Genomic DNA, 55,541 nt, shown 5'->3' with positions numbered 1-55,541 from the left:
GGCCCGGCGCGGTGCGCCTGGACGGCGTCGCGATCCCGACGCAGATCTTCCACGGCCCCGACGACACGGTGGCCCCCTGGCGGTTCTCCCGGCGCCTCGCCGCTGCCCACCCCAACACGGTCACCCTTCAGACCGTCAGGGGCGCCCCGCACGCCGCGATGTGGAACGCCGACCCGGCCACGTACGAGGAGTCGCTGCGCAGGTTCCTCGTGCCGCTGATGTGAACCGGCGCGCCGTGCGGTGGCCCTCCCGGCGGGCCCGCCCCGGGCCCGCCCCGGGGGTGCCGTCGCGGGCGGCGCGAGGGGCGGCGCAGGGGGCGGTGCGGAGGATTCCGTTTAGTGCCGGACCATTGGCCGGATCGGGCCCCTCCGGCACCGTCCGGGGCGGGACGACACCGGACGCCGGGGCGTCCCCCGGCATTCCGTTTGGGTTTTCGGACCGTCAACCGGAAGACTGCACCCGTGACGTCCCGTATCCCGCGCGACTCCAGGCTTCGACTCGTCCGCCCGCGACCCCTGGCCGCCGCCCCCGCCGCGATGCAGCAGCGGCGTGCGCGCCGCCCCGCGCCGCGCCCCCCGGAGGGCACGCCCGCACCGGCCGAGCTGGCCGGAATGGCACGCTCCGTCCTGGCGGCGGCCGCCCGCGTGGCCCGCTGGGCCGACCGCGCCCTCGGCCCCGGCGGCGACAGCGCCACCGCCGACGGCAAGGCCACCCTGTCCGACGCGACCGCCCGCCGCGCCGCCGAGGCTCTCGGCCTGACCGCCGATCAGGTCCGGGCCGACTGGGACACCGCCCGGCTGGCCGGCCTCATCGAGGTGCACGGCGACAGCGCACGCCCCGGCTGGCGGCTGCGCGCCTGGGACCGCGACGACAGCGCCGTGCTGCGCGGCTGGGTCGCCCTCTGCGACGCCTGGTCCCTCGCCTGCCCCGAACCCGAGGACCACGAGCACGCCGCCGTCGCCGAGGTCGTGACGGCCATGCCGCAGGTGCTGTCCTTCCTCCAGCTGTCCGCAGGGCCGGTGCCCGTGCCGCAGCTGCTCGACCTGCTCCAGCAGCGGGTCACCGAACTGCGCACGGAACGCTGCGAGGTGGACTACGAGCCGCGGCCCGGCACCTCCGGCGCCTCCGGCACGCCCGCCGTCGCCCCGGAGCCGCGCCCCGCGCCCGCCGCCGACGCCCCGCTCCAGCCCCTCCTCGACTGGGCGCTGCGCGCCCTCGCCTCCGTCGGCGCGCTCACCTACGGCGACGGCCAGGCCACCCTCACGCCGCTCGGCAGCTGGGCGGTGTGGGTCAAGCTGGAGCAGATCTGCGTCGCCGCGCAGAGCCCGGCGGGCAACATCGAGCAGGGCGCGGAGGACATGCTGCGCGGGTGCGCGCAGCTCCGCCCGGCCGCGGCCCGCGCCGAGTACCGCGCCTGGCTCGCCGCACGGCCCGTCGGCAGCGCCGTCACCGAGCTGATCGCCGCCGCCCGCGGCGAGGACGCCCTGCTGCGCGGCCTCGCCTTCGAGGCGCTCCGGGTGGTCGGCGCCCCCGCCGAGCCGGAGGTGCGCGCCGCCCTCGACGAGCCCGCGCTGCGGCCGTACGCCCTGCTGTGGCTCGCCGAGCACGACGGGGCGGACCCCGAGGACGCCCACGAGGTGCTCACCCGCGAGGAGGCGACCTGGCTGTGGGTGGACACGGCCGCCGCGGTCGCCGACCACGGAGAGGCCCCGCTGCTGCTCCGCCATCTGGAGACCGCGGTCCAGCCGACGGTGCCGTCCCTCCTGGACGAGGTCCGCGCGGTGGGCCACCCCCGCACGGTCCAGGTCCTGGTGGCCCTGGCAGCGGCCCACCCGGACCCGGCCTTCGCCAAGGCCCTCCGAAGAGCGGCCTTCCAGGTCCACAAGGGCGGCTGACCTCCCCGCTCACGCGGGGCGCCTTTGTGTCAACGCCGTGCCGTCGGCACCCCTCAGCGGGCCCGCGCCGCGCCCCCGTACGGCCACTGGGGTGCCGGGCACTGTTGCACGCCGGGTGCAGGCGGCGCCGTGGCTGATCGCGCAGTTCCCCGCGCCCCTACCGCCTGCGGGCAGTCGTGCCGCTGGGGGCGGCACGGGTGGGCGCAGGCGGCACCCCTCCGGCGGGCCTGCGCCCCACCCCGTACGGCCACCGGGGTGCCGGGGACTCTTGCACGCCGGGTGCAGGCGGCGCCGTGGCTGATCGCGCAGTTCCCCGCGCCCCTTAAGGGGCGCTGCCCCTACCGCCTGCGGGCAGTCGTGCCGCTAGGGGCGATGGGGGTACCTCCCGCTCGAGCGAAGCCGAGAGTGGGGGAGGGTGGGCGCAGGCGGCACCCTCCAGCGGGCCTGCGCCTCACTCCGTACGGCCACCGGGGTGCCGGTAACTGTTGTACGCCGCGTGCAGGCGGCGCCGTGGCTGGTCGCGCAGTTCCCCGCACCCCGGGAGGCGCCTCCTCACGCCCCCACCTCCGGCGCGTACGTCCCGAAGCTCCACACATTCCCCTCCAGATCCCGAGCCATGTAGTCCCGAGACCCGTAGTCCTGGTCGGTCGGCGGCATCAGAACCTCCACCCCCTGCTCCACCGCCCGCCGGTGATGCGCGTCGACGTCGTCCACGACGACATACACCCCCGCCGGCCCCGCCCCCTTCATCGCCGTGTCGAACGCACCCCCGCGCCCCTTCGACCCCAGCATCACCATCCCGCTGCCGTAGGACAGTTCGGCATGCTCCACGGTCCCGTCCTCCCCCTCGTACACCGACACCTCCGTGAAGCCGAGGCCCTCCGTCAGCTGCCGGATCGCCGCCTTCGCGTCCGCGTACACCAGCGTCGGGACGACACCCGGCCGCGAGCTGCCCGTGCCTGCCATGGTGATCACTTCCTCGTGTCCGGAGTGCACCGGGATGTCCCGGCAGTCGTCAGTGTGACACCGGTCACCGACAATCGCCGGAAGGAAAGCGGCAGCAGGCCAAGAGCAAGCCGCAGGCGGAAAAGCGCTTGCCCCGCCCCGTTAGAATGGCTCGCATGGCCATTCTCCTCGCGCATTAGACGGCGGGAACGCCCTCAGCCGCCCACCGCCACCTACACACCTGCCCTGGAGTCTGTCCGTGATCTCCGCCTCCGGCATCGAGCTGCGCGCCGGTGCCCGCGTCCTCATCGAAAGTGCCACCTTCCGCGTCGCCAAGGGCGACCGCATCGGCCTCGTCGGCCGTAACGGCGCGGGCAAGACCACCCTCACCAAGGTCCTCGCCGGCCAGGGCATCCCCGCCGCCGGCACGGTCACCCGCTCCGGCGAGGTCGGCTACCTCCCTCAGGACCCCCGCACCGGCGACCTCGACGTCCTCGCCCGCGACCGCATCCTGTCCGCCCGCGGCCTCGACGTACTGATCCGCAAGATGCGGGACAACGAGCAGCGCATCGCGAACGGCCAGGGCGCCACCCGCGAGAAGGCGCTGCGACAGTACGAGCGCCAGGAGACCGAGTTCCTCACCAAGGGCGGGTACGCCGCCGAGGCCGAGGCCGCCACGATCGCCGCCGCGCTGAACCTGCCCGACCGGGTGCTCGGCCAGCCGCTGCACACCCTCTCCGGCGGTCAGCGCCGCCGCGTGGAGCTTGCCCGGATCCTGTTCTCCGACGCGGACACCCTGCTGCTCGACGAGCCGACCAACCACCTCGACGCCGACTCGATCGTGTGGCTGCGGGACTACCTGAAGACCTACCGCGGCGGCTTCATCGTGATCTCCCACGACGTCGATCTGGTCGAGACGGTCGTCAACAAGGTGTTCTACCTGGACGCCAACCGCGCCACCATCGACGTCTACAACATGGGCTGGAAGCTCTACCAGCAGCAGCGCGAGGCCGACGAGAAGCGCCGCCGCCGCGAGCGCCAGAACGCGGAGAAGAAGGCCGCCGCGCTCAACGCCCAGGCCGACAAGATGCGCGCCAAGGCGACGAAGACGGTCGCCGCGCAGAACATGGCCCGCCGCGCCGAGAAGCTGCTGTCCGGCCTGGAGGAGGTGCGCCAGTCCGACAAGGTCGCCAAGCTGCGCTTCCCCGAGCCCGCGCCCTGCGGCAGGACGCCGCTGATGGCGGAGGGCCTGTCGAAGTCGTACGGCTCGCTGGAGATCTTCACCGACGTCGACCTGGCGATCGACAAGGGCTCCCGGGTGGTCATCCTGGGGCTGAACGGCGCCGGCAAGACCACCCTGCTGCGGCTCCTCGCGGGCGTCGAACAGCCCGACACGGGCGCCGTCGTCCCCGGCCACGGCCTCAAGCTCGGCTACTACGCGCAGGAGCACGAGACCCTCGACGCGGACCGCACGGTCCTGGAGAACATGCGCTCGGCCGCGCCCGACATGGACCTCGTGGAGGTCCGCAAGGTGCTCGGCTCGTTCCTGTTCTCCGGCGACGACGTCGACAAGCCGGCCGGGGTCCTCTCCGGCGGCGAGAAGACCCGTCTCGCGCTGGCGACCCTCGTCGTCTCCTCGGCGAACGTCCTCCTGCTCGACGAGCCCACCAACAACCTCGACCCGGCCAGCCGCGAGGAGATCCTCGGCGCGCTGCGCACCTACAAGGGCGCGGTCGTCCTCGTCACCCACGACGAGGGCGCCGTCGAGGCGCTCCAGCCGGAGCGGATCATTCTGCTGCCGGACGGCGTCGAGGACCTGTGGGGCTCCGACTACGCGGACCTGGTCGCGCTCGCCTGATCCTCTGATCGCCGGCCCGCGCATCGGCCACCGCGCCGTCACCCGTCATTGATCGAATACGTGATCCACTGTGTATGGATCATTCGGCCCATCGGTGATCCATCAATCGTGTGAGATCTCCTCATCCCGAGGTGTGTCCTACACGGATTTCGCGGCCGGATCCTCCCGGAACGAGGGTCCGGCCGTCGCGTTTCTCTGACCTGCGAATATCCGGAGAAAACCCGTTCGGCGGTCGCGTCGAAGCCTCGTGGAATTCTCGATTCCGGATGTGGGGACACGCTCCCGTCGTCACAAGGTTGTCTTATCGACCTTGCCGAATGGGTGGCCATCGGGCCCGGGAGGGGTGATCATGAGGAGACCAGAGCGCACTTCCCATGAGGAGGCACGGGTGGCCGAGACTCTGAAGAAGGGCAGCCGGGTGACCGGCGCCGCGCGCGACAAGCTCGCGGCAGACCTGAAGAAGAAATACGACGCCGGTGCGAGCATCCGGGCGTTGGCCGAGGAGACCGGCCGCTCGTACGGATTCGTGCACCGCATGCTGAGCGAGTCGGGCGTCACGCTCCGAGGGCGTGGCGGGGCGACACGGGGCAAGAAGTCTCCTTCGGCCTGACCCCGGGGCCCCGCGGACCCGATGGTGGCCACCCGGCCGGCCGTCCGACCGGCCGGGTGGTTACTGTGCAGTCACTTAGACGACCGCACCCATCGGAGGCGCCCCATGGCTTCGTCCCCCCAGGACCTCGGTCCGGTTCTCGACAAGGACGGCGTACGGCTCACCGTCGACGACGCGATCGCCACGGTGACGCTGACCAACCCGGCCAAGCGCAACGCGCAGAGCCCCGCTCTGTGGCGGGCGCTGACCGAGGCGGGGCAGCTGCTGCCCGGATCCGTCCGGGTCGTGGTGCTGCGCGGGGAGGGCAAGTCGTTCTCCGCCGGACTCGACCGGCAGATGCTCTCGCCCGAGGGAATCCCCGGCGAGCCGTCGTTCGTCGACCTCGCGCGCAGTGACGACGCCGCGCTGGACGCCGCCATCGCCGGCTACCAGGACGCGTTCACCTGGTGGCGGCGCAACGACATCGTGTCCGTCGCCGCCGTGCAGGGACACGCCATCGGGGCCGGATTCCAGCTGGCCCTCGCCTGCGACCTGCGCATCGTCGCGGACGACGTGCAGTTCGCCATGCGCGAGACCAGCCTCGGTCTGGTGCCCGACCTGACCGGCACGCACCCCCTCGTCGGCCTCGTCGGCTACGCCCGCGCGCTGGAGATCTGCGCGACCGGGCGCTTCGTCACGGCCGAGGAGTCGGTGACCATCGGCCTGGCCAACCTCGCCGTGCCCGCCGCCGACCTGGACGGGGCGGTGCAAGACCTCGCCGCTGCGCTGCTGGCCGCGCCCCGCGACGCCGTGATCGAGACGAAGGCGCTGCTGCGCGGCGCCCTGGGCCGCACCTACGACGAGCAGCGCGGCGCCGAGCGCGCGGCCCAGGCCCGCCGCCTGCGCGACCTGGCCGGCCTGGGCGAGTAGGCGCGTAACGCCCCGACCGGCCGACGGCGCCGGGTCAGTCCAGGTCGGTGACCAGGACGGCCACCGTCGGCCGGTCCGGCCCCGCGGCCGCCACCGCGGCCCGCACGGCCCGCGCCACCTCCAGCGGGCGGAACCCTGCCGCGACGGCGAGATCCACGCGCGCGTGGCGGCGCGGCAGGGCGTCCCCGGCGGCCGGCGTCTGCTCGCCGAGCCGCACCGGCCGCCCCCACACCCCCGTCAGCCGGCTCACCCCGGGCACCCCGAGCACCACACCGGCGACGCGGTCCGCCTCCGAGCCGCCGCTGTCCTCCGAGGTGTCCGTCACCCCCGGCGCCCGCGCGGCGACGCCGGCATCCTGCGCCGCTCCCGGGGTGACCGACGCCCCGGCCGTCGCGGCGACCCCATGCGGCTCCGCCGTACCGCCCGCCACGTCTGTCGTACCGCCCGCCCCGTCCCGGCCGGGCGCCTGTGCCACCCCGGCCCGCCCTTCCGTCGCCGGCTCGGTGTCGAGCAGGTCCGTCACCCGCAGGTCCACCTCCGTCACCTCCAGGCCGATCCGTTCCGTCGCGGCGACCGCCAGGGCCGCCCGCAGCCGGGACACCGTCTCCGTCAGGGGCCACGCCGCCGTCGCCGCGAACTCCGCCGTGAGCCGCAGGGGCCCCGGGGGCAGGGCGCTCGGCGGCGCCGGGACGGCCGGCTCCGCCGCCGCGCCGGGATCGGCGAGGCCGATCCGGATCCCGTCCAGGCGCACCTCCGGCACGTCCCGTTCCGCCGCGCGGCGCAGCACCGCGCCCGCAGCCCGTTCCGCGATCCACGCCCCGTCGTGCCGCCCGCCCAGCGGCAGGAACCTGCCCAGCCCCACCTGTTGCCGCACCATCCGCGTCCATCGGTCCGCCGTCATTCCTCCAGCCTGCCGTATCAGCGGAGCGGATCGGGGCAACCGCACATACGGTGGTCGAAGGAGGACGACCGAAGGGATGTGTGGTGATGACCGACATGACCGAGGGCGGCTCGGTACGGGCTCCTGACACCGACAAGACGCTCGGCGACTCCGGCGCACGCCGGGGTCAGGGCACACGGCGCGGCGGCGGCGACCCGGCGAGCCGGGGCCGTACCACCATCGCCGACGGAGTGGTGGAGAAGATCGCCCATCTGGCCGCCCGGGACGTCCTGGGCGTGCACGCCATGGGCAGCGGGATCTCCCGCACCTTCGGCGCCATGCGCGAGCGGGTGCCCGGCGGATCGAAGTCGACGACCCGCGGGGTGAAGGCCGAGGTCGGCGAGGTGCAGACCGCGCTGGACCTGGAGATCGTCGTCGACTACGGCGTGTCCATCGCCGACGTCGCCAGGGACGTGCGGGAGAACGTCATCGCGGCCGTCGAGCGGATGACCGGCCTCGAGGTCGTCGAGGTCAACATCGCGGTGAGCGACGTGAAACTGCCCGACGAGGAGGAGGACGAGCCCGAGACCCGGCTTCAGTAGGACACGCTGAGCGGAGGAGCGAGGCATGAGGATGGCCGTCGTCGGCATGATCGCCGGCATGGCGTTGGGCTTCGCCGGATACTTCGGCGGATTCGGGGCTTTCCTGCTGGTGGCGGCCCTGGGCGCGGTGGGTTTCGTGGTCGGCCGGCTGCTCGAGGGCGACCTGGACCTCGGCGACTTCTTCCGTCCCCGTGACGAAAGGCGGCGGTGACGGAGGTGGGCGCGGGGGCCGTGGAGCTCGGCGGAGACCCGCGGACCGTCCCTCCGGGGGAGCGCGGGGAGACCACGATCGCCGACCGGGTGGTCGCGAAGATCGCGTCCCAGGCGGCGCGGGAGGCCGTCGGCGCGCTGCCGCGGGACGCCGAGCCGCCGCACGCGCACGTCGTCGTCAGGCACGGCAGCGCACGCGTGCGGGTGCATGTCGAACTCGGCTTCCCGGGTGACATCGGCGGCCGGTGCGCGCGCGTGCGGCGGCGGATCGTCGAGCGGGTGCGTGACCTCGCGGGGATGTCCGTGCCGGAGGTCGTCGTGCAGGTGGAGCGGCTGCACCTGCACGACCGTCACGACGCGGCGGGCGGGAGGACGCCATGAGCGGCACGCCGGACACGACGGCGGGACCGGCGGCGCCGCCGACGGAGAGCGGCGCGACGATGGGCGGCGCGAGCGGCGGACGCCGGCGCTTCTGGTCGGCCCGCCGCGTCCCCGCCGGCCTGCTGGCGCTGGTGCTGCTGGTGATCGCGGGCATGTTCCTGTACGACATCGCGGCGGTACGCGCGCACCGGCCCGGGATGAGCTGGCGGCACGACCTCGCCCGGCAGCTCGCCGAGCGGCACCTGGACGACGTGTGGGTGCTGACCGGGGCGGCCGTCGCCGCCGCGCTCGGCCTGTGGCTGCTGGCGCTGGCCCTCACCCCGGGACTGCGGTCCGTGCTGACGATGCACCGGACCCACCCCGACGTCCGCGCGGGCCTCGACCGGGACGCGGCCGCCACCGTGCTGCGGGACCGGGCGCTCGAGGTGGCCGGTGTGCAGTCGGTGAGGGTGGCCGTGAAGCGGAAGAAGACCGATGTGCGGGCCGTGTCGCACTTCCGGGACCTGGACGACGTACGGGACGACCTGACCGCCGTGCTGGAAGGGGCGATCCGGGGACTGGGCCTGGCCCGGCCGTCCCCGCTGACGCTGCACGTGCGGCGGCCGGGCCGGAAGGGGCGGTGACCGTGAACACGACCGTCAACCGGGTGCTGCTGGCGCTCGTGGGACTGGTGCTGTTCGCGCTGGGCGGCTCGGTGCTGGCGATCGGACTGGGCGCGCCCGCGCCTTCCTGGTGGCTGCACGACGGCCGCGACGACGTGCTGCTCGACGACTCCGAGCGGACCCGGTGGCGGGATCAGGGCTGGTGGTGGCCGGTGGTGATCGCCGTGCTCGCCGTGGTGGTCCTGCTCTGCCTGTGGTGGCTGGTCTCCGTGCTCCGCCGCCGGCGCATGCCGGAGGTCCTCGTCGACACCGGCGACGGCGAAGGGGCGGCGCTGCGGGGCCGCGCCCTGGAGCACGCGCTCGCCGAGGAGATCAACCGTGAGGACGGCGTCGCCGAGGCCCGCGTCCTGCTCACCGGCCGCCGCGGCACACCACGGACCCGCGTCGTCCTGCTCCTGGAACCCCACGTGGACCCCGGCACGGCCCTCGACACGTTCACCGCGGGCCCCCTCACGCACGCCCGGGAGTCCACCGGCCTCCAGGCCCTTCCGGCGGAGGTCCGGCTCCGGGCGGTGAAACACCGCCCGGAACGCGTCACCTGATCCCGGGGCCGGTTTCAGAACCCGTGCCGGGAGCCGCCGTCCACCGGGAGCATCACGCCCGTGACGTACGACGCGGCCGGGGAGAGCAGGAACGCCGCCGTGCGGCCGAACTCCTCCGGGGTGCCGTAGCGGCGCAGCGGGATGCGGGACTCGGCCGCCTGACGGGTGGCCTCCGGGTCGGCGGACAGGGAGTCCAGCTCCCGGACCCGGTCGGTGTCGATCCGGCCGGGCAGCAGGCCCACGACGCGGATGCCGCGCGGACCCAGCTCGTCGGCGAGGGACTTGGCGAGGCCGGCCAGGCCCGGGCGCAGCCCGTTGGAGATGGTCAGGCCGGGGATCGGCTCGTGCACCGAGCCGGACAGCACGAAGCCGATCACACCCCCCTCGCCCAGCTCCGCGGCGGCCGCGCGGGCCAGCCGCACCGCGCCGAGGAACACCGACTCGAACGCCGCCTGCCACTGCTCGTCCGTGGTGTCGGCGACGAACCCGGGCGGGGGTCCGCCCACGCTGACGAGGACGCCGTCCAAGCGGCCGAACCGCTCGCGCGCGGTCGCGATCAGCCGCTCGGGGGCGGCGGGGTCGGCGTTGTCCACGGCCACCCCGGCCGCAGCGTCCGGCCCCAGAGCGGACACGGCCTCCGCGACCGCGTCCTCCTTCCGCCCCGTGACGACCACCTTCGCGCCCTCGGCGACGAGCGCCCGCGCGGAGGCGTGGCCCAGCCCGCGGGTCGCCCCGGTGACGACGTACACCCGGTCCTTCAGTCCAAGATCCATGGCCCTATCCTGCCTCCTCGTCGCCGAACAGGGCGAGGGCGCTGTTCACCAGGCCGATGTGGCTGAACGCCTGCGGGAAGTTGCCCAGCAGCCGGCCGTTCACCGTGTCGTACTCCTCCGCCAGCAGCCCCACGTCGTTCGCCAGGCCCAGCAGCCGTTCGAACAGGTCGCGGGCCTCCTCGGTCCGGCCTGTCATGTGCAGGGCGTCCACGAGCCAGAACGCGCACGCCAGGAACGCGCCCTCCTGCCCGGGCAGCCCGTCCAGGTCGGCGGCGTCCGGTGTGTAGCGGCGTACGAGGCCGTCCTGGCCCAGCTCCGTGCGGATCGCGTCGATGGTGCCGAGCACCCGGGGGTCGTCCGGCGGCAGGAAACCGACCCGGGGGATCAGCAGCAGCGCCGCGTCCAGCTCGCGCGAACCGTAGGACTGCGTGAACGTGTTGCGCTCCGGGTCGTAGCCCTTCTCGCACACCTCCCGGTGCACCTCGTCGCGCAGTTCGCGCCACCCCTCCAGGTCGCCGTCCAGCTCCGGGAACGTCTCCATCCCGCGCACCAGACGGTCGGCGGCCACCCACACCATCACCTTGGAGTGCACGAAGTGACGCCGCCCGCCGCGCACCTCCCACAGCCCCTCGTCCGGCTGACGCCACGCCGTGCGCAGGAAGTTCAGCAGCACCGACTGGAGCGCCCACACGTCCGGCTGCGCCGACAGCCCCGCGCGGCGGGCCAGCGCCAGGGAGTCCACGACCTCCCCGTACACGTCGAGCTGAAGCTGGTTCACGGCGTCGTTGCCGACCCGTACGGGGGCGGCGCCGTTGAAGCCGGACAGCCACGGCAGTTCGAACTCCGGCAGCCGCCGCTCGCCCGCGAGCCCGTACATGATCTGAAGGTCCGCCGGGTCGCCGGCGACCGCGCGGAGCAGCCAGTTGCGCCAGGCTTCGGCCTCCTCCACGTAGCCGGCGGCGAGCAGCGCGCTCAGGGTGAGCGTGGAGTCGCGCAGCCAGCAGAAGCGGTAGTCCCAGTTCCGTACGCCGCCCGGCTCCTCCGGCAGGGAGGTGGTGGCGGCGGCGACGATGCCGCCGGTGGGACGGTAGGTGAGCGCCTTCAGCGTGATCAGGGACCGCACCACCATGTCCCGGTGCGGCCCCCGGTAGCGGCAGCGGGACGCCCACGCCTGCCAGTCCTTCAGGCTGTGCCGCAGCGAGGCGTACGGGTCGACCAGCGCGGGCCGCGGCTCGTGCGAGGGGTGCCAGGTGAGCACGAAGGCGACCCGCTCGCCCTCCTTCACCGTGAACTCCGAGTGGGTGCCCAGGTCCTCGCCCCAGGTACGCACCTCCGGCACGCTGCGCAGCCACGCCGAGTCGGGCCCGGCCACCGCCACCCGGTGCCCGTCCGCCTTGCGCACCCAGGGCACGACCGAGCCGTAGTCGAACCGCAGCCGCAGTGTGCTGCGCACGGTCACCTCACCGCTGATCCCCTGCACGATCCGCACCACGTCGGGCGCCGTGTGCCGTTGCGGCATCAGGTCGGTGACCTGCACGGCGCCCTCGGGCGTCTCCCACACGGTGTCCAGCACCAGCGAGTCCTCGCGGTAGGCGCGGCGCGTGCACCGCTCCTGGCCCGGCGGGGCGATGCGCCAGTGCCCGTTGCTCTCGTCGCCGAGCAGCCGGGCGAAGCAGGCCGCCGAGTCGAAGCGGGGCAGGCAGAGCCAGTCGATCGAGCCGTCGGTGCCCACCAGGGCAGCGGTCTGCTCGTCGCCGATGAGCGCGTAGTCCTCGATTTGCAGCACGGGGTGCCAGTTCCCGGCCTCGGGGTGCCGCAATCAGCCCGCGGGCCGCGGGAGTGACGGACCGTCGGCCGCGGCGGCGCCCAGGCCGGAGTAGATCACGCCGGGTTCGGCGGGCGTCCGGTTGAGCACCCACAGCCCGATCAGCGTGGCCAGCGTGAAGACGACGGCGACCAGCACGGTGAGCACCAGCCGGCGGCGGCGCTCCCGGCGCAGCCACTCGCGGCGCGCGGTGCGGTAGGCGTCCGGGTCGGGCAGCACCCCGCCGGCCAGGGCGTGCAGGGCGTCGGCCAACTCCCGTTCGGTGCGCTCCTCGTCCGCGGGGCGGGGCGCCTCGGACCGCGCGTGGCCGGTGCGGTCCTGACCGGAGCGGTCCCGGCCGGCGCGGTCCTGGCTGGTGCCGTCCTGGCCGGTCCCAGGCGACGGGGTCGCGTCCTGATGCTTCATCGCCGGGCCTCCATGGCCTGGGTCAGCGCGGCGATGCCGCGTGAGGTGTGCGTCTTGACGGAGCCGCGGGAGATGCCCATCGCGGCGGCGATCTCGGCCTCCTTCAGACCGAGCCAGTGGCGCAGCACCAGCGCCTCCCGCTGCCGGGCCGGGAGCTGCTGGAGCGCGTCGATCAGCACCCGCTGGTCGTCCCGCAGCAGCGCGGTGTTCTCGGCGGACGCCACGGTGGGCTCGGGCGGGGAGGCCGGACGCTCCTCGGACCGGCGGGCGGCCTGGAGGGGACGCGTCCGCACCCGGGTCAGGTCGCAGACCGTGGAGCGCAGCGAGGCCTCGGCCGCGGCCACGTCCTTCAGCCGCCGCCACCGGCGGTAGATCTGGTAGTACGCCTCGGCGACGACGTTCTCCGGGTCGTCCGCGCCGAGCAGCACGGCGAGCCGCAGCATCGAGGAGTAGTGCAGCTCGAAGAGGCGGGCCACACCGGCCTCCCGCTCCAGGTCGGCGGGGTCGGCGACCGCGGGCGTGAACGGCGCGGGCGGGACGGGCGGCTCGCGCGGAACAGGCGGTGCGGGCGGCTCGGGCTGCGGGGCGGCGGCCGGGGCCGGGGGCACGGTGACCGGGGGGTGGTGTCTGCGTCTCACGCGTTGTTCGCTCCCGTCGGTGGACGTCGCCCGGAGTGCGGGCGGGACGGCAGGTCGGTGGCGTCGGGGCCGCGCGGGACGCCGAGGCGGGCGAGGACGGGCGTGGCGGCCACCGCGACGGCCAGGTTCAGCACCAGGGCGGCGACCCCGGCGTAGATCTCGGGCGAGCCCGCGACGAGCGGCACGATCGAGGAGAAGCCCTCCCGTACCACCAGGTACGTCCCGGTGGTCATGCCCACCGTCCAGCCGGCGAGCAGCGCCCGCGGGTGCAGCCAGCGCGTGTACAGCCCGACGGCGACCGCCGGGAAGATCTGGAGGATCCACACCCCGCCGAGCAGCTGGAGGTTGATCGCGTCCTGGTCGCGCAGTCCGAACACGAACGCCACCGCGCCCAGCTTCGCGGTCAGCGACACCGCCCTGGCGACCCGCACCTGCCGCTTCGGCGTGGCCGTCGGATGGACGTACTCGACGTACACGTTCCGCACGAAGCCGGTGGCGGCGGCGATGGACATCACCGCCGCCGGGACCAGCGCGCCGACCACGATCGAGCCGAACACCAGCCCGGCGAGCGGGCCCGGCATCAGCCGGCCGACCAGCATCGGCACGGCCGCCTCCGCGCCGCCCGCGGGCGCCCGCACCCCGGCGGCGAGCGCCGCGATGCCGAGGAAGCCGAACAGCGCGAGCAGCGCCGTCCAGGCGGGCAGCCCCGCCGACACCTTGCGCAGGGTGCGCGTCCCGTCGGCGGCGAACCCGGCGGTCAGCACGTGCGGGTACATCAGCAGCGCCAGCGCGGAGCCGAGCGCGAGCGTCGCGTACGCGGGCTGCTGCCCCGGCGTGAGCACCAGGGGCGAGTGGGCCGTGTCGGTGCCGCCGAGGGCGCGGGCGGCCCCGTCGAAGACCGCGCCGGGGCCGCCGAACCGGTCCAGGACCAGCCAGCAGACCGCGGCGAGCGACACGAACACCGCCGCCGCCTTCAGCGCGGCGATCACCGTGGGGGCGCGCAGCCCGTGCCGGTAGGTGGCCACCGCCAGACCCGCGAACACGGCGACCATCGCCAGGTCGCCGGCGGCGCCCGGCGGGTACAGCCCGCCCGCGGTGAGCACCGCGCGGATGCCGAGCAGCTGGAGCGCCAGGTACGGCATCGTCGCGAGGATGCCGGTCAGCGCGACGACCAGGGCCAGCGGGGCCGAGCCGTAGCGGCCGCGCACGAAGTCGGCGGCGGTGATGTAGCCGTGCCGCCGTGCCACGCTCCACAGCCGGCTGAGCAGCACGAACGCCAGCGGACACACGATCACCGTGTACGGCACCGCGAAGAAGGCGGGCGCGCCGTTGCCGTACGCCAGCCCCGGCACGGCGGTGAAGGTGTACGCGGTGTAGATCGTCCCGCCGAGCAGCAGCCAGGTCCAGCCGGGGCCGAGGCTGCGGTCGGCCAGCGCCCAGCCCTCCAGCGAGGGCAGCCGGTCGCTCGGGCGCAGCCGGCGCGCGGTGACGGCGAGCAGCGACGCCCCGCCGATCACGGCGAGGAACGTCGCGGTCATGGCTGCGCCGGCCATGAATCACCGTCCTTGGTGTGCTGTGCCCTCGGGCGCAGTCGCGTGGACGGCCCGCCCGGATGACGGAAACCGGCCGGTTCCGTGTCCGGAACGCATCGGCGACATGCCCGACCGGTGCGCCACTCTCGCACAGAACCCGGCAATCGGGGAGAACGGGGAGTGGGGGAAGTGCAGGGAGGGGGAGGTCAGACGGCCGCGGACTGGGTGGGGGCGGCGTCGGACGCCCCGGCGTCCGTGTCCTCCTGGCCCGCCTTCGCCGCCCGCTCGCGCACCTCGCGGCGGGCCAGCACCACCCAGCCGACCGGGACGGCGGCGGCGAACAGCCACCATTGGATCGCGTACGCGTAGTTCAGCGCCGCGTTCTCCTTGCCGGGGTCGCCGAGCCGCTGGGGGAGGCCGCCGGCGGGCTCGGGAGCGGTCTGCGCCACATAGCCGCCGAGCACCTCGGCGTCCAGCCGCTCCGCCTCCCGCGCGCTGTCGATCAGCATGATCTGCCGGTCCGGCAGGCCCTCGAGGTGCTTGATGCCGCTGGCCTCGGTCGTCTCGTCCGGCATCAGCCGGCCCGTGACCGTGGTCTCGCCGCGCGGCGGCGCGGGCACCTTCGGGAACTCGGTCTGGCTGGGGCCGTCGGCGGGGATCCAGCCGCGGTTGACCAGCAGCACCTTGCCGTCGTCCAGGACGAACGGGGTCAGGACGTGGAACCCGATCTCCTCGTCGGCGTTGGTGCGGCGGCGCACCACGACCTCGGCGTCCGTGTCGAAGCGGCCCGTCGCGGTCACCGTGCGGTACCGCTCGGCGCGGGTCACCGTGTGGCCGGGGGCCGCCAGCTTCTCCACCGGCACCGGGTCGGCGGCCAGCGCGTCGGTCACCAGCTGGTTGCGCGCGGAGCGCTCGTCGTAGCGGCTCATCTGCCAGAAGCCCAGCGCGATCATCGTGGGGACGAGAAGCAGGGCGACCAGCGTGAGGGTCACCCATTGCCGGGACAGCAGGAAGCGGTACACCCCACGAAGGTACAACCCGGGCGCGGGGTGCTCCGAGCCGGGTACGGCCCCGCGCGCCCGCCCGGGCCCGTCCCGCGCCCGTCCGCGCCCGGGACGGAGGTCAGGTCTCCGAGGCGGGCTCGACGTCGGCGAGGAGCTGGCCGAAGGCGGCCTCGTCGACCACCGGGGTGCCGAACTGGCGGGCCTTGACCGTCTTCGACGTGCCCGAGTCCGGGTCGTTGGTGACCAGCAGGCTGGTGAGCCGGGACAGGCTCGTCGCCACGTGCAGCCCCGCCTCGGTCGCCCGGTCCTCCAGCAGGTCCCGCTCGACGGAGGTGTCCCCGGAGAACGCCACCCGCATGCCCTGCTTGAGACGCTTGCCCGGTTCGTACCGCCCCGGGTTGGGATAGGGGCATGCGGGTCTTTTGCGGGAGGGGCGCCAACTGGAGGGCGCACGCCCGCCGTAGGACGCCTGCTGCCCGATGCGGGGCCGGTCCGACCACTCGGTGAGCGGCCGGCATTCGTGCAGCGGCAGCCGCACACCGCCCGCCGCGGCGGCCAGCAGACTGGGCCGGAACGCCTCCGCCAGCACGCGCGCGTCGTCCAGCGCGTGGTGCGCCCGCCGCTGCACCACGCCGAAGTGCGCCGCGAGCGACTCCAGCTTGTGGTTGGGCAGCGGCAGCCTCAGCTCCTTCGACAGGGCGATGGTGCACAGCCGTTGCCGCACGGGGGCCTCGCCGCGCGCGCGGGCGTACTCGCGGGCGATCATCTGCCAGTCGAACACCGCGTTGTGCGCCACCAGGACGCGGCCCTCCAGACGCGCCGCGAACTCCGCCGCGATGTCCGCGAAGAGGGGCGCGCCCTCGAGCATCTCGCTCGTCAGCCCGTGTATCCACACCGGGCCCGGGTCGCGCTCCGGGTTGACCACCGTGTACCAGTGGTCCTCGACCTCGCCGCGCGCGTCCAGCCGGTAGACGGCCGCGGAGATGATGCGGTCGTCCCGGGCCAGCCCCGTCGTCTCCACGTCGACGACCGCGTATCCCTGCGGATACGCGGCCGGCCACGCGGTGGGGGAGGCGGCTGCGGCGGTGAGGTCTTCGAGCATGGTTCATGAGGATACGGGCCGCTGCTGACAGGCCTGTCCGTCAGGTGGCCCGTGCGGCCCGTCCGTTCACCACGCGCGCGTGAGGGCGCGCGGGGCGCTCACCAGCGGATCGGCACCGGCAGCGCGGTCAGCAGCCCCGACACCGCGACCACCAGGGCGAGTACGCACACCTCCGCCCGCGCGGGTGAACTCGCGGTGAGCGGGTCGGCCGCGCGCGCCAGCCGCACCCGCGCCCACAGGGCGAGCGCCGAGACCCCCGCCATCAGAACCACCTTGGCGAGCAGCACCCGCCCGTACGCGGTGTCCGTCAGCTGCTCCAGGATCGTCCCGGACGGCATCCGGCGCAGTGAACTCCACACCCCTGTGGCGGTCATGGCGACGAGCAGCACGAGCGCCACGCGCGCGTAGCGGCCCAGCAGCGCCGCACCCGCCTCGGCGTGCCCCCACAGCCGCAGGGTGCGCAGCACGTGCGGCAGGCCGCCCACCCACAGCGACGCGCACGTCAGGTGCACCAGCGTCAGTCCCGAACCGACGAGCGGGCTGTACTCCGTCGTCGGGTGGGCCCGCAGCGCCTCGCCCACGACCACCGCGGCGAGCGGCAGCGCCTGGGTGGCCGGACGGCGGGACGCGGAGCACAGGGCGGCGGCGAGGAAGCCGTTGACCTCCAGCAGGGCGAGCTTGCCGTCCCGCGTCTCGTAGAGGCCGCCCACGTCGATGTCGGCGGGGTGGGACGGCACGAGGTTGCCGGTGGCCACCACGGAGGCCAGTCCGAGGGCGGCCACGAAACCGACGGAGTTGGCCACGGTCGACCACCTGCGCGGCAGGGCGGGCGGGGCGCCGGGCAGCGTGCGCGCCAGCCGTACGGCGAACAACTCGCCCACGGGCACGGCCAGCGCGGCGAACAGCACCGTCCGCAGCAGGGCGATACCACCGGTCCCGGGCGCGTCCGCCTCCCCGGTGCCGCGCAACGCGGGCGCCGGCCCGAGCAGCGGAATCAACGCACCGAGCACCACCAGAACCAGCACGGCCCCGGCCCGCCACCGCCCACCGGCAGCCCGGGCCGCCCGCTCCCCGGAAGTCGTCAGAGTCACCCCAGGATCTTCACAAGATCACACAGAGTGGGGCAAGTCCGGGGAGATGTGCGGCCTTTGCCCGCCGGTTGTGCGAGGGGAGGGCGGGCGCTGCTGAGCGCCGGTCACAACCACCGTGCCTCATCCGCGCCCCACCGCCCCGGCGGCCGCGCCCAGTCCCGTGGGCCTCCCTCGAACTCCACCGGCGAGAGCGCGTACCGCAACCGGCCCAGGGCGCTGTCGCGTTCAGCGAGCCACGGGGTGGCGGGCACGTCGGCCTCACCTTCCTCACCCCCGTAACCGCCCGCCGCCGTCAGCAGTTCGCGCGCCGTGCGGGCCAGCGCCACGCGGACCAGCCGGCTGCCGCCCGCCTCCGTCCGGTCCGACAAGGCGCGCAGTACCCCCGCAGCCAGCAGGTACCCCGTGCCGTGGTCCAGGGCCTGGGCCGGGAGCGCGCCCGGGTGGCCGTCCTTGCCCTCGATGCGGGCGATGCCCGTCGCCACCTGGACCAGGCTGTCGAAGCCGCGGCGCCCCGCCCACGGCCCGGTGGCGCCCCACGCCGAGAGCTGCGCCACGACCACCCCCGGCCGCCGCTCGGCCAGAGCCTCCGCGCCCAGGCCGAAGCGGTCCAGGGCGCCGGGCCGGTACCCGGTGACGACCACGTCCGCGCGCGCCACCAGCTCCTCCACCGTCTCCCGGCCGGAGGCCAGATCCACCAGCGCCGACCGCTTTCCCAAGCCCGTGTCGGTGTGCTGGTCGGGCAGTTCCGGCAGGCCCGGCGGGTCCAGCCGCAGCACGTCCGCGCCGAGCAGGGCCAGGGTGCGGGTGGCGACCGGGCCCGCGATGACCCGCGTGAGGTCCAGCACCCGCAGTCCCGCGGCGGGCAGCAGGGGATCGACGCCCGACGCCGGCAGTTCCCGCGCGGGAGTGGAGTCCAGCCGCTCCCGCAGCACGAGCGGCAGCCGCGCCACCGCCGCCCCCTGCTCGTGTGCCGCCCACTCCTCCGGCGTGCGCAGGGCGACGGCCAGCCCGCCCGCCGCGGTGACCGTCTCCTCCACCTCCCGCGCGGACCTCCGCGCGAGCACCGCGGCCACCGCGTCCGGGTCCTCCGGCGTGCCGAGGGCGGAGAGCAATCGCGCCCTGTGGTGCGGATAGTTGGCGTGCGTGCGCACCCAGCCGTCCGCCGTACGCCAGAACCGTGACAGCGGGGCGAAGCTCTCGGCGGCCCGCCCGTCGGTCCGCAGATGACGCTCACTCACGAACGCCGTGGCCACCGCCCTCTCGTCCACCCGCACCGGCGGGACCTCGCCACCGCCCGCGCGGCGCGCCGCCAGCTCGGCGGCGGCCAGCGCGCAGGCGCCGACGCACGCCCCCGCGAACTCCCGTACCGGCAGCCGCGACGGCAGCACACCGGGCCGCTCGACGGCGGACACCCGCGACACGAGGGCGGGATCCCCGCCGAGACCTGACCAGAAGGACGCGAGACGAGTCATGCCCCTACTGTGCAGCACCGCCCGCCCAGGACGGCGGGAGGGGCCGGGCGCAACCGCCGCCCGGCCCCTCCACCCGGCGCCGCGGCGCCTATCGCGTCACCGCGTCACCGCGTCACCGCGTCACCGCGTCCAGCGCGTCGGCCATGCCCCAGCCGTAGAAGCCGTTGCGGTTCTTCGGACCCTCGCACACCGCGTCGACCTTGCCGTCGTTGTCGATGTCGTACGGCGTCGTGCAGGCGGTGGCGTCGGCCTCCGCGTACAGCAGCGCCTTCACCAGCGCCGGCGGCGCGTACGGGTGCCGCGACTTGATCAGCGCGGCCACGCCCGCGACGTGCGGGGACGCCATCGACGTACCGGCCATGTAGCCCCACTTGCCGCCGGGCAGCGTGCCCAGGATCAGGCCGCTGGTGGCGGGCGGCGCGGGGGTCTGGAGGGCCGTCGAGTCACCGCCGGGCGCGGCGATGTCGATGATCCCGAGGCCGTGGTTGGAGAACGACGACTTCAGGCCCTTCGCGCCGGTCGACGCGACCGTCACCACGCCCGGGAGCTGCGTGGGGATGTCCAGGCACTCCGACGGGTCGACGGTACGGTCCGACGGGGTGCCGTCGTTCGGCGACGAGGGGTCGGTGATCTCGTCGGCGGAGAGGTCGTAGTTCTCGTTGCCCGCCGCGGCGACGTTGACCGCGCCCTTGCGCTCGGCGTACCGCGTGGCCCGGGTGACGGCCTCGACGAGCGCCTTCTGGTCGGGGTCGTTCGTGCAGTTGAAGTACCAGGGGTCGGTGTAATAGCTGTTGTTGGTGACGTCGACCCCGTGCTCGGCCGCCCACATGAAGCCGCACACCACGGCCTCGGTGTAGAAGTAGCCGTCCGGGTTGGACACCTTGATGCCGGAGACCTTCACCCCGGGGGCGACACCGGTCATGCCGACGCCGTTCTTCGCGGCGGCGATCTCACCGGCGACGTGCGTGCCGTGCGGGCTCTCGGCCGCGCCCGGACGCCAGGCGCCCTCGCTGGTGTCGGGCTTGCCCGCCACGCAGTTCACCGACGCGGCCCGGTCGAAGTTGGGCGCGATGTCGGGGTGGGTGTCGTCGACGCCGGTGTCGATGACGGCGACGGTCACCTTCGCGCTGCCCAGCGACTTCTCGTGCGCCTTGTCCGCCTTGATGGCGGGCAGGTCCCACTGGAGGTTCTGCAGCGGGTCCTGGTCACCGGCGGCCTGCTCCGTGGCCTCGGCGACCTCGGTGGCGCTGAGCACCTTCGGGGAGCCCAGGTCCGTCGTGGCGGCCGACGGCAGCGGCGCGTTGCGGGTCGCGCCGGCCGACTGCACGCCCGGCACCTTGCGGATCGCCTTGGCGAAGTCGGCGTTCGACGAGTGGACGACGATCACGCCGATCTTCTCGTACGACGTCACGATCGTCCCGCCGGCCTTGGCGATCGCCTTCTTCACGTGCGCCGGCGCGCCGTGCCCGCCCCGCACGTTGACCACGTAGCTCAGCGAGGCGGCCTCCGCGGAGGCGGCGCCCTGGCCGGCGGGGGCGGCCGGGGCGGCCGTGGCGGCCGTGTTCGGCAGGAACGCGAGCGTGGTCGCCAGGGCCATGCCGGCCGGGACGACGAGCGCCCGGCGGTGGCGCGGATGTGACGCTGTCATGAAGTCTCCAGTTCGTTCACGTTGAGGTGCCAGGGACGGTACGGCGGGTGTGCGGGTGCGTGGCTCACTTGACGGCGCGCAGCGCGTCGACGATGCCGCGGCCGTAGAAGCCGTTGACCAGCCGGCCGCCCTCGCATGTCGCGTCCTGCGTTCCGTCACCGTCCTGGTCGTACGACGCGGGGCAGCCGGGGTTGTCCGCCTGCGCCGTGAGCAGCGCCTGGAGCGCCGCCGGGGGCAGCCACGGATGCTCGGACTTCAGCAGCGCGGCGACGCCGGCCGCGTGCGGCGAGGCCATCGAGGTGCCCTGGAGCCAGGCGTACTCGCCGTTCGGCATCGTGGAGAGGATGCGACCGTTCTTCGACGGGGTGTCCGGCAGCTGGTACCGGCTGTCGCCGCCCGGGGCGGCCACGTCGACGACGCCCTTGCCGTACGAGGAGTAGTACGACTTGAGGTTCTTGGAGCCCGTCGCGCTGACCGTGACGACGCCGGGGAGCTGCGTGGGGACGTCGAAGCACTCGCCGGGGTCGATGGTGCGCGGCACCGGAGTGGTGTCGTTGGGGCTGGACGCGTCGTCGATGGCGTCGGAGGCCAGGTCGTGGTTGGAGTTGCCGGCCGAGGCGAAGTGCAGGGTGCCCTTGCGCTGGGCGTACAGCTGGGCCCGGTTGACCGCGTCGACGATGGCCCGCTGGTCCGGGTCGTCCATGCAGTTGTACATCCACGGGTCGACGTAGTAGCTGTTGTTCGTGATCTCCACGCCGTGGTCGGCGGCGAACACGAACGCGCAGACGACGGCCTCCGCGTAGAACAGCCCGTTGGCGGGGTCGGTGACGTTGATCGCCGAGACCTTGACGCCGGGCGCGACACCGGCGACGCCGATGCCGTTGCGGGCGGCGGCGATCTCACCGGCCACGTGCGTGCCGTGGTAGTCGTCCGCGGTGTACGGCCGCCAGGCGCCCGGCGCGGTGTCCGGGGCGCCGCCGAAGCAGTTGGCGGACTGGGACGCGGAGAAGTTGGGGGCGATGTCCGGGTGGGTGTCGTCGACGCCGGTGTCGATGACGGCGACCGTGACCTTCCTGCTGCCCGGGTTGATCTTCGCGGCCTGGTCGGCGCCGATGGCGCGCAGGTCCCACTGGTCGGCCTCGAGCGGCTCGCTGCCCGGCGTCTTCGCCGAGGCGGCCCTCAGCTTCGCGGCGTCGGCGGCCGTCAGGTACTCGGCGGAGCCCGCGTCCGTCGTCCCGGCCGGGGCCAGCGGAGCGGTGCGGGTGGCGCCGGCCGACTGCACGCCGGGCACCGCGCGGAGGGTCTTCGCGAAGTCGGCGCTGGCGGAGCGGACGACGATGACGCCGATCTTCTCGTACGCGACGACGACCTCGCCGTCGGCCGCGGCGATCGCCCGCTTCACCGAGGCGATCGTGCGGTGGTCCGCCCTGGTGTTGACCACGTACGCCAGGACGGGCGCGTCCGTCGCCTGCTCCGCCGAGGCCGTGACCGGGGCGGCGGAGGCCGCCGCGGGCAGAAAGCCGAGCGAGGCGGTCAGCGACAGCACGACGGGCACGGCGAGAGCGAGCCGGCGTCTGGAACGCAGATGAGCCATGGGGTCTCCACATCATCCGGAAACGAAACCGGCCCGAGACAGGGGTGGCTGCCCGGGCAGGTACATGACGGGTGGTGCAGGGTGAAGCTATCCCGCGCGTCCGCTGGCCAGCAATGATTTGGGTGCAACGTCTTCGGAAATCGTCCACGGAAAAGAACCGTGCCGAGTTGAACCGGTCCTCGCGTGGCGCCGTGCCCTTGGGCAGGAAGCGCGAGGACACTCGCCTTTCGTCGACGCAAGAACCGACCCGCACCGCGAGGAGACTCCGTGGCCGCCGAAGCACCGCCCCCCTCGACAGAGCAAGCAAAACTCCCCGCACCGGAGGAGTTCACCGAGGTTCAGGAGAGCGCTGAGTTCGGTGAACTACGCCGCTCCTACCGCTCGTTCGCCTTCCCGCTGACCATCGGCTTCATCGTCTGGTACCTGCTGTACGTGCTGCTGTCCAACTACGCGGGCGGCTTCATGGGCGCCAAGGTGGCCGGCCACATCAACGTCGCCTTCGTCTTCGGCGTGCTCCAGTTCCTCAGCACCTTCCTCATCGCCTGGTGGTACTCCCGGCACGCCGCCGCCAAGCTCGACCCCAAGGCCGAGGCCATCAAGACCCGTATGGAGGGCGGCGCATGAGCCCCGCGATCACCCACGTCACGCTCGCGGCGAACGAGGCCAGCGAACACCGCACGCTCATCATCGTGCTGTTCTCGCTGTTCGTCCTCGCCACCCTCGGCATCACCGTCTGGGCCGGCCGGCAGACCAAGGACGCCGCCGACTTCTACGCGGGCGGACGGCAGTTCAGCGCCTTCCAGAACGGACTGGCCGTCTCCGGCGACTACATGTCGGCCGCGTCCTTCCTCGGCATCGCCGGCGCCATCGCCCTCTTCGGCTACGACGGCTTCCTCTACTCCATCGGCTTCCTGGTCGCCTGGCTCGTCGCCCTGCTGCTGGTCGCCGAACCGCTGCGCAACTCCGGCCGCTACACGATGGGCGACGTCCTCGCCTACCGGATGCGCCAGCGCCCGGTCCGCACCGCGGCCGGCACCTCCACGATCGTCGTGTCGATCTTCTACCTGCTGGCCCAGATGGCCGGCGCGGGCGTTCTGGTGTCGCTGCTGCTCGGCATCACCTCCGACGCCGGCAAGATCCTCATCGTCGCCCTGGTCGGCGTGCTGATGATCGTGTACGTCTCCATCGGCGGCATGAAGGGCACCACCTGGGTCCAGATGGTCAAGGCCGTGCTGCTCATCAGCGGCACGATCCTCATCACCTTCCTGGTGCTGCTGAAGTTCAACTTCAACATCTCCGACCTGCTGGGCAAGGCCGCCGAGAACAGCGGCAAGGGCGACGCCTTCCTGGAGCCCGGCCTCCAGTACGGCGCCGACAACCTGACCAAGCTGGACTTCATCTCCCTGGGCATCGCCCTGGTGCTCGGCACCGCCGGCCTGCCGCACATCCTCATCCGCTTCTACACGGTGCCGAACGCCAAGGCCGCCCGTAAGTCCGTGAACTGGGCCATCGGCATCATCGGCGGCTTCTACCTGATGACGCTGGCGCTCGGCTTCGGCGCGGCGGCACTGATCTCACCGGAAGAGATCATCGCGTCCAACCCGTCCGGCAACACGGCCGCCCCGCTGCTCGCCCTGCACATCGGCGGCGTCGACTCGGCCTGGGGCGCGATCCTGCTCGCCACCATCTCGGCGGTGGCCTTCGCGACCATCCTCGCCGTGGTCGCCGGACTCACCCTGGCCTCGTCGTCCTCCTTCGCGCACGACATCTACGCCAACGTCATCCGCAAGGGGCAGGCCACGGAGAAGGAGGAGATGCGGGCGGCCCGCTGGGCGACCGTCGCCATCGGCATCGTCTCCATCGCGCTCGGCGCCCTCGCCCGCGACCTGAACGTGGCCGGCCTGGTCGCGCTGGCCTTCGCGGTCGCCGCCTCGGCCAACCTGCCGACCATCCTCTACAGCCTGTTCTGGAAGCGGTTCACCACCCAGGGCGCGCTGTGGTCGATCTACGGCGGTCTGATCGTCGCCGTCGGCCTGGTGCTGTTCTCGCCGGTCGTCTCCGGCGACCCGAAGGCGATGTTCCCGGACGTCGACTTCGCCTGGTTCCCGCTCAAGAACCCGGGCATCATCTCCATCCCGTTCGGCTTCCTCATGGGCTGGCTGGGCACCGTCCTGTCCAAGGAGGAGCCCGACGTCAAGAAGTACGCGGAGCTGGAGGTCCGGTCCCTCACCGGCACCGGCGCCCACTGACGCAGCCCCCCCGCGCGACGGCCGCGTCGTGGACTCTCGTAGGTCCTGACGACGCGGCCGTCGGCATATCGTCACATCGCGTCGCTGGGTGATGTCGGCGGCGTCACGTACGCTCGCAGGTACCGGACACGAGTGACCGGCGTACCGACCGGCGTACAGGGAGGGGCCCCACGTGCTCATCGACACCTACGGCCGGGTGGCGACGGACCTCCGGGTCTCGCTGACCGACCGGTGCAACCTGCGCTGCACGTACTGCATGCCCGAGGAGGGTCTGCAGTGGCTCGCCAAGCCCGATCTGCTCACCGACGACGAGATCGTCCGGCTCGTCGGCATCGCGGTCACCTCCCTGGGCATCGAGGAAGTCCGCTTCACCGGCGGCGAGCCCCTGCTCCGCCCCGGCCTGGTCGGCATCGTCGAGCGGGTCGCCGCCCTCGAACCCCGTCCCCAGATGTCCCTCACCACCAACGGCATCGGGCTGCGCCGCACGGCGAGCGCCCTGAAGGCGGCCGGCCTCGACCGGGTCAACGTCTCCCTCGACACGCTCCGCCCGGACGTCTTCAAGACCCTCACCCGCCGCGACCGCCACCAGGACGTCCTGGACGGCCTGTACGCGGCCCGCGAGGCCCGACTGACCCCGGTGAAGGTCAACTCGGTCCTGATGCCGGGGCTCAACGACGACGAGGCCCCCGACCTGCTCGCCTGGGCTGTCGAGCACGACTACGAGCTGCGCTTCATCGAGCAGATGCCGCTGGACGCCCAGCACGGCTGGAAGCGCGACGGCATGATCACCGCGGGGGACATCCTCGCCTCCCTGCGCACCCGGTTCGAGCTGACCGCGGAGGGCGAGGAGAAGCGCGGCTCCGCACCGGCCGAGCGCTGGCTGGTCGACGGCGGCCCGCACCGGGTGGGCGTCATCGCCTCCGTCACCCGGCCCTTCTGCTCCGCCTGCGACCGCACCCGCCTCACCGCCGACGGACAGGTCCGCACCTGCCTGTTCGCCACCGAGGAGACCGACCTGCGGGCGGCCCTGCGCTCCGGCGCGGACGACGAGGAGGTCGCCCGCATCTGGAAGCTCGCCATGTGGGGCAAGAAGGCGGGCGCGGGTCTGGACGACCCGGCCTTCGTCCAGCCGGACCGCCCGATGTCCGCCATCGGCGGCTGAGCGGCCGAGCGCCGAGCACCGAGCGGCTCAGCGACCGAGCCGGCCGGGAGACGTCCGGCCGCCGGGCTCAGGCCCCTTCCGGAGCCTCCCACTCCTCCAGGCGCACCACGTCCTTCAGGAAGCCGCGCACCCCGAGGAACTGCGCCAGGTGCTCCCGGTGCTCCTCGCAGGCCAGCCATGTCTTGCGCCGCTCCGGCGTGTGGATCTTCGGGTTGTTCCAGGCCAGCACCCACACGGCGGGGGCGCGGCAGCCCTTCGCGGAGCAGATGGGCGTCTCGGGGTCGGGGTTGATCACCGTCCGACCCTAACCCGTGCGGCGTAAGGAGAAACGCGGCGGGAAAAGGCGACGCCGAGCAGCCACGGGGGGAGCTGCCCGGCGTCGGTCCGTCGCTCCGACGGGGGATGCGGAGCGCGTACGAAGTATGTCATGGGTCACCCCGCCCCCGGCACCGAAAGAACATGATTGATCTGAGGTTTCTTTGAGCTTGACCGGGAAGGTACTTCCGCTCCCGGCGTCCGGTGCTCACACCTCACTGTTCAGGAGCGTCCCGGACCCTCGGATCGTCCGCCCGGCGCCGCCTGCGACGGCACTTCTTCCGCATCGGGTTCCGTGGAACCGTCGTCCGTCCGCGGCGGTGCGATCATCGGCTTCATCGGGGTCGTCACGAAGGTCGACGGCAAGGACGGCGCGTTCTCCCGCCCCGCGTTGGCGATCACCACCGCGATGTACGGCAGGACCGCCCCGAGCACCAGCGCCACGATCGCGACATGCCGCTCCACGTTCCACAGGGTGGCCGCCAGGATGACCGAGATCGTGCGAACGGTCATCGAGATCACGTACCGGCGCTGCCGTCCCCGTACGTCCTCCTGGAGGCCCGCCCGGGCGCCCGTGATCCGGAACACCTGAGCGCCGCCGCCACGCTGCTTCCGCATCACATTCCACCATCCGCCCGCATCGGACCCTTTTCCGTACCCGGCGTCCAGCGTCCCGGTCTGCGACATCTGGTCCGGACAACCAACGGTACGCCGCGCTCCGCCCGGTCACGAGAGCGGGTCACCCCGCACCGCTCCGGCCCGGCTGCGCCGTACCGCGTGCGGCATGTCCGACATGCGGCGTATCGCGACCGGGCCGACACTTGCCGTAATGCTCGCGTCAAGTCGTACGAGGAGGCAGTCATGGGCTGGTTGTGGGCGATCATCGTGGGATTCGTGCTCGGCCTGCTGGCCAAAGCGGTGATCCCTGGCAAGCAGCACATCCCGCTCTGGCTGGCCACCCTCTGCGGCATCGCCGGCGCGGTCATCGGCAACGCCATGGCGCGCGGCTTCGGCATCGAGGAGACCCGGGGCATCGACTGGGGGCGGCACATCTTCCAGCTCGGCGCGGCCATCGTCGTCGTGCTGCTCGTGGAGATGATCTACAACGCCATGCAGCGCAGGAAGCACGAGCGGCAGCGGGCCTGACCCGCCCGCCGGGTACGGCGAAGGGGCGGGTCCCGGAAGGACCCGCCCCTCACGTCCACCGGCTCAGCCGGCCGTGACCTCCACGGCCGCCAGATTCTTCTTGCCGCGGCGCAGCACCAGCCACCGCCCGTGCAGCAGGTCCTCCTCGGCGGGGACGGCGTCCTCGGCGGCGACCTTGACGTTGTTCACGTAGGCGCCGCCCTCCTTCACCGTGCGCCGCGCGGCCGACTTGCTGGGCACCAGGCCGACCTCGGCGAAGAGGTCCACCACCGGACCCAGCTCGGCCACCTTGACGTGCGGCACCTCGGACAGCGCCGCCGCCAGCGTCCGCTCGTCCAGCTCACCCAGCTCGCCCTGGCCGAACAGGGCCTTGGACGCGGCGATCACGGCGGCCGTCTGGTCGGCGCCGTGCACCAGCGTCGTCAGCTCCTCGGCCAGCGCGCGCTGCGCGGCACGGGCCTGCGGGCGCTCCTCCGTCTGCCGCTCCAGCTCCTCCAGCTCCTCGCGGGACTTGAAGGACAGGATCCGCATGTAGCCCGAGATGTCCCGGTCGTCCACGTTCAGCCAGAACTGGTAGAACGCGTACGGCGTGGTCATCTCCGGGTCCAGCCAGACGGCGCCGCCCTCGGTCTTGCCGAACTTGGTGCCGTCCGCCTTGGTCATCAGCGGCGTCGCGTAGGCGTGGACCGTGGCGTCCGGCTCCAGCCGGTGCAGCAGGTCCAGGCCCGCCGTGAGGTTGCCCCACTGGTCGCTGCCGCCCTGCTGCATCGTGCAGCCGTAGCGGCGGTACAGCTGGAGGAAGTCCATCGCCTGGAGCAGCTGGTAGCTGAACTCCGTGTAGCTGATGCCCTCGGAGGACTCCAGGCGCCGGGCGACCGAGTCCTTCGTCAGCATCTTGTTGACGCGGAAGTGCTTGCCGATGTCCCGCAGGAACTCGATCGCGGACAGGTTCGCCGTCCAGTCGAGGTTGTTGACCATGACGGCCGCGTTCTCGCCCTCGAAGGACAGGAACGGCTCGATCTGGCCGCGCAGCCGCTCCACCCAGCCCGCGACCGTCTCCGGCGAGTTCAGCGTGCGCTCGGCCGTCGGCCGCGGGTCGCCGATCTGCCCGGTCGCGCCGCCGACCAGCGCCAGCGGCCGGTGACCGGCCTGCTGGAGCCGGCGCACGGTGAGCACCTGCACCAGGTGCCCCACGTGCAGCGACGGCGCGGTCGGGTCGAAACCGCAATAGAACGTGACGGGACCGTCCGCGAGCGCCTTGCGCAAAGCGTCCTCGTCAGTGGACTGGGCGAACAGCCCGCGCCACTTCAGCTCGTCGACGATGTCCGTCACGGTTCTCGTGTCTCCTCGGTGATCTGCGGCCGTACGGGTGACGGCCTGCTGCGAACGCCTACGAGGTTATACGCCCCGGCTGACCGAGCTCATGTTGAAATCGGGGATGCGCAGCGCGGGCATCGCGGCCCGGGTGAACCAGTCGCCCCACTCCCTGGGCAGCGTCTTCTCCGTACGGCCCGCCTCGACCGCCCGGCCCAGCAGGTCCACCGGCGACTCGTTGAACCGGAAGTTGTTCACCTCGCCGGTGACCTCGCCGTTCTCCACCAGGTAGACGCCGTCCCGGGTCAGCCCGGTGAGCAGCAGCGTCGCCGGGTCCACCTCGCGGATGTACCACAGGCAGGTCAGCAGCAGCCCCCGCTCGGTGGACGCGACCATCTCCTCCAGGGAGCGGTCCTCGCCGCCGTCCAGGATCAAGTTGTCGACGGCGGGCGCGGCCGGCAGGCCGGTCAGGCCCGCGCTGTGCCGGCTGGTGGTCAGCCGGTGCAGCTCGCCCTCGCGCACCCAGTCCGTCGCCGTCAGCGGCAGCCCGTTGTCGAACACCGACTGGTCGCCGCCGGAGGAGTGCGCGATCACGAACGGCGCCGACTCCAGACCCGGCTCGCCCGGGTCGCTGCGCAGCGTCAGCGGCAGCTCGGACAGCCGCTCGCCGACCCGGGTGCCGCCGCCCGGCTTGGAGAACACCGTGCGGCCCTCCGCCGCGTCCCGCCCGGACGCCGACCACAGCTGGTAGATCAGCAGGTCCGCCACGGCGGTCGGCGGCAGCAGCGTCTCGTACCGGCCCGCCGGCAGCTCCAGCCGCCGCTGGGCCCACCCCAGCCGTACGGCCAGATCGGCGTCCAGCGCGGCCGGGTCGACGTCCTTGAAGTCGCGGGTGGAGCGGCCCGCCCACGCCGACCGGGTGCGGTCCGGGGACTTCGCGTTGATCTCCAGCGTGCCGTTCGGCTGGTCGTGCCGCAGCCGCAGCCCCGCCGACGTGCCGAGGTAGGTGGACACCATCTCGTGGTTCGCGAACCCGTACAGCTCCCGGCCGCCGGCCCGCGCCCGGGCGAACGCCTCGCCCAGCGCCGGGGCGAAGTCGGCGAACACCGCGGAGGTCGTCTCGGCGGGCGCCTCGGTGAACTCGGGGGACGGATCCACCCCCGTCACCAGCGGCTGCGCGTCCTCGGCGGGTCCCGCGCCGCGCGCGGCGGCCTCCGCGGCCCGCACCAGCGGCTCCAGTTCGTCCACGGTCACCGCGGACCGGGACACCACCCCGGAGGCCGTGCCCTGGGCGCCGTCCACCGTGGCGATCACGGTGAGGGTGCGCCCGCGGGTGACCCCGTTCGTGGTGAGCGCGTTGCCCGCCCAGCGGAGGTTGGCGGAGGAGTGCTCGTCGGCGATCACGACACAGCCGTCGGACCGGGACAGCTCCAGCGCCCGCTCGACGATCTCGTGCGGCTTGGTGGTACGCGCGCTCATCGCCCGGCCTCCTGCGTCGTGTTCAAGATGTTGACTCCCTTGAAGAGGGCGGACGGGCAGCCGTGGGAGACCGCCGCGACCTGGCCCGGCTGGGCCTTGCCGCAGTTGAAGGCGCCGCCCAGGACGTATGTCTGCGGACCGCCGACGGCGGCCATGGACCCCCAGAAGTCGGTGGTCGTGGCCTGGTAGGCGACGTCCCTCAGCTGCCCGGCGAGCCGCCCGTTCTCGATCCGGTAGAAGCGCTGGCCGGTGAACTGGAAGTTGTAGCGCTGCATGTCGATCGACCACGACCGGTCGCCGACCACGTAGATGCCCCGGTCGACGCCCCCGATCAGGTCCTCCGTGGACATCCCCGCCGGGTCGGGCCGCAGCGACACGTTGGCCATGCGCTGCACCGGCACATGGCCGGGGGAGTCGGCGAACGCGCACCCGTTGGACCGCTCGAACCCGGTGAGCCTCGCGATCCTCCGGTCGAGCTGGTAGCCGACCAGCGTGCCGTCCTTCACCAGGTCCCAGGACTGCGCCTCGACGCCCTCGTCGTCGTAGCCGACGGTCGCGAGCCCGTGCTCGGCGGTGCGGTCACCGGTGACGTTCATCAGCTCGGAGCCGTACCGCAGCGTGCCGAGCTGGTCGAAGGTGGCGAACGACGTGCCCGCGTAGGCGGCCTCGTAGCCGAGGGCGCGGTCCAGCTCGGTGGCGTGCCCGATCGACTCGTGAATGGTGAGCCACAGGTTGGACGGGTCCACCACCAGGTCGTACAGCCCCGGCTCGACGCTCGGGGCGCGCATCTTCTCGGCGAGCAGCTCGGGGATCCGCGCCAGCTCGTCGTCCCAGTCCCAGCCGGTGCCCGTCAGGTACTCCCAGCCGCGCCCGGCCGGCGGCGCGAGCGTGCGCATGGAGTCGAACTCGCCGCTGGAGTCGTCGACCGACACCGCCGTCAGCACCGGGTGCAGCCGGACGCGCTGCTGCGTGGTCACGGTCCCGGCGGTGTCCGCGTAGAACTTGTTCTCGTGCACCGTGAGCAGCGAGGCGTCCACGTGGTCGACGCCGTTCGCCGCGAGGAGCCGCCCGCTCCAGTCGGCCAGCAGCCCCGCCTTCTCCTCGTCGGGCACGGTGAACGGGTCGATCTCGTACGACGACACCCAGGTCTTCTCGGCGTGCACCGGCTCGTCGGCCAGCTCCACCAGCTCGTCCGACCCGGCCGCCCGGATCACCTGCGCGGACAGCTTCGCCATGGCCACCGCCTGGGAGGCGACCTTCGCGGCGGCGTCGAGGGTGAGGTCCACCCCGGACGCGAAGCCCCAGGTGCCGCCGTGCACCACCCGCACCGCGTACCCGAGGTCGGTGGTGTCCGACGAACCGGCGGGCTTGGCGTCCCTCAGCCGCCAGGAGGCGCTGCGCACCCGCTCCAGACGGAAGTCCGCGTGCTCCGCCCCGAGCGCCCGCGCCCGGGCGAGCGCGGCGTCGGCGAGGGCGCGTAGCGGCAGGGCTGTGAAGGCTTCGTCAATGCTATGAGACACCTACGTCTCTTCCTGTCGGGTTTGAATCGTTCGGTTGTCGCTGCGTCGAGTTGGCGCTGCGGCGCATCATGTCGCGCCGGCCCGGACCGGGACCACACCTTTGCGGCGCGCCCCGCCGTGTTCGTGTCACCGGGCCGGTGACCGCCGTCGCCCGGCCGGGTTCATTCTGTAGGGACCCGACAGAGCGGCCCCCCGGCCACTGTCGGTGCCCCGATGTCCCGAGGCGGACCGGGACCGATAGGTTTTCAGTGCAGCCGCCTGTCGTCACGGTGTCCGGGCGGGTGGACCAGACCGCTATCGAAGGGGTGATCCGTTGAGCCGCTCGGTTCTCGTCACCGGAGGCAACCGGGGCATCGGCCTCGCCATCGCCCGCGCGTTCGCCGACGCCGGCGACAAGGTCGCCATCACGTACCGCTCGGGGGAGCCCCCGGCCGGCTTCCTCGCCGTCCGGTGCGACATCACCGACACCGAGCAGGTGGAGCAGGCCTACAAGGAGATCGAGGAGGCGCACGGCCCCGTCGAGGTGCTCGTGGCCAACGCCGGCATCACCCGGGACCAGCTCCTGATGCGCATGTCCGAGGAGGACTTCACGTCCGTCCTCGAGACCAACCTCACCGGCACCTTCCGCGTCGTCAAGCGCGCCAACCGCGGCATGCTGCGCGCCCGCAAGGGCCGCGTCGTGCTGATCTCCTCGGTCGTCGGGCTGCTCGGCTCCGCGGGCCAGGCCAACTACGCCGCCTCCAAGGCCGGCCTGGTGGGCTTCGCGCGCTCCCTCGCCCGTGAGCTGGGCTCGCGCAACATCACCTTCAACGTCGTCGCGCCCGGCTTCGTCGACACCGACATGACCCGGGAGCTCACCGAGGAGCAGCAGGCGAAGATCCTCGCCCAGGTGCCGCTCGCGCGGTACGCGAAGACCGAGGAGATCGCCGCCGCGGTGCGCTTCCTCGCCTCGGACGACGCCTCGTACATCACTGGAGCCGTCATTCCCGTTGACGGCGGACTGGGAATGGGTCACTGAACACCATGAGCGGAATCCTCGAGGGCAAGCGCGTCCTGATCTCCGGAGTGCTGATGGAGTCCTCCATCGCCTTCCACGCCGCCAAGCTGGCCCAGGAGCAGGGCGCCGAGATCATCCTGACCGCGTTCCCGCGCCCCACCCTGACCGAGCGCATCGCGAAGAAGCTGCCCAAGCCGACCAAGGTCATCGAGCTCGACGTCACCAACGACGAGCACCTGGGCCGCCTGGCCGACGTGGTCGGCGAGGAGCTCGGCGGCCTGGACGGCGTGGTGCACTCCATCGGCTTCGCGCCGCAGGACGCGCTCGGCGGCAACTTCCTCAACACGCCGTTCGAGTCGGTCGCCACGGCCATGCACGTCTCGGCGTATTCCCTGAAGTCGCTCACCATGGCCTGCCTGCCGCTGATGCAGAACGGCGGCTCGGTCGTCGGCCTCACCTTCGACGCGCAGTTCGCCTGGCCGCAGTACGACTGGATGGGCCCGGCCAAGGCCGCCCTGGAGGCCACCAGCCGCTACATCGCGCGTGACTTGGGCAAGCAGAACATCCGCTGCAACCTCATCTCCGCGGGCCCGCTCGGCTCCATGGCCGCCAAGTCCATCCCGGGCTTCGGCGAGCTGGCGTCCGTCTGGGACACCCGTTCCCCGCTGGAGTGGGACCTGAAGGACCCCGAGCCGGCCGGCCGCGGCATCGTCGCCCTGCTGAGCGACTGGTTCCCGAAGACCACCGGCGAGATCATCCACGTCGACGGCGGTCTGCACGCCATCGGCGCCTGATCCGTAGCACAGCCGCACGAGGGCCCGTGTCCCCCTGAGGGGGCGCGGGCCCTCGCGTACGTCCGCCGCCCTCGCGTATGTCCGCCGTCCTGGGAGGCGCGCTCAGTCGCCCGCGGGGGCCGTCAGCCGCCCCGGTTTGCACGCCATGGGGTAGGCGGCGGCCTCCACGGCCGCCGTCGCCTCGTCGCCCGCGCGGATCGCGTCCACCAGCCGGCTGTGGTCCATGTGCGTCTCCGGCGACATGTCCCCGCCCACGTCGTCGCGCAGCCAGTCCCGCAGCACCTCGCCCAGGTCCGCGTACAGCGCGGTCATCACGTCGTTGTGCGAGGCCGCCACGACGGCCATGTGGAACGTCGCGTCCGCCGTCACGAACGCCTCCGCGTCGCCCGACTCCCAGGCCTCCTCGCGGCGCAGCAGCAGCGCGTCGAGCTGCTTGAGGTCCTTCTCCGTACGCCGCCGCGCCGCAAGCCGCGCCGCCGACGACTCCAGCGAGGAGCGCAGCTCGGCGATGTGCCGGGGGTCGGCGCCGGCGAAGCGGCGGTGCATCACGCCCGCCAGCTCGCTGGTGGCGACCACATAGGTGCCCGAGCCCTGGCGGATGTCGAGCAGGCCGTTGTGCGCCAGCGCGCGCACCGCCTCACGGACGGTGTTGCGGGCCACCCCCAGCTGCTCCACGAGTTCCGGCTCGGTGGGGACGCGTGAGCCGACCGGCCACTCGCCCGAGGTGATCTGGGCCCGCAGGGCGGCGATGACCTGCTCGGACAGCGCGGATCGGCGCGGATGGCTCAGAGGCATGCTTCACCTTCGCACGGCAGGGGCACGGTGGGGCGCCCACGACCTGGACAACCAATCATCCCATGATTCTATGATGGGCCGCATGACTCGTATGACTGGTGACGAGACCCGAACGGCGGACGGGACGGGGACGGCGGACGAGACCCGGACCGCCGCGTCCGCCACCGCCCGTACCTCCGCCACGACCGTGCTTCCGGAGCAGTCCGGCGCCCGCACGCGCGCGTGGCGGAAACGGCTGCTCGTCGCCGGCATCGTGCTGGCCGCCCTGAACCTGCGCCCCGCCATCACCAGCTTCGGCGCGCTGCTCGAAGAGGTACGCGACGGGCTCGGCATGAGCGGAAGCGTGGCGGGGCTCCTCACCTCCCTGCCCGCCCTGTGCTTCGCCGTCTTCGGCGTCACCGCGCCCCGTCTGGCCCGCCGCTTCGGCCCCGGCGCGGTGGTGTGCGCCGGCATGGCCGCCATCGCCACCGGCCTGCTGGTGAGGCCCTTCGTCGGCAACACGGCCGCCTTCCTCCTCACCAGCGGCCTCGCGCTCGCCGGCATAGCCGTGAGCAACGTGCTGATGCCGGTCATCGTCAAGCGCTGGTTCCCCGACCGGGTCGGCTCCATGACAGGCCTGTACTCCATGGCCCTCGCCCTGGGCACCGCCTCGGCGGCGGCCGCGACCGTCCCGGTGACCGACGCCCTCGGCGGCGACTGGCAGGCGGGGCTCGCCGTCTGGGCGGCGCTCGCGGCGGCCGCCGTCCTGCCCTGGCTCGCCTTCGTACGGGACCGGAGCGGGGCCTCGGCGGCGGGGGACCGCAGGCCGGAGTCGCCGCGGGGGGACGGGCGGCCGGGGGAGCGGGCCGCAGGGCAGGCGCCGGCGCTGCGGATCACCCGGAGCGGGACCGCCTGGGCGCTGGCCGTGTTCTTCGGGCTCCAGGCCACCGCCGCCTACATCAGCATGGGCTGGATGGCGCAGATCTTCCGCGACGCGGGCGTCCCCGCCGGCCAGGCCGGACTGCTGCTCGCCGTCACCATGGTGATGGGCGTCCCCCTGGCGTTCGTCATACCGCGCCTCGCAGCCCGGCTGCCCCGACAGGGCCCGATCGTGCTCGTGCTGGGCGTCAGCGGTCTGCTCGGGTACGCGGGCCTCTACTTCGCCCCGGCCGCCGGCGCCTGGGCCTGGGCGGTGCTGGTGGGCATCGCCAACTGTGCCTTCCCGCTCGCGCTCACCATGGTCGGCATGCGGGCGCGCACGGGCGCGGGCGTGGCCCAGCTGTCGGCCTTCGCGCAGAGCACCGGCTATCTGATCTCCATACCCGGGCCGCTGCTGGTGGGCGTGCTGTACCAGCACAGCGGCGGCTGGGGGCTGCCGATCGCGCTCATGGCGGGGCTGATGGTCCCGCAGATGATCGTCGGGGTGCTGGCGGGGCGGGACCGTACGGTGGAGGAGGAGGCGGGGGCGGCCCGGGTCGGGCGCTGAGGCGGAGGGTCGCGGGCGCGCCAACGGTAAGACGCGGGGGTGCCGGGACCCGTACGCCTTCCAGCTCGGGGCTCGTGCTCCGTCGGCGCGTGCGGGTCCGTGGGGGCTGGGCGCGCAGTTTCCCGCGCCCCCTCGGGGGCGGGTCCGTGGGGGCTGAGCGCGCAGTTCCCGCGCCACGCCCGCCGGGGCACCCCGTGGCCGGTGCCGGGCGGGCGGGGTGCGACACTTTTCCCATGCCAGTCCTCGACCCGAACCCGCAGAACGGCCAGAAGAAGATGCTGCTCGTCTTCGGCGCGTTCTTCGCGATCTTCATCGTCATCGGCGTCATCGCGACGGTGCTCGCGCCCTGAGCGGACCGCCGGCGTTCGACCCCTGAGCGGGGTGACCGGATTCGACCCCTTGATGGTGGTGCTGGCACCCCCATCCCCTAGGGGGCCAGGCTCAGGGTCAAGTGGGTGGATCACCGGATGGGTTGAGGCCCCGCCGATCCGTACCTTCGAGATGTGGCCGCGAGCGGCGGCCACGGAGCACTCGAAGAGCGGAGGCATCCATGTCGGCGCGCACGCACTCCCGGCCCGTCCCGGCCCCCCGGGCCGGTGCCGCCACCCGCCTGCCGTGGTGGGCCCTGGCCCTTCCCACCCTCGCCTTCGTGACCCTGCTCGCCCTCGTCCTCAACCCCTCCGACGCGCACGCGACCGCCGGTGAGCCCGCGCTCAGGCTCCTCGTCGAGCGGGCGCAGCAGCTCATAGCCCGCTGAACGCGCCGAGGCGCCGGTCAACTCCCTGCGCCCCGTGGCCTGTTTCGTGCGAAGCTGGGTGCCATGAGCGTCGCAGAACCCCGCAGGATTGTCCTTTTCCGGCATGCGAAAGCCGACTGGCCTCCGGTGTCCGACCACGAGCGCCCCCTCGCCGAGCGAGGCCGCCTGGACGCCGCGGCCGCCGGCCGCAAGCTGGCCGACACCGGCGTCGCCTTCGACCAGGCCCTGTGCTCCACGGCGGTCCGCACCCGCGAGACCTGGAAGCTCGCGGTCCACGAGTTCCCGAAGCGGCCGAAAACCGTCTACGAGGAGCGGATCTACGAGGCCTCGCCCGGTGAGCTGATCGCCCTGCTCAACGAGACCCCCGACGACGCGCAGAACGTCCTGCTGGTCGGACACAACCCGGGCGTGCAGGGGGTGGCCGACATCCTGGCCGGCGCGTCCGAGGGCGACGCTCGCGAGCGGATGACGCGGCGCGGCTTCCCGGCCGCCGCCTTCGCGGTCCTGACCTTCACCGGCCCCTGGAAGTCCCTGGAGCCCGGCACGGCCACGCTGGTCGACTACTGGGCCCCCGCCGAGTGACCCCCGGCTGACCCGCCCGGCACGACAGGGGCCCGGCACCGACCTCGTCGGCGCCGGGCCCGTCCCGTCCCGGTGCGGGCGGCTCAGTCGCCCGCGAGCGTGTCCGCCGCCTCGACCTCTTCCCGCGTGATGCCCAGCAGGTAGAGGACGGTGTCCAGGAAGGGGACGTTCACGGCCGTGTGGGCCGCCTCGCGCACCACCGGCTTGGCGTTGAAGGCGACACCGAGCCCGGCCGCGTTCAGCATGTCCAGGTCGTTCGCGCCGTCACCGATCGCCACCGTCTGCGACAGCGGCACACCCGCCTCGGCGGCGAACCGGCGCAGCAGCCGCGCCTTGCCCGCCCGGTCGACGATCTCGCCCGTCACCCGGCCGGTGAGCTTGCCGTCGACGATCTCCAGCGTGTTCGCCTGGGCGAAGTCCAGACCGAGGCGCTCCTTCAGGTCGTCGGTGACCTGGGTGAAGCCGCCCGACACCACCCCCACCTGGTAGCCGAGTCGCTTGAGCGTGCGGATCAGGGTGCGGGCGCCCGGCGTCAGCCGCACCTCGCTGCGCACCTTGTCGATCACGGAGGCGTCCAGCCCCTCCAGCAGCGCCACCCGCGCGTGCAGCGACTGCTCGAAGTCCAGCTCCCCGCGCATCGCCGCCGCCGTCACCTCGGCGACCTGGTCCTCACAGCCGGCGTGCGCGGCGAAGAGCTCGATCACCTCGTCCTGGATGAGCGTGGAGTCCACATCCATGACCACCAGCCGCTGCGCCCTGCGGTACAGCCCCGCCGCGACCACCGCGATGTCGACCCGGAACCGGGCCGCGTCCGTCACCAGCGCGGTGCGCAGCGGCTCCGTCTCCACGCCGGACACCGCGAACTCCACGGCCGTCACCGGGTACTTGGCGAGCCGGAAGATACGGTCGATGTTGCCGCCGGCCTTGGTGATCCGCGCGGCGACCGCCGCCGTCGCCTCCGAGGTGAGGGGGTGGCCCAGCACGGTCACCAGGGACCTGCCGAGACCGCGGGGGCGGTTGTCGCCCTTGCCGGAGATGATCTCCGCCTGCATCTTGATCGAGTCCGCCCAGCTGTGGACGGTCGCCCGCAGGTCACCCTCCATCCCGGCCGGGGGGTGGGTCACGAGCGCGCACAGCACGATGCGACCACGGGTGACGACCTGCTCGATGTCGACGACGTCGACGGAGTAGGCGGCGAGAGTGTCGAAGAGGCCGGCCGTGATGCCCGGCCTGTCCTTGCCGAAGATCTTGACCAGAAGGGTGGGAACGTCGGAGGTCTGCGATGCGCTCATGGTGCTCCCACCGTATCCGGCACCCAGTGCCCCGCGCCCCCGAGGTCCGCCACCCGGACACCCTTACCGTCCTCCCGGCCCCCGGCCGTCCCCCTCCCTGTTCCTTCCTCCCTGGGGGTCGCGTGGACCCGAGGATCCTGGTGGCGCCGGGGGTGGTGGGGGAGGAGGCGGGACCCTGTCCGGCCACAGGCGGCGGCGGTCCGGGCGTGGGGGGCGTGGCGGTGGGGTGGGGCTGATGACCGTCGGGGCCGCGGACACGTCGTCCGCCCCGTCCCCGGGCCCGGGTGTGGCCCGTCCCGGTACCGCGTCCTCGGGCGCCCCGCGTTCCGGCCGCGTCCCCGGCAGCCGTAGGTACGGATTGGTGTCCGGGTTGGGCGGCCGGTGCGGCGTCCCCGGTGTGTACGGACCCGAGGGCGGCCGCACCGAGCCGGCCACGTCTCCGGCACCCCGTGCCAGTACCGCAGCCCGCGTCCCCGCCGCCCCGCACGCCCACGCCGGCAGCGCCCCCGCCGCGCCCGCCCCCGCGCCCCACAGCGCGCCGAGCAGCACCGCCGCGCCGAGACGCCCGCGCAGGTCCAGCCCCGCGTCGAACGCGTCGTACCCCAGCACCGACAGCGAGGCGCCCACGGACACCTCCGTGAGCCACACCAGCAGCGGCAGCGTCACCGCCGTGGCCGCGCCCAGCGCCACCGCACACCGCCCCGCGAAACCACCCGCCCCCACCGGCCGCCGGCGCGCCGACCCCCGCGCGGACGCGCCCCCCGCGGAACCACCCGCCCCCACCGACCCGGGAGCCGCACCCCCCACCGGCGTCCGCACCCCCGTCAGCACCCCCGCCAGCAGCATCGCCGTCGCCGCCCCCACCCCCAGCAGCCACACCCGCCCGTCCAGCTCGGCCAGCCGGGCCAAGGTGACGGGCTCCTCGGTCCCCGCCCTCAGCAGATCGTCCAGGGGGTGGGGGAGTGCCCCCAGCAGTGCCCCGTCGCCCTGGGCGTCCCACGGGACGAGCAGCCCGACCGACAGCCCCAGCCACACGCCGTCGGGCGCGCCCAGCAGCGCGGCCCCCGCGATCCTCCGGGGGTGGGCGTCGCCGAGCGCCGCGTACGCCGCGGCGGCGATCCCCGCCGCCACCGCCACCAGCAGCACCGCGACCACCGACGAGACCGCCGGCCGCACCACGCGGTGCAGGGCGTCCCAGCCGCGCGGCAGCGGAGTGCGGCGGGACGCCAGCAGCGCGACCAGCAGCACGCCCGCCGACCAGCCGAGCCCGGCCAGCAGCGTCGGCACCGTGTCGACCGTGAACCCCACCGTCACGTCCGCGCCGACCAGGTCCCCCACCTGGTCCGGCAGCAGCTCCCCGATGTCGCCGAGCCCGGGGACGTCCAGTCCACCACCACCCCCGTCCCCGCCCCCGCCGCCCGTGCCCGGCAGGCCGTCCACGCCGAGCGCCGCCACGTCGACGGTGATCACGTCGTGGCCCGCCCACGCCAGCCCGCCCGCCGTCGCGACGGACAGCGCGACCACCGCGCCCGCCCGCGCGGCCAGTTCACGGCCGGACACCACAACTCCCGCCGTGCGCAGGGACCTCAGGAAGATGAGGGAGAGCAGCACCGCCCCCACCAGCCCCACGCCCAGCGGCACCACGTCGAGCGCCGTCTCCGCCTCGGCCCCGGACAGCCCCAGCACCGACACGTCCCCCGTCGGCGTGACCGAACCGCCCACCGCCAGCGCCACCACCGCGGCCGCCATCGGCGCCAACGACCCCGCGCTGTCCGCGTCCAGCAGATGCAGCCCCAGCGCCGCCGTCCCCGCCATCCCGATCAGCGCCCAGCTCACCGCGGCGACCGCGGACATCACCACGTCCGCCCACGGCACACGGCTCTCACGCCCCGGCCCGGCAACGCCTGTGGCAGCACTCATGGCAGCAGACCCCCCGATCCGCGGAGCGGCCCGGCAGGCCGCGCATGTCCCCCTCGCGTGGTTTACCACTCTCCGGGGCGATTTCAACCCCGGTCCGCACAGGGCCGTCGACGCCTTGTCGCCGGGTCGTGACAGGGCCGACTTTCGGTCGGAGGGCCGCGCCTGAAATAGTTCCCCCCGATGTTCGACATCCCTAGACTCCCTGCGACGGGGGAAATTCGGGGGAACAAACTCAGTGGGGCATGGAGTGCCGGAACTCGTACTGGAATCAAACGGACGCACCTGGACGCTCGATCCGTCCAGGACCTACACCCTGGGACGTGACCCGCAGGGCGACGTCGTGATCGACGACGCCAGGGTGTCCTGGCGTCACGCCACGATCAGCTTCAACGGCCACAGTTGGGTCATCGAGGACCACGGCAGCACCAACGGCACCTTCGTGCAGGGGCAGCGGATCCATCACCTTCAGTTCACCGCCGACACGGCGCTGAACCTGGGCAACGCGACCGACGGGCCGCGCGTGACGCTGTCCGGTGTCGGCGCCACCGTCCCGCAGGCCCAGCCGCAGCAGCAGCCGTACGCCGCCCAGGGCGCGGGCGCCGGCTGGGCGCAGCAGCCGCCCGCCCAGCAGCCGCCGGCCCAGCAGCAGCCCCCGGCCCAGCAGGGCTGGCAGCAGCAGCCGCAGCAGGGCGTGGCGAAGCAGGCCGCGCCGCACATCCCGCAGCAGCAGGGCCCCGGCGGCGGCGCCGGAGCGCCGGTCTACGGCGACCGCAGCCCCACGACGTTCCACCAGTTCTCGCTCGGCCGCGTGATGCGCATCGGCCGTGCCCTGGAGAACGACCTGGTGGTCTCCGACCTCCAGGTGTCCCGCAACCACGCGGAGTTCCACTCGACGCCCGACGGGCGCATGGAGATCCGCGACCTGGGCTCGCACAACGGCACGTACGTCAACGGCCAGCCGATCCCCAAGGGCGGCTCGCAACTGCTCGGCCCCACCGACATCGTGGGCGTCGGCCACTCGACGTTCCGGATCGTCGGCGACCGGCTCGAGGAGTTCGTCGACACCGGTGAGGTGTCCTTCTCCGCCCGCCACCTCACCGTCACGGTCGACGGCGGCAAGCAGATCCTCAAGGACGTCTCCTTCGGCGTCCCGGAGAAGTCGCTGATCGCGGTCATCGGCCCGTCCGGCTCCGGCAAGTCGACGCTGCTCAAGGCGCTCACCGGCTACCGGCCCGCCAACCAGGGCGAGGTGCTGTACGACAACCGCAACCTGTACAAGCAGTTCGCGGAGCTGCGCCAGCGCATCGGTCTGGTCCCGCAGGACGACATCCTGCACAAGGAGCTGACCGTCAAGCGCGCCCTGAAGTACGCGGCCAAGCTGCGCTTCCCCGCCGACACCACGGCCGCCGAGCGCGAGGCCCGCATCGACGAGGTGCTGCGCGAGCTGAAGCTGGACATCCACAAGGACAAGAAGGTCACGTCCCTGTCCGGCGGCCAGCGCAAGCGCGTGTCGGTGGCGCTCGAGCTGCTCACCAAGCCGTCGCTGATTTTCCTGGACGAGCCGACCTCCGGCCTCGACCCGGGCATGGACCGCGACGTCATGCAGCTGCTGCGCGGCCTCGCCGACGACGGCCGCACGGTCCTCGTCGTCACCCACTCGGTGGCCGAGCTGGCGATCTGCGACAAGCTGCTGGTGATGGCGCCGGGCGGCTCGGTCGCCTACTTCGGTCCGCCCGAGGAGGCGCTGAACTTCTTCGGCTACGACACCTGGGCCGACGTGTTCTCCGCCTTCGAGAACTACCGCGACTACGACTGGGCGGGCCGCTGGAAGGGCTCGCAGCACTACCAGATGTACGCCGCGGACATCGACGCGGTCGCCCCGCAGTCCGTACAGGTCCCCGCGATGCAGGCGATGAAGCCGCCGAAGCCGCAGGGCTGGGCGTCGCAGTTCTCCACCCTGGTGCGCCGGTACGTGTCGGTGATCGCCTCCGACAAGGGCTTCCTCGCCCTGTCGATCATCCTGCCGCTGGTCCTCGGCTCGGTCAGCCTGCTCATCGACCAGGGCAAGGACCTGCTGGTCAACACGGAGATCAACCCGAGGACCGGGCGGCCCGTCGCCAACGGCACGGCGCTCACGGTGCTGCTCATCCTCGCGGTGGGCGCGTGCTTCGCCGGCGCGGCCAACTCCGTCCGTGAGCTGATCAAGGAACGCGTGATCTACGAGCGGGAGCGCGCCACCGGCCTGTCCCGCTCGGCGTACCTGATGTCGAAGGTCTTCGTGCTCGGCCTGATCACCATGATCCAGGGCCTGATGATCGGCGTCATCGGCTTCTCCAGCCGCACCGTGCCCGACGAGGGCCTCGTGCTCGGCAGCCAGATCCTGCTGGAGCTGTGCGTCCCGATCATGGCGCTGGGCTTCACCGCGATGATGTTCGGCCTGATCATCTCGGCCCTGGTGAAGACCGCCGAGAAGACCATGCCGCTGCTGGTGATGTTCGCGATCGTCCAGGTCGTCTTCACCGGCTGCCTGTTCCCGCTGGCCAACTCGGTCGGTGTCAACGAGCTGTCTTACCTGATGCCGTCGCGCTGGGCGGTCGCCGCCGCGGGCGCGACGCTGGACTTCAACAACATCAGCCCGCCGGCCAAGGGCGACAGCAACGACCCGCTGTGGGAGCACACGGCCGCCGCCTGGGCGACGGACATGGGCGCGCTGCTCGCGCTCGGCGTGGTCTGCGGCTTCTTCGTGGCCCGCTTCCTGCGCCGCCACGAGCCCGAGGTCATGCGCAAGTAGTCCCGCCGTACGTCCCCGAAGGGCGGCACCCCGTCAGGAGGGTGCCGCCCTTCGGCGTCTGTGTGCGGCAGGAGAGGTCCGCGCCGACCTCTCAGTACGCGCTGTCGACGTTGTCCATGGTGCCGTACTTGTCGGCCGCGTAGTTGCAGGCGGCGACGATGTTGGCGACCGGGTCGTAGATGTCCTTCGGGGTGCCCTTGACGTGGTAGGCGTCGAAGGTCGGCGGGATCACCTGGAGCAGACCCTTGGAGGGGATGCCCTTCTGGGCGTTGATGTCCCAGAGGTTGATCGCCTTCGGGTTGCCCGAGGACTCCCGCATGACGTTGCGGTGGATGCCCTCGTAGGAGCCGGGGATGCCGTTCTTCTTCATGATGGACAGCGCCTCGCGGATCCAGCCGTCGAGGTTGTCCCCGTACTTCTGCGGAGCGGCCTTCTTCACCTCGGCGCGCTCGGCGGAACGGCTCGCCGACTCCGCCGCCGCACGGGCCTTCGCGGCCTTGGCCTCGGCGGCCGCCTTCTTCTTCGCGGCGGCCTCGGCGGCGGCCTTCTTCTGCGCGGCGAACCGCTCGACCTGCACGGCACCGGTGTGCAGGCTGTTGACGTCGGCCTGGACGCCCTCGATCTGCTTCGTGCTGTAGGCCACCTTCGCCGTCCGGACGGGGGCCTCGGCCGTGGTCGTCGTGGAGGCGTTGCTCGGGACCGCCGAGAAGCCGATGGCGGCGGCGCCGAGAGCGGCGACGCCCGCGGCGGCGATCTTGTGGTGACGGGTCAGGGCACGACTATGACCACGGGTGAGGATGTGCTTGGGCATGCGGAACGGACCTCTTCGAGTAGCGCGGAGGTCGCTCGATGTCCGGTGGGACTGGTGCGTCTTCGGCACACGAACGCCGCGGGCAAGAAGCCCACGGCGCTGAGCGACGCAGCCATTGTTAGCGGCCGCAAAATCGCTGGGCAAAGGTGTGACCTACGAAGCCGGGTAGTGGATCAGGGGAGTGCCAAACCGGGCAGATGGGACTGTTCGCCCCGTTCATATGGGCGTTATGTGTCTCCTACTCCGCTTCGTACGTGATGTGCGCCCTATGCGCGGGCTCACACCGGACCCCCTCCCTCCTTACCGCGTGTTGCTGGCGCAACGCGCTGGGTGAGGAGTTTCCGCGGGCCGGGTCAGCCCGGCAGCAGCAGGTGCACGTCCCCGAACTCGTGCCACAGGTACCGCCCGCGCAGCGCCTCCTCGTAGCCCCGCGCGACCGCCTCCCGCCCCGCCACCGCCTCCAGCATCAGCAGGTGCGACGCCTCCGGCTCGTGCAGCCCGGTCAGCAGCCCGTCCACCACCCGCACCCCCCGCTCCGGGGTCACCACCAGGTCCGTCCACCCCGCCCGGGCCCGCACCACCCCGTCGGGACCGGCCGCCGACTCCAGCGCCCGCACCGCCGTCGTCCCCACCGCGATCACCCGCCCGCCGCCCGCCCGCACCGCGCCGATCACCCGCGCCGACGCCTCCGGCACCGCGAACCGCTCCGGGTACGGCGGCTCGTGCGCCTCCGCCGACGCCACCCCCGTGTCCAGCCGCACCGGCGCGAACTGCACCCCGCGGCTCACCAGCTCCGTCACCGTCCGCGCGGTGAACGGACGCCCCGCGCTCGGCATCTCCGCACTCCCCGAGCCGTCCCGCGCCGGCAGCGCGAACACCGTCTGGTACGCCGACAGCGGCTGGTCCCGCTCCGTGTACGCGTACCGGATCGGCCGCCCGTGCTCCCGCAGCAGCCCCGGCACGTCCCGCGACACCCGCGCCCACCACAGCCGCGGCGCCCCCGGGCTCAGCGGCTCCTCGATCCCCAGCCGCGCACCCCCGGCCAGCCGCACCCCTGTACCCGCACGCGTGCCCGCGCGCACGCGCGTGGTGCCGCGCCCGTCCGGTTCCCGCAGCTCGACCGCCCAGCGCCCGTCGTCCCCGCGGGTGGAGAAGTGCACCACCACGCGCGCGTCGCCGATCCGCCCGTCGACGGCCGCCGCCAGCGTGGGCGAGGTGTTCACCACCAGCACGTCGCCCGCCCGCAGCAGCGGCGGCAGCTCCGCGAACGCGTGATGGGACACCTCGGTGCCCCGCGACACCAGCAGCCGCACCGCGTCCCGGTCCCCGCCGGGCGCCCGCACCTCGGCCGGCACCCGCGCCGACAGCTCCTCCGGCACCCGGAACGTGACCGTCACCGCCGTCCCTCCAGCAGCGCCGCGGCACCGTAGCGGCCACTGGCCGGCCGCTCGTCGAGCAGCCGCAGGAACCCCGGCACCACCGCCCCCGGCTCCGGCCGCGGATCGTCGTCGTCCGGCACGGCCGCCGCGTACAGGTCCGTCGCCATGTCCCCGGGGTCGACCGCCCACACCCGCAGCCCCGGCTCCTCCTGAGCCAGCACCGCCGCCAGCTGGTCGAGCCCCGCCTTCGACGCGCCGTACCCGCCCCACGTCGGGTACGCCTCCGCGGCGGCGTCCGAGCTCACCACCAGCACCGCGCCCGTCCCGGCGGCCCGCAGCAGCGGCAGCGCCTCCTGCACCAGGCCCAGCGCGGCCACCAGATTCACCTCCAGTGCCCGCCGCAGCCCCTCCAGCGGCAGCTCCGCCAGCCGCACCAGCGGTTCGGCGCCCAGCGCGCTCGCGTTGTGCACCAGCAGGTCCACTCCGCCCAGCCGCCAGGCCGCCGCCACCAGCTCCGCCCGGTGCGCGGCATCCGTGACGTCCCCGGGCACCGCCGTCACCCGCGTGCCGTGCGCCGAGGCCAGGGCCACCGTCTCCGCCAGGCGGTCCGCGCCCCGCGCGTCGAGCACCAGGTCCCAGCCCTGCTGCGCCAGCCCCAGCGCCAGCGCCCGTCCGAGCCCCTTCGAGGCTCCCGTGATGATCGCGACCGGCATGACAACCGTCCCCTCGTCCGTCGTGTCGTTCCGCCCCTTGCGGCGTGTGATCACCGTAGGAATCAGGGCGCGGACGCCGCCTCGGGCGCGGGACGCAGCCGCCCGGGTCCCTTCGGCCTACGCCGGGAAGCCCCCGCCCCGCGCCCTGGGCCGCGACGGCCGGACCGGGACCGGGGACCTAGGACCAGCGACGGGGCAGAGGTGCGGACAGCGGTCCGATCCGGGGTCCGCGCCCCGCCGGTACCGTGAGGACATGAGCCACGGCCCCCGGTCCGGCCTCGCCGCGGTGAGTTCCGCGTTGCTGGCCATGAGCCGGCATCTCGAGGTGCGCGACGTCCTCAAGACGATCGTCGCCTCCGCCCGCGACCTCCTCGACGCCCAGTACGCCGCGCTCGGCGTGCCCGACGACCACGGCGGCTTCGCCCAGTTCGTGGTCGACGGCATCAGCGACGAGCAGTGGAAGGCCATCGGCCCCCTGCCGCGCCGGCACGGCATCCTCGCCGCGATGCTCGACGACGCCGCCCCGCAGCGCCTCGCCGACGTACGCCGCGACCCCCGCTTCGAGGGCTGGCCCAGCGCCCACCCCGACCTGGCCGACTTCCTCGGCCTGCCCATCCGCGACGGCGACGAGGTCCTCGGCGCCCTTTTCCTCGCCAACAAGAACTGCCCGAAGCCGGAGGGCGCCTGCGGCTTCACCGAGGACGACGAGGAACTGCTCGGCATCCTCGCCCAGCACGCCGCCATCGCCCTCACCAACGCCCGCCTCTACGAGCGCAGCCGCGAGCTGACCATCGCCGAGGAGCGCTCCCGCCTGGCCCACGAGCTGCACGACGCCGTCAGCCAGAAGCTGTTCTCCCTGCGCCTGACCGCCCAGGCCGCCGCCCGTCTCGTGGACCGCGACCCGGCCCGCGCCAAGGGCGAGCTCCAGCAGGTGGCCGAGCTGGCCGCCGAGGCCGCCGACGAGCTGCGCGCGGCCGTCGTCGAGCTGCGCCCCGCCGCGCTCGACGAGGACGGTCTCGTCGCCACCCTGCGCACCCAGGTGCAGGTCCTCGACCGCGCCCACAGCGCGCGCGTCACCTTCACCGGCCACGGCGTGCGCGCCCTGCCCGCCGCCCAGGAGGAGGCGGTGCTGCGGGTCGCCCAGGAGGCGCTGCACAACGCCCTGCGCCACTCCGGCGGGACACATGTGGACGTCACCCTGGAACGGCGCGGCAACGGCGCGGTCCTGCGGGTCGGCGACGACGGCGGCGGCTTCGACCCGCACGCCGTCCGCCGCGCGGGCCGCCATCTGGGCCTGGTCTCCATGCGGGACCGGGCGAGCGGGGTCGGCGGCAGGCTGACCGTGGAATCGGCGCCCGGCAAGGGCACCACCGTCGAGATGGAGGTCCCCGGTGGCTGACGCGATCAAGGTGCTGCTGGTCGACGACCACCAGGTGGTCCGGCGCGGCCTGCGCACCTTCCTCGAGGTGCAGGACGACATCGAGGTCGTCGGCGAGGCCGCGGACGGCGCGGAGGGAGTCGCCCTGGCCGGGGAGCTCCAGCCCGACGTCATCCTCATGGACGTCAAGATGCCCGGCATGGACGGCGTGGAGGCGCTGCGCCGGCTGCGCGAGCTCGACCACCGCGCCCGGGTGCTGGTCGTCACCAGCTTCACCGAGCAGCGCACGGTGATCCCCGCCCTCCGCGCGGGCGCCGCCGGCTACGTGTACAAGGACATCGACCCCGACGCGCTGGCCGGCGCCATCCGCTCCGTGCACGCCGGGCACGTGCTGCTCCAGCCGGAGGTGGCGGGCGCCCTGCTGTCCCAGGAGGAGAGCGGCTCCGGGGCGGGACGCGCGGGCTCCCTCACCGAGCGGGAGCGCGAGGTGCTCGGCCTGATCGCGGACGGCCGCGCCAACCGGGAGATCGCCCGCGCCCTCGTGCTCTCCGAGAAGACGGTGAAGACGCACGTGTCGAACATCCTGATGAAGCTCGACCTGGCGGACCGCACCCAGGCCGCGCTGTGGGCCGTACGGCACGGGCTCAGCGGCTGACCGCCGGACCGCAGTCACCCGGAAGGTTCCCCTCCGGTGCGAGATTCATACCGTAGGGGGAATGCCCCCCGGGCCCCGTATCCCGTGCCCGCGCCACGCGTTGCCCAGTGCGGACCGCGGCGCTCGCCGCGGTCGTCGCAAGGAGGGCTCGGAAAGTGAAGAACCTGAAGAAGGCAGCGGCCGTGACGATGGTGGCCGGCGGCCTGCTCGCCGCCGGAGCGGGCATGGCCTCCGCCACCGAGGGCAGCCACGCGCACGGCAAGGCCGTGGGCTCCCCGGGCGTCGTCTCCGGCAACCTCGTCCAGGTCCCGGTCGACGTCCCGGTCAACGTGTCGGGCAACAGCGTCAACGTCATCGGCGTGCTGAACCCGGCCTTCGGCAACGTCGCCGTCAACCACTGACGACCGACGCACCAGACGACAAGCCCCGGCCGCCCGCCCCCACCCGGCGCCGGGGCTCGTCCCTGTCCAGGGGGGGGCGTACGCCGGAATCAGCGCGCCCCGCGCTCCTCCACGAATGCGTTGTACGCCGCCACCTGCGCCCGCCGGGCCGTCCGCTCCACCGGCCGCAGCGCCAGCGCCCGCGCCGACATCTCCGACGCGCTCACCGCGCCCCCGTGCCCGTGCGCCGTCGCCAGCGACACCAGCGCGCCCACCCGCTGCGCCAGCTCCAGCACCCGCACCGCCCGCGGCGGATACCCCGGCGCCAGCACGTCCCGCCCGCGCGACGCCGTCGCCCGCGCCCGGTACGCGTCGATCGCCGCCTCCGCGACCGGACCCGACCCGGCCACGTCCAGCCGCGTCAGCGCCTCCGTCGCCTCCCGCAGCGCCTCCGCCAGCTCCCGCTCCGCCTCACCCAGCGACGGCACGTCCGCCGGCGGCGCCTCCCGCACCGGCAGACAGTGCCAGAGGACCTCCACATGCACATCGCCCTCGGGCCCGGCCTCCGACACCTCAGGCACCAGCCCCAGCGCCGCCCCCTGGCACACCACGGCCTCCTCGGCCTCCAGCGCCCGCGCGTTGAACTCCGGCGGGCCGCTCAGCCCCAGCGGATGCCCCGGCGCCGGCAGCGCCACCCGCAGCCCGGACACCCCGAGCCCCCGCAGCCGCCCCAGGGCCAGCGTCAGCCCCACCGGCGCGGACTCCCCGGGCACCCCCTCCACCCGGTGCACGGCGTCCTCCCCGACGGCGGCGAGCGCCGCCTCGTCCGGGGAGACCAGTCCGGCGAGAAGGGCATTGCCCCAAGCGGCGAGACGACCAGAGCGCGGTTCCGAAAGCATGCGTACACCCTAGACAGCACCCCGAAACAGGACCGATGGAATGTCCGGGTCGGCCGGTGGCGTAGATTTCATGATGGGCTCCCGCCCACGGGTGCGGCGGACCGACCCACCAGGCGTACGCGACAGCCGAGACCGGCCACACTGCAAGGGGAGACAAGGCGCTCATGAGCGATGTTCTGGAACTTCAGGACGTATCCGTGGTCCGCGAGGGCCGGGCTCTGGTGGAGCAGGTCTCCTGGTCGGTCAAGGAGGGCGAACGCTGGGTCATCCTCGGCCCCAACGGCGCCGGCAAGACCACCCTGCTGAACATCGCGTCCAGCTACCTCTACCCGAGCAAGGGCACCGCCACCATCCTCGGCGAGACGCTCGGCCGCCCCGGCACCGACGTCTTCGAGCTGCGCCCCCGCATCGGCGTGGCCGGCATCGCCCTCGCCGACAAGCTGCCCAAGAAGCAGACCGTCCTCCAGACCGTGCTCACCGCCGCCTACGGCATGACCGCCGGCTGGCAGGAGGAGTACGAGGACATCGACGAGCAGCGCGCCCGCGCCTTCCTCGACCGCCTCGGCATGTCCGAGTACCTGGACCGCAAGTTCGGCACCCTCTCCGAGGGCGAGCGCAAGCGCACCCTCATCGCCCGCGCCCTGATGACCGACCCCGAGCTGCTCCTCCTCGACGAACCCGCCGCCGGTCTCGACCTCGGCGGCCGCGAGGACCTGGTGCGCCGCCTCGGCCGCCTCGCGCGCGACCCGATCGCCCCCTCCATGATCATGGTCACCCACCACGTGGAGGAGATCGCCCCCGGCTTCACCCACGTCCTGATGCTGCGTCAGGGCAAGGTCCTCGCGGCCGGCCCGCTCGAGCTCGAACTCACCAGCCGCAACCTGTCCCTGTGCTTCGGCCTCCCGCTCGTCGTGGAGCAGGTCGGCGACCGCTGGACCGCCCAGGGCCTGCCGATGAGCTGACCTGGCACCACCCCGCGCACAACACCCGGCACGACAAGGCACGTTCGACCGACCGGCGCCCTGTCCGTGACCGGGTGCGCGGTTCTACCATGACCGGTGTGGACATCGACGCATGGCTGTGGTGGCTGATCGGCGCGGCGGCACTCGGCATCGCCCTGGTGATCACCGCGATGCCCGAACTCGGCATGCTCGCGGTGGGCGCCGTCGCCGCCGCGGTGGTTTCCGGCATCTTCGGCGGCGGCGCCGTCGCCCAGGTCGCGGTCTTCGCCGTCGTCTCGACCGCGCTGATCGCCGCCGTCCGCCCCGTCGCCCGCAGACACCGCTCCCAACGGCCCGAACTGGCCACCGGGGTCGACGCCCTGAAGGGGAAACAGGCCGTCGTCCTCGAACGCGTCGACGGCAGCGGCGGCCGCATCAAACTGGCGGGCGAGGTCTGGTCCGCCCGCGCCCTCGACACCGGCCGTTCCTACGAGGCCGGCCAGGAGGTCGACGTCGTGGACATCGAGGGGGCCACCGCGATCATCATGTGATCCCGCACCTCCCGCGCGACACAACCGGCGCGAACACGCCCCCGGTTGGGCCCGCGGTCTGACAGACTCGACCAGCAAGATCTACAACCGCACGACCGTGCACAGGCACACACGACCTGCCGTAGGCGCCGAGGCTAAGAAGGGTTCGGGGAACCGACGATGGAACCGGTCATCATCGTCCTGATCATCCTGGTGGTGTTGGTCTTCATCGCCCTGATCAAGACGATTCAAGTCATCCCACAGGCCAGCGCCGCCATCGTGGAGCGCTTCGGCCGCTACACGCGGACGCTCAACGCGGGCCTCAACATCGTCGTCCCGTTCATCGACACCATCCGCAACCGCATCGACCTCCGCGAGCAGGTCGTCCCCTTCCCGCCGCAGCCGGTGATCACCCAGGACAACCTGGTCGTCAACATCGACACCGTCATCTACTACCAGGTGACCGACGCCCGGGCCGCCACCTACGAGGTCGCCAGCTACATCCAGGCCATCGAGCAGCTCACCGTCACCACCCTGCGCAACATCATCGGCGGCATGGACCTGGAGCGCACCCTCACCTCCCGCGAGGAGATCAACGCGGCCCTGCGCGGCGTCCTCGACGAGGCCACCGGCAAGTGGGGCATCCGCGTCAACCGCGTCGAGCTCAAGGCCATCGAACCGCCCACCTCCATCCAGGACTCGATGGAGAAGCAGATGCGCGCCGACCGCGACAAGCGCGCCGCCATCCTCCAGGCCGAAGGTGTCCGGCAGTCCGAGATCCTGCGCGCCGAGGGCGAGAAGCAGTCCCAGATCCTGCGCGCCGAGGGTGAGGCCAAGGCCGCCGCGCTGCGCGCCGAGGGCGAGGCCCAGGCCGTCCGCACGGTCTTCGAGGCCATCCACGCCGGCGACCCGGACCAGAAACTGCTCTCCTACCAGTACCTCCAGATGCTCCCGAAGATCGCCGAGGGCGACGCCAACAAGCTCTGGATCGTCCCGAGCGAAATCGGCGACGCCCTCAAGGGCCTCTCTGGCGCGGTCGGCAACTTCGGCTCCAACTTGGGCGGCAACGGCGCCTCAGGAGGCACCGTCCCCGCCCAGGAACGCCGCGAAAAGCCCTCCATCGACTGAACCCCCTAGGGGCGCGGGGCTCCATCGACATGCGGCTCCGCCGCGTGGGCGCGACAACCACGCACAACCCGCGCCCGGGGAACCACCCAAACCCCTACGGCGAAACCGTCACGCCGCGGCCGACGCCAGCCATTCCGGCAACGCGTCGTACTCCTCCGCGCCCAGCGCCAAGAGCATCGCGTCCGCGGGCGTCGGCTCGAACGGCCGCCGCAACAGCGGCATCCCCGCCTGCTCGGGCGTCCGGTCCGCCTTGCGGTGGTTGTCCTCCGCGCACGACGCCACCGTGTTCAGCCAGGTGTCCTGCCCGCCGTGCGACCGCGGCACCACGTGGTCCACGGTCGTCGCCCTCCGGCCGCAGTACGCGCACCTGTGCCGGTCCCTCACCAGCACACCCCGCCTCGACCACGGCGCACGTCTTCGGAAGGGCACCCGTACGTACTGGCAGAGCCTGATCACCCGGGGCGCCGGTATGTCGACCGCGGCTCCCCGCATCCGCAGCTCGGGATGGGCCTGCTCGACGACGGCCTTGTCCTGCAGCACCAGAACGACGGCTCGGTTCAGCGTCACCGTCGACAACGGCTCGAAGCTCGCGTTCAGTACCAGCGTGTCCCGCATACCAGCCCACCTCCCGTGCGCACCGGCCCGCCCCTCGGCGGGCTGGAACAACTCTGGCCGGGCGCGCCGGGATGGACAACGCAATATCCGCTGCTCCCACGGAAGACGCCTCCCGGGGACCCCGGCGGAAAAAATGCCCGCCCCTGATCAATTCCATGACCAGGTGCGGGCAAACGTTCCGGGAACGTCCGGTGTCGCGCGGGGGACTCAGGACTCCGCGGGCACCTCGTACTCACCGATCAGCTGCGCACGCGCGAGCGTGTGGAACCGCAGGTTGAAACCCACCACGGCAGGAGAGGCGTCCGCGTCCGGACCCAGCTCCTCCTGGTCCACCGCGTACACCGTGAACACGTACCGGTGCGGACCGTCCCCGGGCGGCGGCGCGGCACCGCCGAAATCCTTGGTGCCGTAGTCGTTCCGCGCGTGGACGGCGCCCTCCGGAAGCCCCTCGAACGAACCGCCGCCGGCGCCGGCCGGCAGCTCGGTCACCGAGACCGGGATGTCGAACAGCACCCAGTGCCAGAACCCGCTGCCCGTCGGCGCGTCCGGGTCGTAGCAGGTCACGGCGAAGCTCTTGGTCTCCGGCGGGAAACCCTCCCACCGCAGGTGCGGCGACGTGTTGCCCGCCGCGTGGACCTGAGCGTCCTTGAGCGTCGCCCCCTCCGTCACATCGTCGCTCGCCACCGTGAACGACGGCACGGGCGGATGGAAGTCATGGGGGAGCGGCCGCCGCTTGAGCTCGGTCACCTCGGTACCTCCTGATCGATGACGTTCAGTCGCGCACGAGCCTAGAACCAGTTGCGCTTCGAACCGACCTCCGACAGCCACTGGTTCAGGTAGGCCGCCCAGTCGGTCCCCTGGTAGTCGTTCAGACCCACCTGGAAGGAGCGGAAGGTGTCGCTGCCCTCGCTGAACAGACCCGGCTTCTTGTCCATCTCCAGCACGACGTCCATCGCCTGCTCGTCGGCGACGAAGCTCAGCTCCACCTGGTTCAGCCCGCGGTACTGCGACGGCGGGAAGAACTCGATCTCCTGGTAGAACGGCAGCTTCTGCCGCGTGCCCCGGATGTGACCGCGCTCCATGTCCGCGGTCTTGAACCGGAAGCCGAGCTGGATGAACGCGTCCAGGATCGCCTTCTGCGCCGGCAGCGGGTGCACGTTGATCGGGTCCAGGTCACCGGAGTCGACGGCCCGCGCGATCGCCAGCTCGGTGGTCACACCGATGTCCATCCCGCGCAGCTGCTGCCCGTCGATCATCGTGACCGGCGTCTCCCACGGGATCTCCAGCCCGAACTGCACGGCGTGCACCGCGCCCGCCTGGAGCTCGAAGGCACCGCCCAGCTGCTGCTTGGTGAACTCGATGTTTTGCTTGTACTCCTGGTCGCCGTTCTCGACCTCGACCTTGGCCTGAAGACCGACCGCCAGCCCCTCGATCTGCTGGTTCACGGACCCGCCCTGGATCCGCACCTCGCCCTGGACCACACCCCCAGGAACGACGTTGACCTCGTGCAGCACCGTCTCGACGGAGGCCCCGCCGGCCCCCAGACTCGCCAGCAGCTTCTTGAACGCCATGTCTCTCCCTCTTCAGGCGACCCCCGTGGGCCACACCCGATCGACCGGCCCGCAGCGCGTCGTGCGCCGGACTCCGATCCCTAACAACGCGATCCGGCCGAGGCCGGTTCCATGCACCCCACACCCTGGCAACCGCCGAGGCGCCTTGACCAGCCCGTGGCCCGCACCGCCTCCAGTACCCTCGGACGGCATGATCGCGAGCCCCGACCGTACGCCCCTGCCTAGGGACTTCTTCGACCGGCCCGTCCTCGAGGTCGCCCCCGATCTGCTCGGCCGCCTCCTGGTCCGCGACACCCCGGACGGCCCGATCGTCCTCCGCCTGACCGAGGTCGAGGCCTACGACGGACAGAACGACCCCGGCTCGCACGCCTATCGCGGCCGCACCGCCCGCAACGAGGTGATGTTCGGTGCGCCCGGCCACGTGTACGTCTACTTCACGTACGGCATGTGGTTCTGCATGAACCTGGTCTGCGGCCCCGAGGGCCGGGCGAGCGCGGTCCTGCTGCGCGCGGGAGAGATCGTGGAGGGCGCGGAGCTCGCCCGCACCCGCCGGCTCGCCGCGCGCAACGACAAGGAACTGGCCAAGGGCCCCGCCCGCCTCGCCACGGCCCTGGACGTCGACCGCTCCCTCAACGGCACCGACGCCTGCGCCACCGGCGCCACCCCCCTGCGCATCCTCCACGGCACGCCCGTCGACCCCGCCCAGGTACGCAGCGGACCGCGCACCGGCGTCTCCGGCGAGGGCGCCGTGCACCCCTGGCGGTACTGGGTCGCGGACGACCCGACGGTCAGCCCGTACCGGGCCCACGTGCCGCGTCGCCGCCGAAGTTGACTCGCCTGCTGAAGGTGCGTAATGTAGCCCGAGCCGCTTGAGCCGGGCAGGGCATTCGTCCGCATCCGGAAGCGGCCAACTCACTACCTACGACCACCCCTTCAGCGGGGTCGAATTCGGCGTGTCCGCATGCCCGAATTCGAAGTCGCCGGCCTCGATTATGAATCGGGCAGGGAGATCGGTTAACGTAGTGAATGTCGAAAGGTCGAACGGCGAAAGCCCTAAGCTCAACGACATCCCGCCGACCGGGAATCGGAACCGAAAGGGTCTGATAGAGTCGGAAACGCAAGACCGAAGGGAAGCGCCCGGAGGAAAGCCCGAGAGGGTGAGTACAAAGGAAGCGTCCGTTCCTTGAGAACTCAACAGCGTGCCAAAAGTCAACGCCAGATATGTTGATACCCCGTCCGTCCGGATCTCCGGATGGTCGAGGTTCCTTTGAAGAAAACACAGCGAGGACGCTGTGAACGTCGGGACTATTCCTCCCGACGTTCCGCTCTCGTGATGTGTCACCCGATTACGGGTAAACATTCACGGAGAGTTTGATCCTGGCTCA

General features: G+C 72.8%; 56 protein-coding genes (1 of these 56 running past the window's edge). 28 read left to right on the top strand and 28 right to left on the bottom strand.

Annotation, left to right across the window (positions count from 1 at the left end):
• Positions 1-224 carry the 3' end of an alpha/beta hydrolase gene (locus ACFOSY_RS27730; protein WP_394311829.1) on the top strand. It extends 904 nt beyond the left edge of the window, so only the last 224 of its 1,128 coding nucleotides appear in the window; the start codon falls outside the window, past its left edge; the stop codon is at positions 222-224.
• A gap of 237 nt (positions 225-461) precedes the next feature.
• Positions 462-1,895, top strand: coding sequence for a hypothetical protein (locus ACFOSY_RS27725; RefSeq protein ID WP_394311827.1), 1,434 nt, complete (start codon positions 462-464; stop codon positions 1,893-1,895).
• 552 nt (positions 1,896-2,447) lie between these two features.
• Here ACFOSY_RS27725 and ACFOSY_RS27720 read toward each other — a convergent pair.
• Positions 2,448-2,861 (bottom strand): VOC family protein, encoded by a 414-nt coding sequence (locus ACFOSY_RS27720; RefSeq protein WP_394311825.1) that lies wholly within the window; start codon positions 2,859-2,861, stop codon positions 2,448-2,450.
• Between the two features lie 238 nt (positions 2,862-3,099).
• Between ACFOSY_RS27720 and abc-f the strand changes: the two genes are divergently transcribed.
• The 3 genes from abc-f to ACFOSY_RS27705 all read left to right on the top strand — a co-directional run bounded on the left by abc-f (position 3,100) and on the right by ACFOSY_RS27705 (position 6,217).
• Positions 3,100-4,698 carry a ribosomal protection-like ABC-F family protein gene (abc-f, locus tag ACFOSY_RS27715; protein ID WP_394311821.1) on the top strand — a complete coding sequence of 533 codons (1,599 nt, stop codon included), beginning with the start codon at positions 3,100-3,102 and terminating at the stop codon, positions 4,696-4,698.
• A 388-nt stretch (positions 4,699-5,086) separates the two neighbouring features.
• Complete coding sequence (locus ACFOSY_RS27710; RefSeq protein WP_006132657.1) at positions 5,087-5,308, top strand: helix-turn-helix domain-containing protein; 222 nt, start codon at positions 5,087-5,089, stop codon at positions 5,306-5,308.
• A 105-nt stretch (positions 5,309-5,413) separates the two neighbouring features.
• Complete coding sequence (locus tag ACFOSY_RS27705) at positions 5,414-6,217, top strand: enoyl-CoA hydratase/isomerase family protein (protein WP_394311818.1); 804 nt, start codon at positions 5,414-5,416, stop codon at positions 6,215-6,217.
• A 34-nt stretch (positions 6,218-6,251) separates the two neighbouring features.
• On the opposite strand, the gene ACFOSY_RS27700 is transcribed toward ACFOSY_RS27705, so the two are convergent.
• A complete protein-coding gene (locus ACFOSY_RS27700; RefSeq protein WP_394311815.1) occupies positions 6,252-7,118 on the bottom strand; it encodes a hypothetical protein in 867 nt (288 codons plus the stop codon).
• A gap of 86 nt (positions 7,119-7,204) precedes the next feature.
• Between ACFOSY_RS27700 and ACFOSY_RS27695 the strand changes: the two genes are divergently transcribed.
• The 5 genes from ACFOSY_RS27695 to amaP are packed head-to-tail and all read left to right on the top strand — an operon-like array spanning position 7,205 to position 9,494.
• Positions 7,205-7,699, top strand: coding sequence for an Asp23/Gls24 family envelope stress response protein (locus ACFOSY_RS27695; protein ID WP_225653341.1), 495 nt, complete (start codon positions 7,205-7,207; stop codon positions 7,697-7,699).
• Positions 7,700-7,724: 25 nt separating this feature from the next.
• Positions 7,725-7,910, top strand: a complete 186-nt coding sequence (locus ACFOSY_RS27690) for a hypothetical protein (protein ID WP_026243403.1) — start codon at positions 7,725-7,727, stop codon at positions 7,908-7,910.
• Positions 7,907-8,290, top strand: coding sequence for a hypothetical protein (locus ACFOSY_RS27685; RefSeq protein ID WP_394311812.1), 384 nt, complete (start codon positions 7,907-7,909; stop codon positions 8,288-8,290). The genes ACFOSY_RS27690 and ACFOSY_RS27685 overlap by 4 nt, the downstream gene beginning before the upstream one ends.
• Positions 8,287-8,913, top strand: a complete 627-nt coding sequence (locus ACFOSY_RS27680; RefSeq protein WP_394311810.1) for a DUF6286 domain-containing protein — start codon at positions 8,287-8,289, stop codon at positions 8,911-8,913. The genes ACFOSY_RS27685 and ACFOSY_RS27680 overlap by 4 nt, the downstream gene beginning before the upstream one ends.
• Complete coding sequence (gene amaP, locus ACFOSY_RS27675; RefSeq protein ID WP_394311808.1) at positions 8,910-9,494, top strand: alkaline shock response membrane anchor protein AmaP; 585 nt, start codon at positions 8,910-8,912, stop codon at positions 9,492-9,494. Before ACFOSY_RS27680 ends, amaP begins: the two co-directional genes overlap by 4 nt.
• Before the next feature lie 14 nt (positions 9,495-9,508).
• On the opposite strand, the gene ACFOSY_RS27670 is transcribed toward amaP, so the two are convergent.
• From ACFOSY_RS27670 to ACFOSY_RS27620, 11 genes are all read right to left on the bottom strand, one after another.
• Complete coding sequence (locus ACFOSY_RS27670; protein WP_394311806.1) at positions 9,509-10,267, bottom strand: SDR family oxidoreductase; 759 nt, start codon at positions 10,265-10,267, stop codon at positions 9,509-9,511.
• Positions 10,268-10,271: 4 nt separating this feature from the next.
• Positions 10,272-12,053, bottom strand: coding sequence for a glycoside hydrolase family 15 protein (locus ACFOSY_RS27665; protein ID WP_394311800.1), 1,782 nt, complete (start codon positions 12,051-12,053; stop codon positions 10,272-10,274).
• 33 nt (positions 12,054-12,086) lie between these two features.
• The gene (locus ACFOSY_RS27660; protein ID WP_394311797.1) at positions 12,087-12,497 is read right to left on the bottom strand and encodes a hypothetical protein; all 411 of its coding nucleotides are present in this window, start codon (positions 12,495-12,497) and stop codon (positions 12,087-12,089) included.
• Complete coding sequence (locus ACFOSY_RS27655) at positions 12,494-13,135, bottom strand: sigma-70 family RNA polymerase sigma factor (protein ID WP_394311795.1); 642 nt, start codon at positions 13,133-13,135, stop codon at positions 12,494-12,496. Before ACFOSY_RS27655 ends, ACFOSY_RS27660 begins: the two co-directional genes overlap by 4 nt.
• Positions 13,132-14,688, bottom strand: coding sequence for a sodium:solute symporter family protein (locus tag ACFOSY_RS27650; RefSeq protein WP_394311793.1), 1,557 nt, complete (start codon positions 14,686-14,688; stop codon positions 13,132-13,134). The genes ACFOSY_RS27655 and ACFOSY_RS27650 overlap by 4 nt, the downstream gene beginning before the upstream one ends.
• Before the next feature lie 185 nt (positions 14,689-14,873).
• A complete protein-coding gene (locus ACFOSY_RS27645) occupies positions 14,874-15,689 on the bottom strand; it encodes an SURF1 family cytochrome oxidase biogenesis protein (RefSeq protein ID WP_394311791.1) in 816 nt (271 codons plus the stop codon).
• Between the two features lie 100 nt (positions 15,690-15,789).
• Positions 15,790-16,773, bottom strand: a complete 984-nt coding sequence (locus ACFOSY_RS27640) for a DEDDh family exonuclease (protein WP_394311788.1) — start codon at positions 16,771-16,773, stop codon at positions 15,790-15,792.
• Positions 16,774-16,871: 98 nt separating this feature from the next.
• Positions 16,872-17,858 carry a CopD family protein gene (locus tag ACFOSY_RS27635; protein WP_394312067.1) on the bottom strand — a complete coding sequence of 329 codons (987 nt, stop codon included), beginning with the start codon at positions 17,856-17,858 and terminating at the stop codon, positions 16,872-16,874.
• 110 nt (positions 17,859-17,968) lie between these two features.
• Positions 17,969-19,336, bottom strand: coding sequence for a CoA transferase (locus ACFOSY_RS27630; protein WP_394311786.1), 1,368 nt, complete (start codon positions 19,334-19,336; stop codon positions 17,969-17,971).
• A 112-nt stretch (positions 19,337-19,448) separates the two neighbouring features.
• Positions 19,449-20,984: a S8 family peptidase gene (locus ACFOSY_RS27625; RefSeq protein ID WP_394311783.1), complete on the bottom strand. Its 1,536-nt coding sequence runs from the start codon at positions 20,982-20,984 to the stop codon at positions 19,449-19,451.
• Between the two features lie 64 nt (positions 20,985-21,048).
• Positions 21,049-22,578 (bottom strand): S8 family peptidase, encoded by a 1,530-nt coding sequence (locus ACFOSY_RS27620; RefSeq protein WP_394311776.1) that lies wholly within the window; start codon positions 22,576-22,578, stop codon positions 21,049-21,051.
• A 267-nt stretch (positions 22,579-22,845) separates the two neighbouring features.
• On the opposite strand from ACFOSY_RS27620, the gene ACFOSY_RS27615 reads away from it, so the two are divergent.
• The 3 genes from ACFOSY_RS27615 to moaA all read left to right on the top strand — a co-directional run bounded on the left by ACFOSY_RS27615 (position 22,846) and on the right by moaA (position 25,989).
• Positions 22,846-23,202: a DUF485 domain-containing protein gene (locus tag ACFOSY_RS27615; protein WP_394311774.1), complete on the top strand. Its 357-nt coding sequence runs from the start codon at positions 22,846-22,848 to the stop codon at positions 23,200-23,202.
• On the top strand, positions 23,199-24,827 hold the full coding sequence (locus tag ACFOSY_RS27610; protein ID WP_394311772.1) for a solute symporter family protein: 1,629 nt from the start codon (positions 23,199-23,201) through the stop codon (positions 24,825-24,827). The genes ACFOSY_RS27615 and ACFOSY_RS27610 overlap by 4 nt, the downstream gene beginning before the upstream one ends.
• A 172-nt stretch (positions 24,828-24,999) precedes the next feature.
• Positions 25,000-25,989, top strand: coding sequence for a GTP 3',8-cyclase MoaA (gene moaA / locus ACFOSY_RS27605; protein ID WP_394311770.1), 990 nt, complete (start codon positions 25,000-25,002; stop codon positions 25,987-25,989).
• 67 nt (positions 25,990-26,056) lie between these two features.
• Here the strand turns inward: moaA and ACFOSY_RS27600 are convergent, their stop codons facing one another.
• Together ACFOSY_RS27600 and ACFOSY_RS27595 are read right to left on the bottom strand one after the other, a co-directional pair.
• Positions 26,057-26,284, bottom strand: coding sequence for a hypothetical protein (locus ACFOSY_RS27600; RefSeq protein ID WP_394311768.1), 228 nt, complete (start codon positions 26,282-26,284; stop codon positions 26,057-26,059).
• Positions 26,285-26,526: 242 nt separating this feature from the next.
• Positions 26,527-26,922 (bottom strand): DUF3099 domain-containing protein, encoded by a 396-nt coding sequence (locus tag ACFOSY_RS27595; RefSeq protein ID WP_394311766.1) that lies wholly within the window; start codon positions 26,920-26,922, stop codon positions 26,527-26,529.
• Positions 26,923-27,165: 243 nt separating this feature from the next.
• Between ACFOSY_RS27595 and ACFOSY_RS27590 the strand changes: the two genes are divergently transcribed.
• Positions 27,166-27,450, top strand: coding sequence for a GlsB/YeaQ/YmgE family stress response membrane protein (locus ACFOSY_RS27590; protein ID WP_394311764.1), 285 nt, complete (start codon positions 27,166-27,168; stop codon positions 27,448-27,450).
• A gap of 63 nt (positions 27,451-27,513) precedes the next feature.
• Here the strand turns inward: ACFOSY_RS27590 and tyrS are convergent, their stop codons facing one another.
• From tyrS to ACFOSY_RS27575, 3 genes are all read right to left on the bottom strand, one after another.
• The gene (gene tyrS, locus ACFOSY_RS27585; protein WP_394311762.1) at positions 27,514-28,782 is read right to left on the bottom strand and encodes a tyrosine--tRNA ligase; all 1,269 of its coding nucleotides are present in this window, start codon (positions 28,780-28,782) and stop codon (positions 27,514-27,516) included.
• A 66-nt stretch (positions 28,783-28,848) separates the two neighbouring features.
• The gene (locus ACFOSY_RS27580) at positions 28,849-30,243 is read right to left on the bottom strand and encodes a metallopeptidase TldD-related protein (RefSeq protein WP_394311759.1); all 1,395 of its coding nucleotides are present in this window, start codon (positions 30,241-30,243) and stop codon (positions 28,849-28,851) included.
• Positions 30,240-31,763 (bottom strand): TldD/PmbA family protein, encoded by a 1,524-nt coding sequence (locus tag ACFOSY_RS27575; protein ID WP_394311756.1) that lies wholly within the window; start codon positions 31,761-31,763, stop codon positions 30,240-30,242. Before ACFOSY_RS27575 ends, ACFOSY_RS27580 begins: the two co-directional genes overlap by 4 nt.
• A gap of 313 nt (positions 31,764-32,076) precedes the next feature.
• On the opposite strand from ACFOSY_RS27575, the gene fabG reads away from it, so the two are divergent.
• A complete protein-coding gene (fabG, locus tag ACFOSY_RS27570) occupies positions 32,077-32,781 on the top strand; it encodes a 3-oxoacyl-[acyl-carrier-protein] reductase (RefSeq protein WP_225653321.1) in 705 nt (234 codons plus the stop codon).
• Between the two features lie 5 nt (positions 32,782-32,786).
• Positions 32,787-33,554, top strand: coding sequence for an enoyl-ACP reductase FabI (fabI, locus tag ACFOSY_RS27565; protein WP_225653320.1), 768 nt, complete (start codon positions 32,787-32,789; stop codon positions 33,552-33,554).
• A 102-nt stretch (positions 33,555-33,656) separates the two neighbouring features.
• Here fabI and ACFOSY_RS27560 read toward each other — a convergent pair whose 3' ends face one another.
• Positions 33,657-34,349 (bottom strand): FadR/GntR family transcriptional regulator, encoded by a 693-nt coding sequence (locus ACFOSY_RS27560; protein WP_394311753.1) that lies wholly within the window; start codon positions 34,347-34,349, stop codon positions 33,657-33,659.
• A gap of 82 nt (positions 34,350-34,431) precedes the next feature.
• On the opposite strand from ACFOSY_RS27560, the gene ACFOSY_RS27555 reads away from it, so the two are divergent.
• From ACFOSY_RS27555 to ACFOSY_RS27540, 4 genes are all read left to right on the top strand, one after another.
• The gene (locus ACFOSY_RS27555) at positions 34,432-35,814 is read left to right on the top strand and encodes a CynX/NimT family MFS transporter (RefSeq protein ID WP_394311751.1); all 1,383 of its coding nucleotides are present in this window, start codon (positions 34,432-34,434) and stop codon (positions 35,812-35,814) included.
• A 233-nt stretch (positions 35,815-36,047) separates the two neighbouring features.
• Positions 36,048-36,164 (top strand): SGM_5486 family transporter-associated protein, encoded by a 117-nt coding sequence (locus tag ACFOSY_RS27550; RefSeq protein WP_006132620.1) that lies wholly within the window; start codon positions 36,048-36,050, stop codon positions 36,162-36,164.
• 200 nt (positions 36,165-36,364) lie between these two features.
• A complete protein-coding gene (locus tag ACFOSY_RS27545) occupies positions 36,365-36,571 on the top strand; it encodes a hypothetical protein (protein ID WP_006132619.1) in 207 nt (68 codons plus the stop codon).
• A 63-nt stretch (positions 36,572-36,634) separates the two neighbouring features.
• The gene (locus ACFOSY_RS27540) at positions 36,635-37,153 is read left to right on the top strand and encodes a SixA phosphatase family protein (protein WP_394311747.1); all 519 of its coding nucleotides are present in this window, start codon (positions 36,635-36,637) and stop codon (positions 37,151-37,153) included.
• An 83-nt stretch (positions 37,154-37,236) separates the two neighbouring features.
• On the opposite strand, the gene serB is transcribed toward ACFOSY_RS27540, so the two are convergent.
• Positions 37,237-38,445, bottom strand: a complete 1,209-nt coding sequence (serB, locus tag ACFOSY_RS27535; protein ID WP_006132617.1) for a phosphoserine phosphatase SerB — start codon at positions 38,443-38,445, stop codon at positions 37,237-37,239.
• Between the two features lie 63 nt (positions 38,446-38,508).
• Positions 38,509-40,365 carry a streptophobe family protein gene (locus ACFOSY_RS27530; RefSeq protein ID WP_394311745.1) on the bottom strand — a complete coding sequence of 619 codons (1,857 nt, stop codon included), beginning with the start codon at positions 40,363-40,365 and terminating at the stop codon, positions 38,509-38,511.
• A 247-nt stretch (positions 40,366-40,612) separates the two neighbouring features.
• Between ACFOSY_RS27530 and ACFOSY_RS27525 the strand changes: the two genes are divergently transcribed.
• Positions 40,613-43,156 carry an ABC transporter ATP-binding protein/permease gene (locus tag ACFOSY_RS27525; RefSeq protein ID WP_394311743.1) on the top strand — a complete coding sequence of 848 codons (2,544 nt, stop codon included), beginning with the start codon at positions 40,613-40,615 and terminating at the stop codon, positions 43,154-43,156.
• A gap of 91 nt (positions 43,157-43,247) precedes the next feature.
• On the opposite strand, the gene ACFOSY_RS27520 is transcribed toward ACFOSY_RS27525, so the two are convergent.
• From ACFOSY_RS27520 to ACFOSY_RS27510, 3 genes are all read right to left on the bottom strand, one after another.
• Positions 43,248-43,967, bottom strand: a complete 720-nt coding sequence (locus ACFOSY_RS27520) for a transglycosylase SLT domain-containing protein (protein ID WP_394311741.1) — start codon at positions 43,965-43,967, stop codon at positions 43,248-43,250.
• A 353-nt stretch (positions 43,968-44,320) separates the two neighbouring features.
• Positions 44,321-45,364 (bottom strand): S-adenosylmethionine:tRNA ribosyltransferase-isomerase, encoded by a 1,044-nt coding sequence (locus tag ACFOSY_RS27515; RefSeq protein WP_394311739.1) that lies wholly within the window; start codon positions 45,362-45,364, stop codon positions 44,321-44,323.
• On the bottom strand, positions 45,361-46,059 hold the full coding sequence (locus tag ACFOSY_RS27510; RefSeq protein ID WP_394311737.1) for an SDR family NAD(P)-dependent oxidoreductase: 699 nt from the start codon (positions 46,057-46,059) through the stop codon (positions 45,361-45,363). The genes ACFOSY_RS27515 and ACFOSY_RS27510 overlap by 4 nt, the downstream gene beginning before the upstream one ends.
• Positions 46,060-46,312: 253 nt before the next feature.
• Between ACFOSY_RS27510 and ACFOSY_RS27505 the strand changes: the two genes are divergently transcribed.
• The 3 genes from ACFOSY_RS27505 (at position 46,313) to ACFOSY_RS27495 (ending at position 48,493) form a co-directional block, all read left to right on the top strand.
• Positions 46,313-47,458: a GAF domain-containing sensor histidine kinase gene (locus ACFOSY_RS27505; protein ID WP_394311734.1), complete on the top strand. Its 1,146-nt coding sequence runs from the start codon at positions 46,313-46,315 to the stop codon at positions 47,456-47,458.
• Entirely contained in the window at positions 47,451-48,092 is a 642-nt protein-coding gene (locus ACFOSY_RS27500) for a response regulator (RefSeq protein WP_033275593.1), read from the top strand. Before ACFOSY_RS27505 ends, ACFOSY_RS27500 begins: the two co-directional genes overlap by 8 nt.
• A gap of 155 nt (positions 48,093-48,247) precedes the next feature.
• Positions 48,248-48,493, top strand: a complete 246-nt coding sequence (locus ACFOSY_RS27495; protein WP_394311731.1) for a chaplin — start codon at positions 48,248-48,250, stop codon at positions 48,491-48,493.
• Between the two features lie 89 nt (positions 48,494-48,582).
• Here the strand turns inward: ACFOSY_RS27495 and ACFOSY_RS27490 are convergent, their stop codons facing one another.
• Positions 48,583-49,371, bottom strand: a complete 789-nt coding sequence (locus ACFOSY_RS27490) for a hypothetical protein (protein ID WP_394311729.1) — start codon at positions 49,369-49,371, stop codon at positions 48,583-48,585.
• 164 nt (positions 49,372-49,535) lie between these two features.
• Here ACFOSY_RS27490 and ACFOSY_RS27485 point away from each other — a divergent pair, with 164 nt between their 5' ends.
• The 3 genes from ACFOSY_RS27485 to ACFOSY_RS27475 all read left to right on the top strand — a co-directional run bounded on the left by ACFOSY_RS27485 (position 49,536) and on the right by ACFOSY_RS27475 (position 51,970).
• Positions 49,536-50,333 (top strand): ABC transporter ATP-binding protein, encoded by a 798-nt coding sequence (locus ACFOSY_RS27485; RefSeq protein WP_006135992.1) that lies wholly within the window; start codon positions 49,536-49,538, stop codon positions 50,331-50,333.
• An 89-nt stretch (positions 50,334-50,422) separates the two neighbouring features.
• Complete coding sequence (locus tag ACFOSY_RS27480) at positions 50,423-50,863, top strand: NfeD family protein (protein ID WP_006135991.1); 441 nt, start codon at positions 50,423-50,425, stop codon at positions 50,861-50,863.
• Positions 50,864-51,022: 159 nt separating this feature from the next.
• Complete coding sequence (locus tag ACFOSY_RS27475; protein ID WP_031067508.1) at positions 51,023-51,970, top strand: SPFH domain-containing protein; 948 nt, start codon at positions 51,023-51,025, stop codon at positions 51,968-51,970.
• A gap of 108 nt (positions 51,971-52,078) precedes the next feature.
• On the opposite strand, the gene ACFOSY_RS27470 is transcribed toward ACFOSY_RS27475, so the two are convergent.
• The 3 genes from ACFOSY_RS27470 to ACFOSY_RS27460 form a co-directional block, all read right to left on the bottom strand.
• The gene (locus ACFOSY_RS27470) at positions 52,079-52,585 is read right to left on the bottom strand and encodes an HNH endonuclease (RefSeq protein WP_394311725.1); all 507 of its coding nucleotides are present in this window, start codon (positions 52,583-52,585) and stop codon (positions 52,079-52,081) included.
• Between the two features lie 207 nt (positions 52,586-52,792).
• Positions 52,793-53,332 (bottom strand): YbhB/YbcL family Raf kinase inhibitor-like protein, encoded by a 540-nt coding sequence (locus ACFOSY_RS27465; RefSeq protein ID WP_394311724.1) that lies wholly within the window; start codon positions 53,330-53,332, stop codon positions 52,793-52,795.
• 41 nt (positions 53,333-53,373) lie between these two features.
• Positions 53,374-54,156, bottom strand: a complete 783-nt coding sequence (locus ACFOSY_RS27460) for a sporulation protein (protein ID WP_394311722.1) — start codon at positions 54,154-54,156, stop codon at positions 53,374-53,376.
• Positions 54,157-54,346: 190 nt separating this feature from the next.
• On the opposite strand from ACFOSY_RS27460, the gene ACFOSY_RS27455 reads away from it, so the two are divergent.
• Positions 54,347-54,988: a DNA-3-methyladenine glycosylase gene (locus ACFOSY_RS27455; RefSeq protein WP_394311720.1), complete on the top strand. Its 642-nt coding sequence runs from the start codon at positions 54,347-54,349 to the stop codon at positions 54,986-54,988.
• Positions 54,989-55,541 lie beyond the last annotated feature (553 nt).

The sequence above is a fragment of the Streptomyces lusitanus genome (assembly GCF_042647945.1).
Lineage (GTDB): Bacteria > Actinomycetota > Actinomycetes > Streptomycetales > Streptomycetaceae > Streptomyces > Streptomyces pseudogriseolus.
Note: the sequence above shows the minus strand (reverse complement) of the source record. Positions and strands in the feature narration are given on the sequence as shown.

Bases quoted from the DNA above. Each gene is read 5' to 3' on its own strand.
- ACFOSY_RS27660 (WP_394311797.1), bottom strand. From the start codon at position 12,497: ATGAAGCATCAGGACGCGACCCCGTCGCCTGGGACCGGCCAGGACGGC.
- ACFOSY_RS27550 (WP_006132620.1), top strand. From the start codon at position 36,048: ATGCCAGTCCTCGACCCGAACCCGCAGAACGGCCAGAAGAAGATGCTG.
- ACFOSY_RS27485 (WP_006135992.1), top strand. From the start codon at position 49,536: ATGAGCGATGTTCTGGAACTTCAGGACGTATCCGTGGTCCGCGAGGGC.
- ACFOSY_RS27455 (WP_394311720.1), top strand. From the start codon at position 54,347: ATGATCGCGAGCCCCGACCGTACGCCCCTGCCTAGGGACTTCTTCGAC.
- ACFOSY_RS27650 (WP_394311793.1), bottom strand. From the start codon at position 14,688: ATGGCCGGCGCAGCCATGACCGCGACGTTCCTCGCCGTGATCGGCGGG.
- ACFOSY_RS27560 (WP_394311753.1), bottom strand. From the start codon at position 34,349: ATGCCTCTGAGCCATCCGCGCCGATCCGCGCTGTCCGAGCAGGTCATC.
- ACFOSY_RS27695 (WP_225653341.1), top strand. From the start codon at position 7,205: ATGACCGACATGACCGAGGGCGGCTCGGTACGGGCTCCTGACACCGAC.
- serB (WP_006132617.1), bottom strand. From the start codon at position 38,445: ATGAGCGCATCGCAGACCTCCGACGTTCCCACCCTTCTGGTCAAGATC.
- ACFOSY_RS27470 (WP_394311725.1), bottom strand. From the start codon at position 52,585: ATGCGGGACACGCTGGTACTGAACGCGAGCTTCGAGCCGTTGTCGACG.
- ACFOSY_RS27520 (WP_394311741.1), bottom strand. From the start codon at position 43,967: ATGCCCAAGCACATCCTCACCCGTGGTCATAGTCGTGCCCTGACCCGT.
- ACFOSY_RS27580 (WP_394311759.1), bottom strand. From the start codon at position 30,243: ATGAGCGCGCGTACCACCAAGCCGCACGAGATCGTCGAGCGGGCGCTG.
- ACFOSY_RS27555 (WP_394311751.1), top strand. From the start codon at position 34,432: ATGACTCGTATGACTGGTGACGAGACCCGAACGGCGGACGGGACGGGG.
- ACFOSY_RS27510 (WP_394311737.1), bottom strand. From the start codon at position 46,059: ATGCCGGTCGCGATCATCACGGGAGCCTCGAAGGGGCTCGGACGGGCG.
- ACFOSY_RS27625 (WP_394311783.1), bottom strand. From the start codon at position 20,984: ATGACAGCGTCACATCCGCGCCACCGCCGGGCGCTCGTCGTCCCGGCC.
- ACFOSY_RS27670 (WP_394311806.1), bottom strand. From the start codon at position 10,267: ATGGATCTTGGACTGAAGGACCGGGTGTACGTCGTCACCGGGGCGACC.
- ACFOSY_RS27490 (WP_394311729.1), bottom strand. From the start codon at position 49,371: ATGCTTTCGGAACCGCGCTCTGGTCGTCTCGCCGCTTGGGGCAATGCC.
- ACFOSY_RS27540 (WP_394311747.1), top strand. From the start codon at position 36,635: ATGAGCGTCGCAGAACCCCGCAGGATTGTCCTTTTCCGGCATGCGAAA.
- ACFOSY_RS27475 (WP_031067508.1), top strand. From the start codon at position 51,023: ATGGAACCGGTCATCATCGTCCTGATCATCCTGGTGGTGTTGGTCTTC.
- ACFOSY_RS27630 (WP_394311786.1), bottom strand. From the start codon at position 19,336: ATGACTCGTCTCGCGTCCTTCTGGTCAGGTCTCGGCGGGGATCCCGCC.
- ACFOSY_RS27690 (WP_026243403.1), top strand. From the start codon at position 7,725: ATGAGGATGGCCGTCGTCGGCATGATCGCCGGCATGGCGTTGGGCTTC.
- ACFOSY_RS27610 (WP_394311772.1), top strand. From the start codon at position 23,199: ATGAGCCCCGCGATCACCCACGTCACGCTCGCGGCGAACGAGGCCAGC.
- ACFOSY_RS27505 (WP_394311734.1), top strand. From the start codon at position 46,313: ATGAGCCACGGCCCCCGGTCCGGCCTCGCCGCGGTGAGTTCCGCGTTG.
- ACFOSY_RS27545 (WP_006132619.1), top strand. From the start codon at position 36,365: ATGTCGGCGCGCACGCACTCCCGGCCCGTCCCGGCCCCCCGGGCCGGT.
- ACFOSY_RS27480 (WP_006135991.1), top strand. From the start codon at position 50,423: ATGACCGGTGTGGACATCGACGCATGGCTGTGGTGGCTGATCGGCGCG.
- ACFOSY_RS27530 (WP_394311745.1), bottom strand. From the start codon at position 40,365: ATGAGTGCTGCCACAGGCGTTGCCGGGCCGGGGCGTGAGAGCCGTGTG.
- ACFOSY_RS27705 (WP_394311818.1), top strand. From the start codon at position 5,414: ATGGCTTCGTCCCCCCAGGACCTCGGTCCGGTTCTCGACAAGGACGGC.
- ACFOSY_RS27700 (WP_394311815.1), bottom strand. From the start codon at position 7,118: ATGACGGCGGACCGATGGACGCGGATGGTGCGGCAACAGGTGGGGCTG.
- fabI (WP_225653320.1), top strand. From the start codon at position 32,787: ATGAGCGGAATCCTCGAGGGCAAGCGCGTCCTGATCTCCGGAGTGCTG.
- ACFOSY_RS27620 (WP_394311776.1), bottom strand. From the start codon at position 22,578: ATGGCTCATCTGCGTTCCAGACGCCGGCTCGCTCTCGCCGTGCCCGTC.
- ACFOSY_RS27595 (WP_394311766.1), bottom strand. From the start codon at position 26,922: ATGCGGAAGCAGCGTGGCGGCGGCGCTCAGGTGTTCCGGATCACGGGC.
- ACFOSY_RS27460 (WP_394311722.1), bottom strand. From the start codon at position 54,156: ATGGCGTTCAAGAAGCTGCTGGCGAGTCTGGGGGCCGGCGGGGCCTCC.
- ACFOSY_RS27680 (WP_394311810.1), top strand. From the start codon at position 8,287: ATGAGCGGCACGCCGGACACGACGGCGGGACCGGCGGCGCCGCCGACG.
- ACFOSY_RS27590 (WP_394311764.1), top strand. From the start codon at position 27,166: ATGGGCTGGTTGTGGGCGATCATCGTGGGATTCGTGCTCGGCCTGCTG.
- ACFOSY_RS27720 (WP_394311825.1), bottom strand. From the start codon at position 2,861: ATGGCAGGCACGGGCAGCTCGCGGCCGGGTGTCGTCCCGACGCTGGTG.
- ACFOSY_RS27640 (WP_394311788.1), bottom strand. From the start codon at position 16,773: ATGCTCGAAGACCTCACCGCCGCAGCCGCCTCCCCCACCGCGTGGCCG.